The following is a 57671-nucleotide window of genomic DNA, read 5'->3' as shown; positions in this document are numbered from 1 at the left end:
TCCACGATGCGGTGATGCACATGATCCTGCCCGCCATCGTGCTCGGCACCATTCCGCTGGCGGTAATTGTACGTATGACGCGTTCGGCAATGCTCGAAGTACTGGGTGAAGATTATATCCGTACGGCGCGCGCCAAAGGCCTGACGCGAATGCGCGTGATCGTCGTGCATGCGCTGCGCAACGCCATGCTGCCGGTGGTCACGGTCATCGGCCTGCAGGTCGGCACGTTGCTGGCCGGGGCGATTCTGACCGAAACCATCTTCTCGTGGCCGGGTCTGGGTCGCTGGCTGATTGAAGCATTGCAACGCCGTGACTATCCGGTGGTGCAGGGCGGTGTGCTGCTGACTGCAGTACTGATTATTGTGGTCAACCTGCTGGTTGATCTGCTGTATGGCGTGGTTAACCCGCGCATACGTCACAAGAAATAAGGGGGCATCATGTCTGTTGTTGATCCCGGCAGCGTTACCGTTGCACCCAAGCCGATGACCCCGTTTCAGGAATTCTGGCATTACTTTAAACGTAATAAAGGCGCCGTCGTGGGCCTGGTCTACATCATCATTGTATTGCTGTGCGCCATTTTTGCCGATGTGCTGGCTCCGCATGCGCCTGCTGAGCAGTTCCGCGATGCGCTGCTGCATCCGCCGGTCTGGCAGGAAGGCGGAAACTGGAGCTACATTCTGGGCACCGACGATGTTGGCCGCGATGTGCTGTCGCGTCTGATGTACGGTGCGCGTTTGTCGCTGCTGGTCGGCTGTCTGGTGGTGGTACTGTCGCTGATTTTCGGCGTGATCTTCGGCCTGCTGGCCGGTTATCTCGGCGGCGTGGTCGATGCCATCATCATGCGCGTGGTCGATATCATGCTGGCGCTGCCAAGCCTGCTGCTGGCGCTGGTGCTGGTCGCCATCTTCGGTCCCTCAATCGTTAACGCCTCTATCGCGCTGACCTTTGTGGCACTGCCGCACTATATCCGTCTGACACGCGCCGCGGTGCTGGTGGAAGTGAACCGTGACTATGTGACCGCCTCCGGCGTGGCCGGTGCCGGTATGCTGCGCCAGATGTTTGTGAATATTCTGCCTAACTGCCTTGCACCACTGATCGTGCAGGCGTCATTAGGTTTCTCCAACGCCATTCTCGATATGGCGGCGTTGGGCTTTCTCGGTATGGGTGCGCAACCGCCAACGCCGGAGTGGGGCACCATGCTCTCCGACGTTCTGCAGTATGCGCAAAGTGCCTGGTGGGTCGTGACTTTCCCTGGATTGGTCATTCTGCTTACCGTGCTGGCATTTAACCTGATGGGCGACGGTTTGCGTGACGCCCTCGACCCGAAACTCAAGCAGTAAAGAGGCACCGAGATGGCGTTATTGAATGTAGACAAACTATCGGTGCATTTTGGCGACGATAAAGCACCGTTCCGTGCGGTTGACCGCATCAGTTATCAGGTAGAGCAGGGCCAGGTCGTCGGTATCGTGGGCGAGTCCGGCTCCGGTAAATCGGTAAGTTCACTGGCGATCATGGGACTGATCGACTTCCCTGGCAATGTGATGGCGGAGAAGCTGGAGTTCAACCAGCGCGATCTGAAACGCATCTCCGAACGCGAGCGCCGCCAGCTGGTAGGCGCAGAAGTGGCGATGATTTTTCAGGACCCGATGACCAGCCTGAATCCCTGTTACACCGTGGGCTTCCAGATTATGGAAGCGATCAAGGTGCATCAGGGCGGCAATAAACGCACCCGACGTCAGCGGGCAATCGACCTGCTGAATCAGGTTGGTATTCCCGATCCGGCGTCACGGCTTGATGTCTATCCGCACCAGCTATCGGGCGGCATGAGCCAGCGTGTGATGATTGCCATGGCAATCGCCTGCCGGCCTAAGCTGCTGATCGCCGATGAGCCGACGACGGCGCTCGACGTGACCATTCAGGCGCAGATCATTGAACTGCTGCTGGATCTGCAGCGGCAGGAGAACATGGCGCTGATCCTGATTACGCACGATCTGGCGTTAGTGGCAGAAGCGGCGCACCACATTATCGTGATGTATGCCGGACAGGTAGTGGAGAGCGGGAAAGCGACCGATATCTTCAAAGCGCCGCGCCATCCTTACACCCAGGCGTTGTTACGCGCGCTGCCGGAGTTTGCGGCTGATAAAGCCCGCCTGGCGTCACTGCCTGGTGTGGTGCCGGGCAAGTATGATCGCCCGGCTGGCTGTCTGCTTAACCCACGCTGCCCTTATGCGACTGACCTTTGTCGCCAGGAAGAACCGGAACTGCGCACCATTCCAGGACGTCAGTCCAAGTGTCACTATCCGCTGGATGATGCCGGGAGACCCACTTATGAATCATGAAACCACGAAAGATCAGTTCCTGCTGCAGGCGATTGACCTGAAAAAACACTACCCGGTGAAGAAGGGGCTGTTTGGTCAGGAGCGTCTGGTCAAAGCGCTGGATGGCGTCTCTTTTAATCTGGAGCGCGGCAAAACGCTGGCGGTCGTCGGCGAGTCAGGCTGTGGTAAATCCACGCTGGGCCGGTTGCTGACCATGATTGAAACCCCGACCGAAGGCCAGCTTTACTGGCACGGCCAGGATCTGCTGAAGCACGATCCCCAGGCGCAGAAGCTGCGTCGTCAGAAAATTCAGATCGTATTCCAGAACCCGTATGGCTCACTCAATCCGCGTAAAAAAGTAAGCCAGATTCTGGAAGAGCCACTGGCCATCAATACCCAGCTGACCAAAGCGGAACGCCGCGAGAAGACGCTGGAGATGATGGCGAAAGTGGGCCTGAAAACCGAGCATTACGATCGCTACCCTCACATGTTCTCAGGCGGTCAGCGTCAGCGTATCGCCATCGCGCGTGGGCTGATGCTCGATCCGGACGTGCTGATTGCCGATGAGCCGGTTTCGGCGCTCGACGTTTCCGTGCGTGCTCAGGTGCTGAACCTGATGATGGATCTGCAGCAGGATATGGGGCTCTCCTACGTCTTTATCTCGCACGATTTGTCGGTGGTGGAGCATATTGCCGATGAGGTGATGGTGATGTATCTCGGCCGTTGCGTTGAGAAGGGCAGTAAAGAGGCAATTTTTGCTAACCCGCGCCATCCTTATACCCAGGCTTTGCTGTCAGCGACGCCGCGTCTGAATCCGGACGACCGTCGTGAGCGTATTAAGCTGACCGGCGAGCTGCCCAGCCCGCTTAATCCGCCGCCAGGCTGTGCTTTCAATGCGCGCTGCCACCGACGTTTTGGCACCTGCGTGCAGTTACAGCCGAAGCTGAAAAACTACGGTGGTCAGGAGATTGCGTGCTTCGCGGTCGATCAGGATGAGAACCAGCCGGTGGGTGTGGCAGAAAAGGTCAGTTGAGGATTGGCGGCTCAGGCCGTTGATTCGGTGATAGTTCAGAGAGCATAAGCCCTTCGGAAAGACGCAAAAACGCCATCCGTGGCCCGCGTTGCTGTGCTCCAGGCGTATGCTCCCTTCTCATGAAGAGGGTTAGCCGTCAGTGCTTCTGATTGAGGAGTATATTACTCCCTGCGTCCTCGCCTCTCTTTTCAGCCAAAGGCGCCTTTCTGGCGCTTTTTTTTATCTCAATTCCGCTGTAAACCGCACCGCTGGCGGACCAGCCATCACGTTTCGGTTATTTCCCGTCTTTTTCCGTTATCAGATTTAACCTGTTTTTCTGCTGGCGATATTCGCAGCGAAAAAGGTAAACATTCTCAATCCCTTGTGACAGCGATCAGGTTTTTTTTGCGCCTGCGGCAGCCCGATTGCGGCTTAACATTGCGCTTATCGTGACCCGCCTGGTTGTGCCAGTGGTTGTCAGAGCGGCTAAGTCTTAAAAATTATTAAAACATCTCAGACTAATTTAACTTAAACATCACTTATTAATCATAGGGGATAATCATCTTATATTGGCTTTATTCCACCGGAAGTGAATCTTTATGATTAAACTGTTTTATTGAATCTGCTTTATTTGTAATCAGGTTTTTCTGACTGACATTAAAGGGATGTGTTATATTCCAGGAAAATTCCTCCCCTGTTGCAGGCCACGGCCAATGAAGAATAATTACGATGATTTGCAGCGTTTTAAAGAAAAAACGCAAACGCTCGACATCGACTTTAAAGATATGTCTGGCCAGGCGCAGGAAGCGGCGGAACACAGTAAATGGGCTTTGATTCGCCAGCTGGCGAAAGAGGACCATCAGACCTCATTGGGAGGCGGTCAGCGAATCGACCTGCTGCAGCCTCAGCCGCTGCGCGGGGATGAATTCACCGCGCCACCGCCAGAGGCACCGGCAAGGCCTGCCACACTCAGTGCGCAACCGACGACATCAGCCCGCAGCTCAATTCTCGATAGTCTGTCAGGCAGCAGCCTGCCCGCAGCTCGCACGGCTGAACGTGACCCTTCATCACTGTTTCCGCCACCGCCGCCGCCGCAAAAACAGGTTGCGGCTGAGCCTGTTACTGCATCACATGATGAGCCCGTCCGGTCCGCCATTGTGGCGGATCTAAAGCCCGCTATCACGCCTGCTACATCCCATTCTGAACCGGAACGATTTAGTGCCTTGTTCCGCTCGCGTGACAGCGAACCGTCGAATCTGCCGAAAGAAACCTTACTCAAGCCGTTACTGGAGAAGATTGCGCTATGCCGTTAGTTTGTGTGTGCTCGCCGAAGGGAGGCGTGGGGAAAACCACGCTGGCGGCGAATCTGGCCTGGAGTCTGGCGCGTTCCGGTAGCAAAGTTCTGGCCATTGATTTTGATGTGCAGAATGCACTGCGTCTTCACTTTGGCGTGCCACTGCATGATGGCCGCGGATTTGTGGCGCGCTCAGAAGAGCAGGCGGACTGGAGCCAGTCGATCCTCACCACTGGCGGCAATATCTTTGTCCTGCCTTATGGCGATGTCACCGAGCCACAGCGCGAACGGTTCGAAGAAAACCTGATGAAAGATCCCCACTTTATTCAGCGTGGTCTGGATACGGTACTTAATTATCCCGGACTGGTCATTGTCGCTGATTTTCCGCCTGGTCCGGGCCCGGCGCTTAAAGCAATGACGGCGCTGGCCGATATGCATTTAGTGGCGATGTTAGCGGATACCGCCTCTGTGTCGTTATTACCGCAGATTGAAGAGAACCGGATGACCGGGAAACCGCTCAATAATAAGCAGGGACACTATTTTATCCTGAACCAGTGCGATAACCGCCGGAATATTAATCGCGATGTCACTGCATTTATGCAGCAGCGTCTGGGCGATAATTTACTGGGCGTGGTTCACCGTGATGAAAGTGTGGGTGAAGCCAATGCTTCCCAGCAGTCCGTATATGATTTCAGTCCTGCCTCAGCAGCGGCATTTGATATTGAACTGATCGCCAAACGGGTCAGCAGCATTCTGAATATCACCGTGGGAAATGGCGAAGTTCAGGCTTCCATCCGCACAAATCATTTTTAGTCGGCTACTGCAGGCGACTGACGTACACAGCTCTTCTCAGGGTGAATCATGAGTAAAATCGGGTTTTACCTGCTGCTGCTGGTGCTTGCACCCGTTGCCGCGGTGATCATCATTACGCCAATGGACAGCCAGAAACAGTATATTTTTGGTCTGATCAGCATCTGTATGATGTTTTTATTGGGTTTCAACAAGAGCCGCAAAGTAACCGTGGTGATGGTGATTCTCTCTGCCCTGATGTCCAGCCGTTATATCTGGTGGCGTACTACTGAGACGCTGCACTTTAATTCCGAAGTCGAGGCGATATTAGGGATTGGCTTATATCTGGCGGAGCTTTACGTCTGGCTGATTTTAATTCTCGGCTTCCTGCAAACCACCTGGCCATTAAAGCGCACCATTGAACCGTTGCCGGACGATACCCGTCTGTGGCCGACGGTCGATATTTATGTGCCGTCTTACAATGAAAGCCTGGATGTGGTGCGTGATACCGTGCTGGCGGCGCAGTGTATCGACTACCCGCGTGACAAACTCAAAATCTATCTGCTGGATGATGGCAAACGCAGCGAATTTGCCCGCTTTGCGGCGGATGTCGGGGTCGGGTATATCACCCGCGACGACAACAAACATGCCAAAGCCGGTAACCTCAACCATGCGATGAAAATCACCAAAGGTGAGCTGATTTGCATCTTCGACTGCGACCACGTGGCGACCCGCACCTTCCTGCAGGCGACGGTGGGGCCGTTTCTGAAAGATCCGAAGCTGGCACTGTTGCAGACGCCGCACTACTTCTATTCGCCCGATCCTTTTGAGCGTAACCTGCGCGCTGCGCGCAGCATTCCCAACGAAGGCGCGCTGTTTTATGGCCCGGTGCAGCAGGGTAACGATAACTGGAACGCCACCTTCTTCTGCGGCTCCTGTGCGGTAATCCGTCGTTCGGCGCTGGAAGAGATTGGCGGCTTTGCCGTTGAAACTGTCACTGAAGATGCACACACCGCTCTGAAAATGCAGCGCCTGGGCTGGGGCTCAGCCTTCCTGTCGATCCCGCTGGCGGCCGGTCTGGCAACCGAACGTCTGGGTCTGCACATCATCCAGCGAACCCGCTGGGCGCGCGGCATGACGCAGATTTTCCGCGTTGATAATCCACTGTTTGGTCGTGGCCTGAAGTGGCAGCAGCGCCTTTGCTACCTCAATGCCATGCTGCACTTCCAGTTTGGTCTGCCACGCGTCGCCTTCCTGACCGCGCCGCTAGCTTACCTGCTGTTTAACCTGAATATCATTCACTCGTCGGCGTCGCTGATTTTTGCCTATGTGCTGCCGCACCTGGTGATGTCGCTTTACGTTAACTCGCGCATGAATGGCCGCTTCCGTTACACGTTCTGGGGTGAAATTTATGAGACGGTGATGTGCTTCCATCTGGTGATCCCGACCATCCTGACGCTGCTGTCGCCGAAACATGGCAAGTTTAACGTGACTGATAAAGGCGGCGTGCTGGATCAGGGCTTCTTCGATTTCCACATCGTGCGTCCGCACGTCATTGTGGCGCTGCTGCTGGGCATCGGGATTGTCGCGGGCGTGGTACGCGCGGTGATGCATGACTATTTTGGCGTCGACCCTTACGTTATTGCGCTTAACGTCGGCTGGGCGATTTTCAGCCTGATCATTCTGATGGCGGCGATTGCCGTAGCGCGCGAAACCAAACAGGTGCGTAAAACCATCCGCGTTGACGTACAAATCCCGGCGATTATTCACTACGCCAGCGGCATTTCATCACGCACCCTGACCAGCAACCTGTCGATGGGCGGTGCACAGCTTGATGCGCCGGATGGCCGTCATGAAACGGATGAAATTGAAGAGATTGATCTGTTGCTGAAATCCGGCGCGATCACCATCCCGGTGAGTAAGATTTCCGGCGATGACGAGAGCATTCGCCTGCGCTTTGAAGCGATGCCGCTGGCGCGCCGTCGCGAACTGGTGCGTGTGGTGCTGGCGCGTGCGGATGCCTGGATCCAGCCGGAATATAAGCAGGACAACCCGCTGATTTCGCTGGGCACCATTATCCGCACCGTATTTGAGCTGTTCTGGCTGACCTGGAAAGGTCGCCACGATAAACGTAAAAAAGTCGACCCGGTTGTCGCGGCGGCGAAAGAGGATGGCGCGGCATGAAGATCCTGACGCACACGCTGCTGGCCAGTTCACTGACCGCCGCATTATGGCTGACGCCCGCTGGCGCGGAAACGCCGACAGCGATTGATAACAGCCGTGCCGCGCCGGTAAACAGTGCGGCACCGATGCCACCCGATGCTGCTGCAATCACCCAGCCAGCGGGTGCCGCCGTCAGTGCGCCGGTAAACAGCGCGGCTCCGGCATCGTATGAGGCTACTGCAACCACACAGTCAGCCGAGGCCACTGTCAGTGCGCCAGCGGAAAACCAGGCGCCGGCCAGCGGTGCGGCTCCGGCGACGCCACCTGCAACGCCTGTTAATAATGCTGCCACACCGGATGCCGGTTCAGCGCAGGTGACGACCCCGGTGAGTGTTAGCGGGTCAGCAACGCCGTCAGTGCCCTCCGCGGCCACGGCGACGCAGTCCGAAGAATCTGTACCAGCCTCTGCGCCACAGAGTGCAGTACCGGATGCCACGCCGTCGTCAACCAACTCGTCTTACGCACCCGCGAGTGAGGCAACATCAGCGCCTCAGGCGCCAGCGAATGGCGAGGCTTCTTCCGTCGCGCCGGCCACAGCGGCGGTGACGGGCAGCGGAGCGGTAACTCAGGACAGCAGTGCGCTCTCCGCGGTGCCACTGCCACAGGGGCTGAGCAGTGCCGATCCCGCGCTGGAAGCGGCTGCCAGTGCGCTGCCCTACGCGCCAGGCCAGACGACTGCGCCGGTTGCAGAACCGCAGATGCCGATCACGGCGGCTATCAACCAGCCGATCAGCAGTGTCATCTCCGTAGCCCAGATGGGCCAGTCACGCGGCATTACGCTGACCGGCGGTCAGTTGCAGTCGGGCATCACCTTTACCCTGCCTGGCGATGAAGTGATGACCAATGCGCGGCTCAATCTGACGCTGCGCGTCTCAGCCGCGCTGGCAGCACGCAATACCTCGCTGCAGCTGATGCTGAATGGTCAGCCGCTCGGCACGCTGCCGCTGGGTGCCACGGACAGCGACGTCAGTGATTATGAGCTGGATATTCCGGCGGCGATGGTGGTGTCGAACAACAACCTCAGTTTTAAAATCAACGATGCGGACAAGCTGCTGTGTGAGAAAGAGAGCGCGCAGCAATATCAGGTCACCATTCTGCCGAATACCGCACTGCACCTTGAAGGGCAGAAGCTCAATATCGGCACCCGCCTGCGCAATTTCCCGCGTCCGTTCCTGGATCCGCAGCGCATGACGGCGTCCACCATCACGATGGGCTTTGCCAGTAACGTCTCACCTGATGCGGTCAGCGCGGCGGCACTGGTCGCTTCCTGGCTCGGCATTCAGAGTGATTATCGCGGCATCCGGTTCCCGGTGGTGCGCGGCGAACTGCCGGAAAACAACGGCATCCTGTTTGGTCATCCTGGCGATCAAATCGGCACCCTGACGTTCCCGGCCAGTCATGTCCCGATGCTGCAGGTGGTGGATAACCCCAGTAATCCGGTTTACAAATTGCTGCTGGTCAGTGGTAACAATGACGATCAGCTGCGTCAGGCGGCGAACCGTCTGACGACGCAGCCATTCACCACCGATGAGAGCCAGCTGCAGGTTCCTGTACAGACCATTGGCAACCGCAAACCTTACGATGCGCCACGCTGGATTAACACTGACCGCCCGGTCCGCCTGAGCGAACTGCTGCGTAAAGATCAGAGCCTGACCAGCAGCGGCATCTGGCATGATGCGCTGCGGGTTAACTTCCGCGCCGCGCCTGATCTGTTCCTGTGGGATGGCGACACGGTGCCGGTCAATCTGCACTATCGCTTCCCCTCCGAAAGCTGGATTGATGAGGACAACTCGTTCCTTAACGTCATGCTCAACGGCACTTTCCTGCGCAACCTGACGGTCAACAAGGTCGGTCTGCTGGAGAACGCCTGGCATCGTTTAGGCGGTGATGCGCGTCAGGAGCAGTATCAGCTGAATCTTGAACCTTATCTGATCTATGGCGATAACCAGCTGGCGCTCTACTTCAATATCAAACCGCGCGCCGATGCACCCTGCGGCGTGCTCCTGAATAACAATATCAAGAGCCGGATTGAAGAAGACTCGTGGATCGATCTGAGCCATACCCGCCACTTCAGCATGTTGCCAAACCTCTCTTACTTTATCGGTGCCTCGTTCCCGTTCTCGCGGCTGGCTGACTTTGGTCAGACCACGCTGCTGCTGCCGGAAACGCCCAGCAATGCCGAGCTGTCGACGCTACTGGATCTGGCGGCGCGGGCCGGAACCGCGACTGGCGTGGCGCTGACGCAGAATCAGGTGCTGTTTGGTCTGCCCACTGGCGGCACCCATCTGGCGCGCATCCAGCAGAGCGATCTGCTGGCAGTCAGCACCACCGGCAACAGCGCCTTCAATCAGGCGATGCTGGCGGCGTCACCTTATGATGCCACCAGCAGCACCTTTGGTGTGAAAGAGCCTGACACGCTGGAAAAATTACGCGGCTGGCTGACCGGCGACTGGAGTCGTCAGCAGCTGGATGCGGATCGTTACTTCTCCTCCAACGAAGCATGGCGGGGCTTTCTCAGCTACCGGTCGCCGTGGAATCGCGATCGGCTGGTGGTAATGACGGTGGCAACCAGCGACGATCAACTGTTGCGACTGCACAACGATCTAAGTTCGGCGCAGATTAACGCCGCAGTGCGGGGCGACACCGCGATTATCACTGATGAAAACGGCATTCGTAGTTTCCGCGTCGGTGCACAGTTCCCCAGCGGCGAAATGCCCTGGTACAAGATGGTGGTGTGGTATGCCAACCAGCACTCGGTGCTGCTGGCAGTGGCGGCGATGCTGCTCTCTGCGCTGGTGGGTAGTGCAGCCTGGGTGATGCTGAAGCGTCATGCCTGGCGGCGTCTGAACCCAAAGCAGAGCCATGATTCCGGCAGGAAGTAAGGACAATAATAATGAAAAAAAATCTGTTAAGTGCCGGTATCCGCCATGTGTTGATGCTGGGCAGCGCGCTGGCCCTGTCACCGCCGCTGCTGGCGGCGGAAAGCGGCAATCCTGCGTTGCAGGCCCTGTTCGATCAGGCCTCCTACTGGCATCAGAAAGCGCATGACGACCTGGCGAAAGCCTCGCTGCAAAAGGTGCTGATGGTCGAACCCGGCAATACCCAGGCGCTTTATCTGCTGGCCCTCTATTCACAGCAGGGCGGCGACACGGCTGCCGCTGCGCAGTATCGCGCCCATCTCAGCCAGGTCTCCCCCAGCGATCCGCACCTGAGCGAGCTGGATAATGCGCGCCAGATGCAGACCATTCCACAGGCGCAGCTTTCGCTGGCGCGTCAGCAGGCGCGCAGCGGCAACATTCCGGCGGCGTTACAGACCTGGCGCAATACCTTCAGCGGTAATGAGCCGCCACCGAGCGTTGCGGCAGAATATTATCTTACGATGGCGGGTGACCGTACGCTGCTGCCGCAGGCGGTTGAGGCGCTGCGGCAGTTTGCATCGCAGCATCCGCAGGACACCGGCGCACGGCTGGCGCTGGGTAAGGCGCTGACCTGGCAGGAACCAACCCGTCGCGAAGGCATTGAGGTGCTGAGTTCGCTGGCGAGTGGTAATCAGGATGCCGATCGTTCACTGCGCCAGGCGCTGCTGTGGCTCGGTCCGCAGCCGTCAGACGCGGCACTCTATCAGACCTGGCAGCAGCGTCATCCGCAGGACTCTGCCGTCATCGACTACTACCGTAAAAATGTCGGTGGCGCAGAAAAAGGAGCCGGATTCAGCGCGCTGAACAGCGGAGACGTCGGCGGAGCGCAGTCCAGCTTTGAAAAAGTGCTGGGAGCCAATCCCCAGGATGCCGATGCGTTAGCGGGCATGGGCTATGTGGCCCAGCGAGCCGGACGTTATCAGGAAGCGGCTGATTATCTGCAGCGCTCTGCTCAGCAGGGCGGCGATCAGGGTTCCTCGCGTCAGCAGCAGGCCGACGATGCCCGCTTTTATGCGCAGCTGGCCAGCGCGCAGCAGGCGCTGAAAAACGGCGACAGCGCGCAGGCGCTGACCTTAAGCGAACCGCTGGTCCAGGCTGACGGTGAAAAAGGGCTGGCCGCCAGGCTGTTCCGCGCCGACGTGCTGCGCCGCACCAGTCAGCCTGAGCAGGCGGAGCAGATCTATCGCACCATTCTGCAAAGTGATGCGGATAACCGCAGCGCCAAAGAAGGGCTGTTCTACGTTTTGCGTCAGCAGAATCGCAGTGCCGAAGCCAGCACGCTGCTGGGGGCACTGCCGGACAGCGTTCGTCAGAGCGTCACACCTCGCGCCAATGAAGCCGATGCGCTGCGTCAGCAGGCCAGGCGTCAGCTGGCGGCCAGTAACAACGCCGCTGCCATCGCGACGCTGCAGCAGGGCATTCAGCGCTATCCTTCTGATGGCTGGCTGCGGCTCGATTTAGCCCGGCTCTATCGTCAGCAGGGCGATACGCTGCTGGCGGCCAATGTGATGCAGCCGGTGATGCGCAACGGGGCCAGCACCAGTGAGCTGTATGCCGGTGCACTTAACGCCAGCGAAAGCGGTGGCTGGCAGCAGGCCAGCGCGTTGCTGGCGCGCATTCCCGCGAACGCACAGACGGCGGCGATGCGTGAGCTGGCGCAGCGGGTGAATTTCAATCTGCAGATGAGCACTGCCGATCAGTACCTGGCGCAGGGCGCGACGGCCGCCGCCGCCAATACTCTGAGAGCGCTCACGGTCACGCCGCCCGCTAATCCGGTGGATGCCGGAAATCTGGCGCAGAAACTGGCTCAGGCGGGCGATCTCACCAGCGCGGTGTCGGTGGTGCGGACGAACCTGCAGCGTGGCGTGCAGGGCAATGCGGGCGATTATGCCGCGCAGATGGCGGTGCTGAATCAGGCGGGCCTCGGCAGTGAAGCGCAGCGCTTCCTTAGCAACCCGGAGCTGCAGGCGCGCAGTACCCCGACGCAGCTCGCCGGTATCCGCAACGGTTATCTGATTAACGAAGTGGATCGCCTGCGGCAGCAGCGGCAGTACGCGGTGGCCTATGACAAGCTGATTGGCGCGCTGCAGCAGGATCCGCAGAACCGCGATCTGATGTTCGCGATGGCCCGTCTCTATCAGGACGGCAAGATGAACCGGGATGCGGGCGTTGTCTATGACTACCTGATGACCCAGGATACGCCGACCCAGGATGCGCGTGTCGGGGCTATCAACATTGCGCTGGCGCAGAACAATGTGCCGCGTGCTAACGAGCTGAGCCGCGGCCTTAACACCACCATGCAGACGCCGGATCGTCTGCTGTTGCTGGCACGTGTCGCCGAAGCCAATGGCAACCTTTCGCAGGCGATGGTGTATCTGCGTTCCGCGCGCGGGCAGCTGACTGGCCTGCAGGGCGCGCAACCTGACAGCGTGCCGGCCGTGGGCGGTCTGGCGCTGGCGGTTAATCCGTTTATCAACCGTACCACTTCGCCAGTGGGACGCTCACCGTCCAGCTACGGCACCGTGCTACCGTGGCAGGCGGCACCCGCGGCGGCTACTGCGGGCGTGTCAACGCAGGATGAACTGGCAGCGGGCAGTAAAACCGTTTCTCAGCAGTCACAAACTCTGCATGACGTCGACACCATGATGGATTCGCTGCAGGAGAAAACTGGCACCTGGAGTCAGGGCATGGTACAGGTGCGCGGGCGCGACGGCGAGTCGGGCCTGAGCAAACTGACGGAAGCCAAAGCGCCGCTGACCTTCTCCACCGTGCCGTTTGAAACAGCGCGCCTCGACTTTACCGCTACGCCGGTTTCACTCACGGCGGGCAGTGGCGCCGCCGATGCCTGGCGTCGTTTCGGCACCAATGCGCTGAGCCAGGGTCGCGTTGTGGCCGCAGGCGGCGCGACGGTGAATGACCTGCCCAACGCGACCACCGATTCGCAGACCGCTTCTGGCGTAGAGCTGAATCTGGCGCTGAAGGGCGACAGCTACAAAGTGGATATCGGCAGTACGCCGCTGGGCCAGGATCTCAGTACGCTGGTCGGGGGTGTGCAGTGGTCACCGAAGCTCACCGACTTCCTGACGCTGATCCTGACCGGTGAGCGTCGCGCGATTACCGACAGTCTGCTCTCTTATGTCGGCGCAGAAGATAAAACCAGCGGCAAACGCTGGGGACGCGTCACGAAGAACGGCGCGAACGCCCTGTTAAGCTACGATAATGGCGATGCGGGCTTCTACGCTGGCGGCGGCGCTTACAGCTATCTTGGTGAAAATGTCGCCAGCAACAACAATCTGCAGGCGACTGCCGGAGCATATGTTCGTCCGTTCCACAGTGACGACCGCGAGCTGAAAGTGGGCATGAGTCTGGCGTGGATGGACTTCTCAAAAAACCTCAGCTACTTCAGCTATGGGCAGGGCGGCTACTTCAGCCCGCAGAACTACGCATCGGTCTCGTTCCCGATAGAGTTCACCCGTAAATTTGACGATTTAAACGTCAATATCGGCGGTGCCGCCGGTTATCAGAATTACAGTCAGGATAAGAGCGCGTACTTCCCGGCGGATGCCAGCCTGCAGTCAGAGCTGGAATCTCTTGCTGCCAGCGGCAGCGTGAAAGACGCGTACTACTCTGGCGGCAGTAAAAACGGCATCGGCTATAACCTGCACGCTGGGGCGGACTACAAACTCAATAAAGATGTGACGATTGGCGGCCAGCTGGGTTATGACACGTTTGGTGACTACAACGAAAGCAGCGCCCGGCTCTATGTCCGTTACCTGTTCGGAGAGAAGTAATGAGTGAGCATTCGGGGGTATCACATCCTTATCAGCCGGGCTGGTTTGACCTGGTCAGCGTGCTGATTGACGGGATGATCGCCAACGCCGGTCAGCAGGAAGCTGAAGCCTTTCTCTACAGGATGGGTGAATCGCTGGCGACCCGCTATCCTTTGCCAGCGTCGCGCACCGTGCAGGATCTGGAGCGCGAGGCCAACCTGCAACTGGCGCGGTTTAACTGGGGCTTTGTGCAGCTTCAGCCGGAAGAGAAGGCGCTGATGATTGCGTATCACGCCTTGCCGGCAGGCGACAATCGCCATTCTCCGGCTGACTGGCAGGCGGCGTTTGGTGCGGTCATCGCCGGGCTTTTTTCAGGCTGGTTGCAGGGCCAGGGCGGCAGCAGAATGGTGCCGGTGACGCTTGAACTCAACGATGGCAGCACGCTGCACTATCGATATCAATAGGATCAGAAATGAAACGTAAGCCATTCTGGATGGGCTGGATCTGCTCTGTTTTACTGCTGGCCTGCAGCGCGCAGGCCAATGCCAGCGGCTGGGATACCTTTAAAAGTCGTTTTCTGACTGCCGAAGGACGGATCACGGATACCGCCAATAACAATGTCAGTCACACCGAAGGTCAGGGGTATGGCATGATGCTGGCGGTGGCCAACAACGATCGCGCCACCTTCGATCGGCTGTGGCAGTGGACACGCACTCAGCTGCGTAATCCGCAGACCGATCTCTTCTACTGGCGCTATGTGCCGGGCAGTGACAACCCGGTTGCCGACAAAAATAACGCCTCGGATGGCGATGTGCTGCTGGCATGGGCGCTACAGCGCGCCGCACAGAAATGGCAGGTGGAGAGCTATCAGCAGGAGTCTGACCGCATTCAGCGCGCGATCATCAAGCTGGATGTCACGAGCTTCGGCGGCCATACCGTCCTGCTGCCGGGCGCTCAGGGCTTCAATAAAACCAGCTATGTGGTGCTTAACCCTTCCTATTTCCTGTTTCAGGCGTGGCGTGAGTTTGGCGAGCGCAGTCATCTGCAGGTCTGGGATAAGCTGATTAACGATGGCTTTAATCTGCTGGGTAAGCTGAGCTTTGGTAAAACCGGCCTGCCACTGGACTGGGTCGCGCTGAATGCGGATGGGTCGGTTGCGCCGGCTGTCGGCTATTCAAACCGCTTCAGCTACGACGCGATTCGCGTGCCGCTGAACATCTGGTGGTACGATCCGCATAGTCTGGCGCTGGTGCCGTTTCAGCGCGTCTGGCAGGGTTACAGCCGCATGCTGACCCCCGCCTGGTTTGATGTGCTGGCGAATGCACCAGCCCCTTACCACCTTGAGGGCGGTCTGCTGGCGGTACGTGACCTGACGCTGAATGAGACCGGCTATCTGAGCGATTCACTGGCTGCCGATCAGAACTACTTCTCTGCCAGCCTGCAACTGCTGACCTGGCAGGCATTTCAGGAGAAGCGCTGATCAATCCCAGAACGACGGCGCTGGCCGCCGTTCTGGGGCTGATAACCCGGTGTGTCAGGCGCTGAGCTGCGCCTGACACACACTTCTGCTATCCAACGGTAATGCGTCACTGCGGATAGGGCACCCAGTCGCCGCCGTTGAGCCTGATCCAGGGCTTGCCCTGATACATCATCACCACCGCACCGTCGTTTTCCGACACCACCGGCGTCTGCGGCAGCTTGTCGGTCAATACCGACATATTCACATTCGGCGCATTAAATACCTGTCCATCCACCACCCGCGACACAATTTCTGAAATCGCCAGCAGGCTGGTTGGCGCATCAATATTGAGAGGCTGTCCCTGATGCGGGGCCTTCATGCCGACAAACTTGATCCCCACCGGCACATGCGTAATGGCAGGGCTGGGAATATCCCGCAGGCCTGACATCTGCATCTTATCGCCCTCAAGTGCAGCGCCATGCTCCGGCACCACCAGCACCATCACCCGGCGGCCCGACTTCTCCAGCTGGGTGAGGAAGGCGTCGATTTGATCAAACAGCAACTGAGCGCGCGGCTTCCACGGGGCAGTCTGGGTGCTGCCCAGTTCACGGGTGCCGTCGTGCAGCGGGATCAGGTTGTAGAAGGTGGCGCTGCGTGCATCGCTGCTCTTGCTGCGATCGTCGAGCCAGCGCCCCATCAGCTGGGCATCGTTAAGCACCGGCGAGCCGTCGAATGAGGTCAGCTCCGGGGCAATGCCCGCCTGCGACATCAGCGGTGCCTGAATATCGCCGCCCTCGCGCAGTTCCTTGAGATAGTTACCGAACACGCCGGTGTGATCCATCATCAGCTGCTCTTTAAAGCCCAGCTTCGCCAGATTATCGAACAGATAACAGCGTGAATCGGTGGGTTTGTAGAGTTCGCTGTGCGAAGTCTGACCGCAGCTGGCACGCAGCAGACGAATCCCCGCCGGTCCGCTGTAACTGGTGGCGGAGTTATAGTTGGTCAGCATGATATCGAAATGCTGCCACAGCGGATGATTACGCAGCTGGGAGGCATCCATGTCGGACCAGGCGAGTGAACAGATGTTGATCACCAGGATGTCGAACGGCTGCGAATCGGCCGGCAGGCTGTCAGGGAAATGCGTAACGCGCTTGCGCTCACTCTCATAAAAACGGCTGAGCCAGGCGGTCAGGCTGGCGCTGGTGGGCGCGGCTGACTGATCGAGCCCATCCGGCACAGCCGCCGCCTGGCTGGCAGCAGCCGGTGTCTGATTCAGCACCACCTGCGGAGTCGTCGCGCGGGTCGGCAGCAGCGACATCGCTGGACCCGCAATGGTCAGCACGTTGAGCCAGATCAGCATCAGTGAAACCAGCACGGTGATGCGAACCCACTGCGAAATAAACAGATAGAGCACCAGCAGGACAAACAGGGCACCCACCATTTGCCAGTTGATAAAACGGTCAGCCAGATCGAGCAGGTAAGCACCCGAGAAGCCCGCCAGCTGATCGCCCTGGCTGAGAATGCTGCTGAGTCCCGGCAGCCAGGTATCATGCCAGAACAGCGCGAAGCCAACAGGGATCGAGACCCAGTGGCGCAGGCGATGCAGGCGTACCGACGGCAGCGGGAAGAGCAGCCAGGCGAGAAACACCAGATTGCTCAAAGCATGAAAGTTGAGGTAGCCGTACCACAGCAGGGCAAATTTGACTAAATAGTAGAAGTTCCAGCCGCCCAGTCCGCGCCAGCAGGACCACAAACGGGAAGAGTGGGCCGCAGCGGGTTGATCATTTTTCATTAATTTTTGCATCCGTTTTTGGAGATTGACGCTGCCAGTGACCTTCAGACTTCAGCGCGCGAGCAGGCAACAGCCGATTCAGCAGGCCGTTCCAGCGACGCGGCAGCCACTGATGCCAGACCGGCTTTAAAATCAGCAAAATAACAACGACCAGCAGCGCAATCTGTACCCAATCCATCAGGTTCATCGGGATTCATTCTCCGGCAGTAAAGTGATGGGCAGGGGAGCTGAGCGTTCCTGTGCTTCATACCGGCGCTCAACGGTGGCACGTGTTGTCTCTGATACCGGCGTCAGATCCTGAATCGCCATAGGTGTCAGTTTCTTAATATTGCTGACTTCCGCAAGAATCTGATTATCCTCGAACCAGACCATTCGGTTTGCAAACAGCTCGTCGTGAGGCAGTGAAAATATATATTTCAATGCTTTATCAAGATCGTTATAGCGGCAGGAGGAGAGAAACAGAATGACGCGATCTTCCAGTACCGTGACCAGGTCGCCAAAGCGACGCGGCTTACAAAGTGTCAGGATCTGCTGCGGTTTAAGCTGTGGCACTGGTCGCAACGCCACCAGCAGGCCCTTATCATTTTCCGGCAGCAAAGTGTTACTGATCAACTGGCTGACTGACTGGCAGAAGGCGTCAAGCCGCAGGTAGCCTTTTTCATGCAGAGGCTGCAACGACGCGGTTAACGCCTCAAGACTGGCGGGAACGCGACGGTTAAACACCTGTCCCTGAACGCCTTCCAGCGTGGTCAGAAACCGCGACATTGGCGCATTGGTCGGCACAATAACGTTTACACCGCAGGCCAGCAGCAGACGCTCGTCGCTGTAACGCAGGCTGGCACCCATCTCGCGCACCACAATTTTCAGGCCGTTGCCACGTCCGCGTCGCAGGCTGTGTACAAACTTTGCCAGTTCGTTGATAAGATCGCTTCGGGTCAGGCTGAAAATAACCGTTGCGGCATTGGCCTGTTGAGCCCGTAACCAGACCTGCTCATTATCATCGAAGAGTTGCCACTGGCGTGAAAGGGGCGGTGCGCCCTCAAGCACGATTTTGTCCGCAAGATAATGCTGCTCGTCATTAAGGCTCAGCGGTTCCTGGTTTTCATTTAACGTAAAGAAACGATCTTCTTCACAGCCCAGACGTATTGCACGATCGGCCAGCAGGCGTTCTGCGGCATACCACCAGTTAATTCGATACTGCCAGCTATCATGCTGGAAGCCTAAATGCGCCACGCCATCCAGCTGACGAAAATAACGCTGAAGATTATTACTCAGGTTTATTATGGTGGAGCCGGAAGTCACGATTAACAGTGTGAGTTTTCTTTTATGCAGCGTGTGGCGCATACCCTTTATCCACTGCGTTAGTTCGGCGTCATCGAGCTTATCCCATTGCGCTGCGCTGCTGTTAAATATCACCAGGCCGTTTTTACTGCCGAGCGTGCGCAGAAAATCACTTTCCAGCTGCAACAGACTCCGTTTGCTTTTGGGAAGTGAAAACAGCGGGATACGGTCAGGACCGCCGACCGGGTCGGGCGTTAGTAAATCACGCGGCGGCTGATCAGCGCTGATCAGCGTGACGGCCTGCTGATGTGAAATCACCTGTCGAATAAAAGTGCGGGCGTCATCCTGCCGTGCACAAGTGACCCAATAGCAGCCAGGGGTTTGCAATGACGTTAATTCAGGCTGAACATGCAACAGCCCTAGCGAAAAAGAATTTTTCATATTGAATTCGTTATTTTTCCAGTCCAGGCTAGCTTATTATAGACAGGCCTGGATGTAACCTGAGAAATTTGAACATTGTTAATGACAGGCTGGCTCACAATGTTCTGCAAATGCCGCGTTTCAGGAAATTTTTTTCAACGCCCTTTTTTACGCGCAGGCGATCATTCTGAGTCTGACATTGTTTTATTTTTGGCGAAAAGTAATGAAAAACCAAAATCTTTATACCCCTGTCGCCACTGCTGGCGATCGTCAGGATGATATTAGCGCTTTGCGTGATGCCTTTTCTTTGCACTCTTTTTGCTATGTCGACATTGCACGTGAAGAGCGCCTGAAAGAGATCGTGTCGCGCTGGCCGCTGTTAGCGGAAACGCTCCCCAGCCAGCCTGAGCAATCTGACTGATGCCGCTCATAGCGCTTCAGGGCGTGCGGGGCGGCGTTGGCACAACCTCTCTTTGTGCCGGACTCGGCTGGGCGCTCGCGACCCTCGGCGAGCGGGTCTTACTGATCGACGGCTCGCCGGTCAGTCAGCTCGGCGTGCATTTTAATCTGCCCGCTCAGCAGGAGAGTGGCTGGATGCAGGCGCTGTGCGATGACGAGGAGTGGCAGCATGCCGCGCTTCACTATCCCAATGGACCTGATTTGCTTCCACATGGTGTGCTTTCTCATCAGCATGCGTTGACTATTGCCCACCAGAATGAAGCGGTGGCCGCGCCGCTGCTCCAGGCATTGCCGGACCTGCAGGCGCGCTATCAGTGGATTATTTTCGATCTGCCCGCCGATCCCCTGCCGTGGCACGAAACGCTCTATCCGGCACTGGACGGTATACTGTGCGTCACTCAGCCAGATGCGAATTGTCATTTACGTCTGAGCCAGCGCCATTTTCCGGCGCGTACCCGCTTTATAATCAATCAGTTCAATGCCAACAGCCGTCTGCAGCAGGACCTCCATCAGCTCTGGATGGCTTCGCTGACAGAGCTGATACCGCTGCTGATCCACCGCGATGAGGCGCTGGCTGAAGCGCTGATGATGAAGCAGCCGGTTGGTGAATATCGGCCACATGCGTTAGTCAGCGAAGAGATCATCACGCTGGCAAACTGGCTGCTGCTCAATCTGAATGGGGTGAAGTCGTGAACCCGTTGCGCTGGCTGTTGACTGCTCCCGCGTGGCAATCGCTGCACAGCGGCTATACCACCGCGCGAGGTCATGGCGCATCCCGCTTCGCCAGTGCACTCCAACTGTTCTGGTCTGTTCTGGGGCTGATGCTGCTCCGTTTCGAAAGCCCGGCCTGGCAACGTGTTATTCAACAGCGCCGTCGCCTTTATCCGCACATTTCTCCGGAGCGTCCGCGTCCGCTGGATATTTTGCGTTATCTGATTCAGACACTGTGGCTGATTGTGATCCGGCTACCGGGTGCAGGCGGGCGCAACGGCGTTAATCGCCTGAGCGTGCTGACTGGCTGGCGACACCACGGTTATCGCTGGCTGGATAATCTTATCGCCCGCTCGCAAACCCACAGCATTGACAAGCGTCTCGAACAGCGGCTGAAGCGCCTTTCACCGCTGATGCGACGCAGCCTTTTCGGCGTCGTTGCCCTCTTTGCCTCACTGCTGGCACTGCTCTGTATCAGCCAGCCCTTTGGTCTGATGACCCAGTTTATTTTTGTCGTACTGCTCTGGGGGCTGGCGATGCTGGTACGGCGCATACCGGGGCGTTTCCCCACGATGATGCTCATCGTGCTGTCGCTGACCGTGTCGTGCCGATACCTCTGGTGGCGCTATACCTCGACGCTGAACTGGGACGATCCGCTGAGCCTGATCTTTGGTCTGCTGCTGATTGCAGCAGAGACCTACGCCTGGGTGGTGCTGGTACTGGGCTATTTCCAGACGCTCTGGCCGCTTAACCGCCAGCCGGTTTCTATGCCGGCGGACCGTTCGCAGTGGCCATCGGTGGACCTGCTGGTGCCGACCTATAACGAACCGCTCAGCGTTGTCAGACCGACGCTCTATGCTGCGCTGGGCATCGACTGGCCGAAAGACCGTCTGACTATCTATCTGCTCGACGACGGCAACCGACCGGAATTTCGCGACTTTGCTGCCAGCGTGGGCATCAACTATGTCGTGCGTCCCTCTAACGAACATGCCAAGGCGGGCAACATCAACCACGCGCTGAAAAAGTACTGCCGCAGCGACTTCGTCTCGATCTTTGACTGCGACCATGTGCCGACACGCTCATTTTTACAGATGGCCATGGGCTGGTTTATCAAGGATCCCCGGCTGGCGATGCTGCAGACGCCGCATCACTTCTTTTCACCCGATCCGTTTGAGCGAAATCTCGGGCGGTTTCGCCGTACGCCGAATGAGGGGTCGCTGTTTTACGGGCTGGTGCAGGACGGTAATGATACCTGGGACGCCACCTTCTTCTGCGGTTCCTGCGCCATTCTGCGTCGCACCGCGCTGGAAGAGATTGGCGGTATTGCCGTAGAAACCGTCACTGAAGATGCCCATACCTCGCTGCGTCTGCACCGGCGTGGCTACACCTCGGCCTACATCCGCATTCCTCAGGCGGCCGGACTGGCAACCGAAAGCCTGTCAGCGCATATCGGGCAGCGTATCCGCTGGGCACGCGGCATGGTGCAGATCTTCCGCCTGGACAACCCGCTGTTTGGTAAAGGGCTGAAGTGGGTGCAGCGGCTCTGTTATGCCAACGCCATGCTGCACTTCCTGTCCGGCATTCCAAGGCTGGTCTTCCTGCTGGCGCCGCTGGCCTTTTTGCTCTGCCATGCCTACATCATCTACGCGCCTGCGCTGGCAATCGCTATTTATGTCTTACCTCACATGCTGCATACCAGCCTCACCAACTCGCGTATCCAGGGGCGCTGGCGTCACTCTTTCTGGAGCGAAGTCTACGAGACGGTGCTGGCCTGGTATATCGCCCGTCCTACCACCGTAGCGCTGTTCAATCCCCACAAAGGCAAGTTTAACGTTACCGCCAAAGGTGGACTGGTCGAGGAGCAGCATCTGGACTGGGTGATCACCAAGCCCTATATGCTGCTGGTGCTGCTCAATCTGGCGGGTGTGCTGATGGCGTTCTGGCGCATACAGCATGGCCCGGCAAACGAGATACTGACGGTATGCGTGAGCCTGATTTGGGTGATCTACAACATGATTATTCTCGGTGGCGCGGTGGCGGTGTCGGTTGAAGCACGACAGATCCGCGAGGCGCATCGGGTAGAGATTGCCATGCCCGCAGCCATCGCACGTGAAGATGGTCATATGCTGCCCTGTACGCTGCGAGACTACTCTGACGGCGGTGTGGGGCTGGAGATGCGCGAACCGGATGCGCTGCGGGAGAATGAAAAAGTCTGGCTGCTGCTGCGTCGTGGACAGCAGGAGTTCAGCTTTCCGTGCCAGGTTCAGCGTGTCTTTGGCCGTCGGGCGGGTGTCCGTCTGCATCAGCTGACTACCCAGCAACAGATTGATTTTATCCAGTGCACCTTCGCCCGTGCCGATACCTGGGCACTGTGGCAGGACGGTTTTCCGGAGGATAAGCCAGTGCAGAGTCTGGCCGACATCATGATCCTCGGCTTTAAAGGTTATCTGCGCCTGGCGGAATATGGTCCGCCGCAGTTACGTCGGTTGTTTAACCTGCTTACCGCTGGGGTAAGCTGGCTGGCTTCGCTGTTGCCGCAAGGCATCGGACGCGTGCCCGCTTCAAAAAATCTGCATTGAGTTGATGATATGACGACAACAGGAATAAACAGGTGGGTCGCTGCACTGCTGCTGGGCTCGGCAACGCTGAGCTGCGCCGTGGCGCAGGAGAGTACGCCGGTCATGGTTACCGGAGAAACGGCGGTGCAATCGTTGCCGCAGCAGCCTGCCGCGCCGCTGCGTAGCAGTCAGCTGAGTTTTCTTAAGCTGGCGCCGCCGCCGGGCAGCATGACGCTGAGCGGAACGCGCCCCAGCGGGCAGATCGAGTTCGGGGTGCGCAGTGATGAGGTGGTGACACGTGCGCTGCTTAATCTCAGCTACCGGCCGTCGCCTGCGCTGCTGCCCACGCTTTCGCAGCTGAAAGTCTATCTCAATGATGAGCTGGTAAGCCTGATTACCCTGACGCCTGAAGATATTGGCAAACAGAATCAGATGCAGCTGGCGATCGATCCCCGTTTTATCACCGACTTTAACCGCGTGCGCTTTGAGCTGGTCGGTCACTACGCCAACATCTGTGAAAATCCGGCTAACAGCACCATCTGGCTCGATATCGGCAAAGAGAGCGGTCTGGATCTGACGCTACAAAAGCTGCCGCTGAAAAATGACCTGTCTCATTTCCCGGAGCCCTTTCTTGATACGCGCGACACGCGACCGCTGACCCTGCCGATGGTGTTTGCTGCCCGGCCAGATGTTAACCAGCAGCGCGCCGCCGCGATCCTGGCCTCCTGGTTCGGCAGCAAAGCCGCCTGGCGCGGACAGCATTTTCCAGTGCTCTACAATCAGCTGCCGCAACAGCAGCATGCGGTGGTGTTTGCCACCAACAATGCACGCCCGGATTTCCTGAAAAATTTGCCGCCGGTGATGAAGCCGACCGTGGCGATGGTAAGCCAGCCTGACAGTCCCTATGAAAAAATGCTGCTAATCCTGGGACGCAACGACGACGATCTGCTGACGGCGGTGCAGGGGATTGCGCAGGGTGAGCTGCTGTTACGCGGCGACAGCGCGACTGTCGACCGTGTCACACTGCTGGCACCGCGTCAGCCCTATGATGCGCCAAACTGGGTGCGGACCGATCGCCGCACCACTTTTGCAGAGCTGACGCAGTATGAAAACCAGTTACAGTCCGACGGTCTGCAGCCCAACCCGATCAGCCTGACGCTGAACCTGCCGCCTGATCTCTTCCTGGTACGGGCGCGCGGAATTGATATGGATCTGATCTATCGCTACACCTCGCCTGTTCACCCGGATGGTTCACGGCTGGCCGTTAACCTGAATAATCAGTTTATTCAGGACTACCCGCTGGTGCCGAAAAACACCGCCGGGCAGCAACTGCTGCATATTCCGCTGATTCAGGGAATGATGGACAAGAATCATGAGCTACTGATCCCGGCGCTGCGGCTGGGCGTGGTAAACCAGCTGCGCTTTGATTTTGACTATGCCAATACCTTTATGGGTGGCACCGCCGACGGGCGTTGTGAAACCGTGACGCCGGTAGGACACCATGTCGTGGTGGACGACAGTTCCAGCATCGACTTCTCTGGCTATCGCCACTACATCGAAATGCCCTCATTGCAGAGCTGGGCGAACGCTGGCTTCCCGTTCAGTCGCTACGCTGATCTGGCCCAGACGCTGGTGCTGGTCCAGCCTAATCCCGATGCACAGCAGGTCAGTACGCTGTTGAATGCGCTGGGCAATATGGGCGCGCAGACCGGCTATCCGGCGCTGCGCGTGCAGCTTACCGATGACTGGAGTACGGCGAAAAAGCAGGATGCGGATCTACTGATGATCGGCGACATCCCCAAAGATCTTCAGGATGACCGTCGGATCACGGCGCTGGTCGATGCCACCGCCAGCTGGCTGAAAACCCCGGTGCGCAAGGTTTCTCAGCCTGTTCAGCCGCTGAGCGAGGCTGAAAGAGCAGTGGAAAGCACCACGGCCATTGGTTCACGCGGCCCGCTGGCGACTGTGATCGGTTTCCAGTCGCCGTTTTACGATCAGCGCAGTGTCGTCGCGCTGCTTGCCGATGGCAGTCCGCGCAGCTGGCAGCTGCTTGATGAGGCGCTGGCTGACAGCGGCAAACGCCAGGCAATCTCAGGCTCCACGGCGATTATCCGTGAGTCGGGTGTCAACAGCCTGCGCGTCGGAGAGACTTACTTTGTCGGCCATCTGCCGTGGTGGGAGCGTCTCTGGTCGCTGCTCTCTTCACATCCTTTCTGGCTGGCACTCTGTGCGCTCTTTGTGGTGGTGCTGTTCGCGCTGATGACATGGCGTCTGATGCGAATTATTACCCGTCGTCGTTTACTGGATGAAGATGAATAACGCTCAGTTATTGCGGACAGGCATGCTGCTTGGCGCGCTGAGTGCGCTGCCGGGCATGGCCGCCGCTGACGAATCGGAAGTCTCGCCGGTCGACTGGCTGCTGACCCAGGTCCGTACCGGCGAGTCGACCAACAAATACGAGCTGGTACAGCAATCGCTCTATCGGCTGGAGAAAATCGATCCCGATAATCCCCAGGTGCTGGCGGCACGTCTGCGGCTGGCACTGCACCAGGGTGATATCGCCAGCGCGCAGTTGTTGCTGGATCAACTGAAAAAGGTTGCACCTGATTCGGCAGAGACGCGCGAATCAGCTATCGGCCTGGCGCTGACCTCATCCGATGGACGGCAGCAACTGCAGCAGGCGCGACTGCTTGCCACCTCGGGGCGACTGACCGAGGCGAAAAGCGCTTATGACGCGCTGTTTAACGGCGTCTTCCCCGATCCCAATACCGCCCTGGAGTACTGGCGGCTGCTGGCGCGCCTTCCCGGCCAGGAGGATGTGGCTTATCAGCAGCTTCAGGCACTGGAACAGCGTTATCCGGGCAATATCGGGGTTGAGCTACAAATTGCACGCATGGCGTTTAATCAGCAGCAGCCAGAAAAGGCGATAGCGCAGTTGAAAAAGCTGGCAAACAGCAACGGCGGGCGTGCCGCTGCCGCCGACCTCTGGCTGCAGCAGATCTCCAGTCAGCCGATCAGCGACAGCAGCGTGGCGCAGCTTAAAGCCTATCTGGCCGTTTTTACTGAGGGCGATGCACACCAGCAGGGCGCAGAGGCGCTCGCGAAGCAGCAGACGACGCTGGCCGATCCCGCTTATCGTGAACGGATGCGGGCGCTGGCGCTGGTCGACGCAGGCGATGTGAATAACGCGATGACGACCCTTAACCGGGCGCTAAAAGCAAATCCCGATGATGCTGAATTAATGGGCGCGATGGGACAAACTCAGGCCCGCGCCGGCCATCGTGATACCGCCATTCTCTGGCTGGAACGTGCGATTAAAGCGGGTCAGCAGAGCACGCTGATCGGCAAATGGCAGTCACTGTTGCAGAGCAATCGCTACTGGCTGGCGATTGAGCAGGGCGATAAAGCGCTGGCACAGCACGATATTGATGCTGCCGAAAAGCACTATCGCGCGGCGCAAGCGTATGACAGCAGCGATAGCTATGCCCTGATTGGCCTGGGCGATGTGGCGATGGCCCGCAAAGAGACGGCGGCGGCTGAACAGTTCTGGCAGCGCGCGCGACGGCTGGATGGCACTAATATCACCGCAATGCGTCGGCTGGCGGGGCTGTATCAGACGGTGTCGCCCGCCCGCGAGATGGAATTCATCAATACCTTACCCGCTGCACAGCAGCGCGCACTGGCCGACACGATCCGGACGCTGCGCAGCGACAGCCTGCGCGCGGAGGCGGATGCCCTGGCGCAGCAGGCGCGCTGGTCGCAGGCCGCAGAAAAATATCGCCAGGCGCGCGAGCTGGCCCCGGATGACGTCTGGCTCAGTTACCGGCTGGCGGGCGCACTGCGTAACAGCGGAGCCGGACAGCAGGCGGATGCGGTGATGCGCGCACTGCCGCCGCAGCATCCCCGGGATGCCACCGCGCTTTATGCGACCGCACTTTGGTTCTCAGGCAACGATAACAACAGCGAGGCGATGGCCACGCTGCATCGGCTGCCCGACGCGCAGTGGAGCAGCGATATGCGCGAGCTGGCTGACCGCCTGAAGCAGGATCAGATTTTTGCTCAGGCTGAGGCGCTGCGCGCCGCCGGGCAGGAGCAGGCAGCGGTGACGCTGCTTGAGCAGCAGCCGGTTTCCAGCCGGCGCAACCTGATGCTGGCCGACTGGGCGCTGGAACGCGGTGAAGCGCAGCAGGCGCTGGCGGATTATCAGCAGGTGCTGTCGCGCCAGCCGGATAACGGCGATGCGGCGCTGGGACGGATCGAAGCGCTGGTTGCCCTGCAGCGCAACAGCGAAGCCCGCCAGGCGCTTGAGCAACAGTCGCCGGTGCAGGCCAGTGTCAATGCGGATCGCCGTATTGCGCTGGCGTGGCAGGCGGTGGGTGAAACTACGCGGGCTGCCGCGCAGTTTGCCGATCTGAAACAGCGTGCCGCCGTGCTGCCGCCTTCGCAGGACAAGGCGCTGGTGTTTCGTGATGCGGCACGGCTGGAGGGCGCACAGCAGCAGCCTGAACAGGCGCTGGCAGACTATCGTCAGGCGATGACGGCCAGCGGTATCGATAGCAGTGGCAATATCAGCCGCGCAACCCGCAACGATCCTCAGGATGACTGGCTGAAGCGCAGCCTGCGCAGCGACACGGCCGATCTTTACCGTCAGCAGCAGACCACGCTGACGGTGCAGCAGGACTATTCACGCAACAGCGGCACCGGCGGCATCTCTGATTTTACGGCGCACACCACCATGCTGCAGGCGGAACATCCGTTTGCCGATGGCCGGGGCTTTTTCCGTCTTGATCGGGTGGATGTTTCCGCAGGCACCTTTACCACCCAAAACGGCAGCATCGACGCCCTGTTTGGCAGCTGCGATGATGCGAATTCCGGCGGCTGCAGTCGTCAGACCCGCCAGCGCGATGAGGGTACGGCGCTGGCCGCTGGCTGGCGTAACGCGACCTGGTCGGCTGACCTCGGTACTACGCCGCTGGGTTTTGAAGTCACTAACTGGACCGGCGGGCTGAGCTGGAAAACCGATGTGAAACAGCTCGGCGTCACACTCACTGCCTCACGCAGGCCGATAGCCAGTTCGCTGCTCTCCTATGCCGGGACGCGCGATCCTGCAGCCAACGGGGGCAAAAGCTGGGGCGGCGTGGTGGCCACGGGCGGCAGCATCGGGCTGAGTTACGATCAGGGCGGGGCGCATGGCGTCTGGGGCGACATCAGTGCGCATCAGATCACCGGTAAGAATGTTGCCGATAATAGCCGCGAGCGCCTGATGGGCGGCTATTACTACAAGCTCATCAACAGCGACAACCGCCGTGCGACCGTCGGGCTGAACAGCATGCTCTGGCACTATCAGAAAGATCTCAGCGATTACACCTTCGGCCAGGGCGGTTACTACAGTCCGCAGCAGTATCTCTCTTTTTCCGTGCCGGTGACCTGGCGACAGCGGACAGAGAACTGGTCGTTTGATCTGGGCGGCTCCGTCTCCTGGTCACATTCAAAAACCCGTGCGCAGCAGCGCTATCCGGTTAATCCGGGCTATACCCTTGCCAGTAATCCGTCTTCTGCCAGCAGTTCCGGCGGCGGGACGGGCTATACGCTGCAGGCAGTGATTGAGCGACGGCTAACGTCGGGCTGGTTTATTGGTGCGGGTGTCGATATTCAGCAGGCGAAGGATTACACCCCGAGTCATGGTCTGCTCTATGTGCGCTATGCTGCTGGCGGCTGGGAAGGCGATCTTGATATGCCGCCACAGCCGCTCATCCCTTACGCAGATTTTAAATAACACGGAACGGGAAAAAGCAGGACTTTTCAGACGGTAAAAAAGTTAGTTTATGAGATATACTGGCGGGCATTGTCCTGTCTGCTATCTGGGCTTTTTTCATCGTCGGGAGAGAATTTTTTTGCGCGTAAGCCGGTCACTTACGATAAAGCAGATGGCGACAGTTTCGCTGGTTGCGGTTATCACCATCAGTATCTTTATCGTCATCCAACTGTTTCATTTTGTGCAGCAGCGCAGGATTGACTACGCCCAGCAGATGGAGAATATCGCACACACCGTCCGCCAGCCGCTGTCGGAAGCGGTGCTGCGTGCCGATATCTCTCAGGCCGAACGCATTCTTCATTCACTGAAGCCCGCCGGTATTTTATCGCGCGCCGATGTAGTGCTGCCTAATGCGTTCCAGGCCCTGCACGCCGACTTTGAGACGGAAAAACCGGTGCCGCTTCTGGTGGCCCGCCTGTTTGAGCTGCCGGTGCAGATTACCCTGCCGCTCTATTCGGTGGAAAATACCGGGATGCCGAAGCCGCTGGCCTATCTGGTGTTGCAGGCTAACTCGACGCGCGTCTACCAGTTTATCCTCAGCACACTCTCGACCATGATCATCACCTATCTGCTGCTGGCGCTGATCCTCTCCGTGGCGATTAGCTGGTGCATCAATCGGCTGGTGGTGCATCCGCTGCGCAATCTTTCACGGGAGCTGCAGGAGCTGCCACCGCAGTCGATTCTGACGCATAAACTGACCCTGCCGCAGAGCCACCGCGATGACGAAATCGGCATGCTGATCCGCAGCTACAACCGCAATCAGCAGGTGCTGGAGTCGATTCATGACGAGATGAGTCGGCTGACCACCCATTTTGCCGTCACCGATCTGCCTAACCGTACGCTGTTTCTGGCGCTGGTCGAGCAGTTCATGTGCAACCCTGAACGGCCACTGGGTCTGATGGTGATCCGCATTGAAACGCTGCAGGAAGCTCACGGCATACTGAGCGATGAGCAGCGCGATACGCTGATGCTGACGCTGGTGGAGAAGATCCGGCATACGCTGGATGACCATACCCTGCTGGCACAGACCGGTGTCAGCGACTTCGTGCTGTTAATGAAGCGCGCCAGTAATCCGTTCCGTGCGCTGCGCCTGGCGCGTAACCTGATGATTCGCCTGAATCAGCCGGTCAACCTGCATCAACTGCAGCTGCGTCCTAACGTCAGTATCGGTCTGGCGCTGCGTGACGATCGGCCGCTAAGCGCTAACGAGCTGCTTGACCGCGCGACCTCGGCGATGATGTCGGCCCGTCATCAGGGTAAAAATCAGATCCTGTTCTTTGACGCTGCCCTGACCGAGCGCGCGCAGAAACGCCTGACGCAGGAGCATGACATTCTGCAGGGGCTGCACGATGAGCAGTTCGCCCTCTACCTGCAACCTCAGGTGGATATGCGCACCGGCACGTTAACCGGCGCAGAAGCGCTGCTGCGTATGCGCCAGCCAGATGGCAGTTACGGTCTGACCGAAGAGTTTATTGCCAGTGCCGAAGAGATTGGCGTGATTAGCGCGATAGGCCGCTGGGTGTTTGAAGAGGCGTGCCGCATTCTGGCTGGCTGGCAGCGACAGGGCATTATGCTGCCGCTGAGTGTGAATATTTCCGCGGTGCAACTGCGGGATACCGGTGTAGTTTCTCATCTGCAATCCCTGCTGGCGCGCCACCGCATTGCACCAGGCACCCTGGTGCTGGAAGTGACAGAGACGGCTCAGCTTGACGATGCGGAACAGGCGATATCGATGCTGCGACTGTTGCAGCAGACCGGCGTGGCGGTGGCGCTGGATGATTTTGGCATGGGCTATTCCAACCTGAACTATCTCCATCAGCTGAAAGCGTTGCCGGTTAACAAACTGAAGATGGATCGCAGCTTTGTGGCGGCACTGCCGCATGACGACACCATGGTCCGCATCGTGGCGGCCATCGCCGAGATTATCCATCTTGAGGTGATTGCCGAAGGCGTGGAAACGGCGGAGCAGCGCGACTGGCTGCTGGCGCGCGGTATCGCTATCGGCCAGGGCTATTTTTATGCGGAAGCGCTGCCGGTGAGCCGATTCAACCAGACATGGATCGAAAACTCCTCACTGCCGCAATAATTGCCTGATTCATTGATTTTGCGAGAATTTTAGTTACAAAACCCCTTGCTGAAGCGTTTCAGTTCAGAATTACGATCCCAGGGTTTCCTGGGCGTTTGTCACCCTGTATTAATCCCGTAAACAGAGTGTTATTTTCGGGTTACTGTCAGGCGCCACCTCTGTTGCCCGCCAGTCACAATAACGAATCCGACAACATCACCTCACGGCGTTAGTGGACACCTGTTTATGAAAACCTCACTTTTTAAAAGCCTTTACTTCCAGGTGCTGATGGCGATTGGCATCGGCGTTTTGTTAGGCCATTTTTACCCGGAGTTAGGGACTCAGATGAAGCCGCTGGGAGATGGCTTTGTTAAATTAATCAAGATGATTATCGCCCCGGTGATTTTCTGTACCGTGGTGACCGGCATCGCTGGCATGGAAAGCATGAAAGCAGTAGGGCGGACCGGCGCAGTAGCCCTGCTCTATTTTGAAATTGTCAGCACCATCGCGCTGATTATCGGCCTGATCGTGGTGAACGTCGTGCAGCCAGGTGCCGGGATGAACGTTGATCCTGCCACGCTGGACGCCAAAGCCGTGGCGATGTACGCCCAGCAGGCAGAACAGCAGGGCATCGTTTCCTTCCTGCTGGATATTATTCCTAACAGCGTGATTGGCGCCTTTGCCAGCGGCAACATTCTGCAGGTATTGCTGTTCGCCATTCTGTTTGGTTTTGCCCTGCATCGCCTGGGTAACACCGGCACGCTGATTTTCAACGTGATTGAAAATTTCTCAAAAGTCATTTTCGGCATTATTAACATGATCATGCGTCTGGCACCGATAGGGGCATTTGGCGCAATGGCGTTTACTATCGGTAAGTATGGTGTGGGATCACTGGTGCAGCTCGGCCAGCTGATTATCTGCTTCTACATCACCTGCGTTCTGTTTGTGGTGATTGTGCTGGGGCTGATTGCGCGTCTGTTTGCCGGATTCAGCATCTTTAAGTTCATTGCCTATATCAAAGAAGAGCTGCTGATTGTGCTGGGAACCTCCTCTTCCGAGTCTGCGCTGCCGCGTATGCTGGATAAGATGGAGAAACTGGGCTGTAAGAAATCAGTGGTCGGGTTAGTGATCCCCACCGGTTACTCTTTTAACCTCGACGGCACGTCGATTTACCTGACCATGGCGGCGGTGTTTATCGCTCAGGCGACCAATGCGCACATGGATATCTTCCATCAGATTACGCTGCTGGTGGTACTGCTGCTCTCCTCGAAAGGCGCAGCGGGGGTAACCGGAAGCGGATTTATCGTACTGGCGGCGACGCTCTCTGCGGTAGGACATCTGCCGGTGGCGGGTCTGGCACTGATACTCGGTATTGACCGCTTTATGTCCGAAGCACGTGCGCTGACCAACCTGATCGGTAACGGTGTGGCGACCGTGGTAGTCGCGAAATGGGTCGATCAGCTGGATCATAAACAGCTGACCGACACGCTGGCAGGCCGTAATAAGGAGAATAAAGCGTCTGAATCTTCAATTTAATCATTGAATTTCACTTAAATCCCCACAAATGCCCGCTGTCGCTTGCCCTGACAGCGGGCATTTGCATAATGAACCCCACTTGTTTTTTTTGACGTTTTTCACTTCGTTGCGCGACATCCTGAGCTTCCTGTGGTCAAACACTCTGTTGTTGGATAACAGCGCGATTCGGCGCCAGCCGATTCGTTAATAACAGCGGCAATATGCGCCAGTGATAACGATATTTGAATTATTTGAGTAGGGGTTCACATGCAGGGCACCAGAATTCGGCTTTTGGTTGGTGGATTAGTGCTGGCAGGCAGTTTTGGTCTCCAGGCAGAAACGCTGCAACCGGATCCGGCCTGGCAGGAAGGCAAGCTGGATAATGGATTTAACTGGCAGTTACTGGCCACACCGCAGCGCCCCAGTGACCGCATTGAACTGCGGCTGGTCGTGAACACCGGTTCGCTGGTGGAAAGTGCGCAACAGACCGGCTTCAGCCATCTGTTATCGCGTCTGGCGATGGTGCATAACACGGCGCTTGATACGCAGCAGCAGCGCGCGCTATGGCAGCAGGCGATGGATCCTCAGCATCCGCTACCGCCCGTCATCGCCTCCTATGATTCCACCCAATATAATCTGAGTCTGCCGAATAACCGTCCCGAGCTGCTGAAAGAAGCGCTGAACTGGCTGGCGGCCACGGCAGGCAATATGGCGATCACTGAAGAGGTGGTTAACACTGCGCTGGCCGCTTCCGATCCGGTGGCGACCTGGCCGAAAGATCCGCAGGATGTCTGGTGGCGCTACCGCCTGAAAGGCTCCGCGCTGCTGGCGCACGATCCCGCTGCACAGCCCCGTGCGCCAGTTGATTTGACCCAGCTCAGTGATTTTTATCATCAGTGGTACACCCCGGACGCGATGACGCTCTACGTGGTAGGTAACGTCGACAGCCGTAACCTCTCTGAACAGATCAACAAAACCTTCTCGGCGTTAGCCGGCAAACGTGAAACCCCTGCGCCACTGCCCACCCTGTCGCCACTGCCACATGAGCCGGTGAATCTGGTCAGCAGCAACATGACCCAGGATCGTCTGTCGCTGGTGTGGGATACGCCGTGGCAACCGATTCGTGACTCTCAGAATCTGCAGCGTTACTGGCAGGGCGATCTGGCCCGTGAAGCGCTGTTCTGGCATGTGCAGCGTGCACTCAGCGACAGCAAGGCGCAGGGCATTCAGGTCGGATTTGATTGCCGTGTGCTTTATCAGCGTGCGCAGTGTTCTATCAACCTGGATGGGCGCAATGAAAATCTCGCGCAGAATATGAATCTGGTGGCGCGTGAGCTGGCAAACGTGCGTGATAAAGGTTTACCGCAGGAGGAGTTTGATGCGCTGATGGCGCAGAAGCTGCTGGAACTGAACAAGCTGTTTACCACTTATGCCCGCACCGACACTGATGTGCTGATGAGTCAGCGCCTGCGATCGCAACAGAACGCTGTGGTCGATATCGCGCCAGAGCAGTATCAGAAGCTGCGTCAGACTTTCCTGGCCGGCCTGACCCGTGAACAGCTAAACCAGGAGCTGCGCCAGCAGCTGACGCAGGAACTGATGATGGTTCTGATTCAGCCGGAAGGCGAAGCAGAAACCAATGTGAAGAGCCTGCAAAACAGCTGGGACAAAGTGATGTCACCGCCAGCGGCACCGGCGACCAGCAATGAAGCCAGTCCGCCGGATAGCAACGTCAAAGACGTTCCCCCCGCCGCGTAACGTCAGGTTTTTGCCCTGAGCCACTCGGTCACTAACATCGGCCAGCTGGCGAGGGGCAAATCTGCCACGCCACGGATACCAAATCCGTGTCCGCCTTTCTGATAGAAATGCACCTCTGCCGGAACCTTATGCTCACGCAGTGCGCCGAAAAACGCCATGCTGTGATTCACGGAGACATCGTCATCGTCAGCGGCGTGGATTAACAGCGTCGGCGGTACCAGCGGATGAACACGGGTTTCCATTGAGTAGGCTTCAATCGTTTTCTGATCGGGCCACGCACCCAGCAGGCGGGTCCTGGCACCTTCGTGGGCGATGCCGTCACGCATGCTGATCAGGGGATAGACCAGTACCATCGCATCCGGACGCGGCGAGAAGTTTTCAGCGCCATCCTGCACCGGATAGAGTTTCTCTGCGAAACGCGTGCCCAGGCTGGCCGCCACGTGGCCACCCGCCGAAAAGCCCATCATCACAATGTATTTACCGTTCAGGCCGCGCTGTGCCCGATCACGCAGGACGCGAACCGCACGCTGTGCATCGGCCAGCGGCGCATCGGGGCCTTCGTGATGCCCGTCGTAGGGCAGGCGATAGGTCATGACCGCCAGGGTGTAGCCCATGGCGGTAAAGAAGGTCGCCAGCGCGCTGCCTTCACGATCGATCATTACACGCTGATAGCCACCGCCCGGTGCGACCAGCAGGGTAATGCCGTTGGATTCGACCGGATGCCAGATCGCCATCTCCGGGCAACGCACGCCGGTAGCGGCGCGATCGTAAGGCTCATACTCTTTTGCCATATCGACAATCTGCGGTTCGGCGCGGGAGTCGCTGGCGCCTGGCGCATCACCGTGTGGCCAGATATTAATAATTTCTGTGTGCATAAATAGATCCTGATGCGGGGAATATTTTAATTGTTTTATTCGCGGCCGGAGAGAACAGCGTCCTGCTGTCTTTTGATTAAAAGATGGTCTTTTTTCAGGCGATCGTCCATCCGAAAAGGGCGAATCTGACCAGATTCGGACTATGCCTGGAGAGAGATATGTTTGCGTAAATTATTAATTTTAATCAATAAATTATAAGAGGGATTAACGAGGATTGCCGCAGGGTGTCTGTTATTAACCACTAATTTTCAGCTTAAGGTAAATGGCTGGCACGGGCCGCTTTGTTAACCGCAATTTACCGGATATCACGCTGTTTGCTGTTAAGACAACATAATGCTTTTAGTGACAGAGTGATCTCCGTCTCAATGCTGAGATTAATGTGCCAGTCTCATTTGGGAATGGTCAGCATCATTTACCACAGGGCAGTTTACTGCTGGTTGATGCGGTTTAACATAACATCATCCGTCTGTTCACAACGATAAGATGCATGCCCTGTTTGATACCGATCTCTCTGCCAGACAAACCTTTGGTCGCCTGTGACCGACAATTTCTCCCTTCAGGCTGGGACTGCTGGTTGCGGTTATTGCCCTGATCGTCAATGCCGCTACAGACCCGTTTATGCTGACGTTACTGAAGACGCAGCTGGACGATGTGGTTGGCAAAAATAACCACGGCATTCTGGCCTGGATGCCGCTGGTAGTTATCGGGCTGATCCCGATCCGCGGTGTCAGCGGCTATATCTCCAGCTACTGCATTTCCTGGGTGTCAGGCAAAGTGGTCATGATCCTGCGTCGTCGGCTGTTCAGTCACATGATGGGCATGCCGGTATCGTTCTTTAATCAGCAATCAACCGGCACGCTGCTCTCCCGTATCAGCTACGACTGCGAACAGGTCGCGTCTTCCTCTTCCGGGTCGCTGGTCACGGTAGTACGTGAAGGGGCCTCGAATCCTTGCCAGTTTGTCATGATGTTCTATTACAGCTGAAAGCTTTCCCTGATCCTGCTGGTGCTGGCTCCCATTGTGTTGCTGGCGATCAGCATCGTCTCCCGGCGCTTCCACGACATCGACAGCGGCGAAATTTTGCCGGATGGGCATGACCTGCGTGATTACACCCTGGCCTCGCTGCGCGAGCAGGTAGCACTGGTTTCTCAGCATGTTTACCTGTTCAACGACACGGTCGCCAACAACATTGACTATGCCCGCACCGATGTCTTCAGCCGCGAGGAAATTGAATAGGCGGCGCAGATGGCTCATGGCAACAGAGACTCAGCCAGACATAATCAACAGCGCAAAAAAATGCGCCTCTGGGCGCATTTTTCGTCATCTATATTCGCAGATCGATCTTTACGACGCTAACTGCTTCAGCATCAATCAGGCATCGCCTCTGCCGGAATAATCGCGCCGCGATGCTGAATCACGGTGCTGGCGGTCAGGTGTCCACGCTGCGCAGCTGACTCTGCAGACGCACCAGTCAGACGGCGCGCCAGATATCCGGCACTGAATGAGTCGCCAGCGGCCGTCGTATCGATCACTCTCTCTTTCGCCAGACGTACCGCAGGCACCGCGATCAGCGGCGCATCGCCGATAGCTACCAGACAGGATTCTGCGCCCCGCTTAATTATGATTTCGCTGGCACCGGCCTGACGGGTACGCGCAATCACGTCATCGAGCGGCTGCTCGCCCCACAGCAGATGTTCATCATCCAGCGTCAGGAAAGCGATATCGGTACCGTTCAGCATGGCGCGATACGCAGCCTGCGCACTGGCGCGATCGGCCCATAAACGCGGGCGGTAATTGTTATCAAAAATTACCCTGCCGCCATTCGCCCGGCAGCGGGCCAGCAACGCCATCAGCTTCTCACGGCTTGCCGGTGGCAGAATCGCCAGACTGATGCCGCTAAGGTAGAGATAATCGTAGTGCGACAGCTGTTCGGCTATCTCTGCGGATTGCGGGCTGTCGAGCCAGTAACGCGCGGCGGCATCGCTGCGCCAGTACCAGAAGGTACGCTCGCCGTCGGCGTCGGTTTCAATCACATACAGGCCCGGCATCTTATTATCGAGGCGCTGAATCAGGTCCGTATTCACCTTCTCCTGCTGCCAGGCGGCGATCATCTGTTCACTGAATGAATCCGTGCCCAGCGCGGTAACATAATCGACCCGTAACTGCTGTTCATCAACCTGGCGGGCAAGATACACCGCCGTGTTAAGGGTATCGCCGCCAAAGCCTCGCTTAATGTTCTCACCCTTTTCGGACAGCTCAATCATGCATTCGCCGATAATGGCGATTTTCTTCTGCGTCATGGTTTCAGACCTGTAGTGAAATATCGTCTTAGTCTCGCGTCTGGTATGGCAGACGTCAATGATTTTAAAACGATGTTTTAATTTAGCTTAAGGTGCTGAAAGGCCCCGATCCGGGCGATAAGAGCGGCTAATTTCGGCCTTTTTTACTGATTATGCTAACGAATCGGCTGGTAAACTCCCCGTTTTGATACGGTCGCCCCATTCATCTCATTATCACAGGCATTTACGATAATCGCTTTAGTCTCCCGTTTTGGGGACGTGTTACCAACCAGGAAAATAGCATGGTGATGGAGAGTATTAGCCAATGGCTGCCGTCTTCAACCGACCTTAATCTCCACGCGGAAACGCCGCTCTTCTGGCAACAATGTCATCGACGCTATCGGTTTCAGCCGATCTATCGGGTAACCGGTCAGTTACTCGCCATTGAACTGCTGACCGCCGTTTATCATCCCATGGCGCCGGAACGGAATCTCTCGCCTGAAGCCTGGTTTGCCGGACTCGACATCGCTCAGCGCCTGAACGTCGTGTATGAACAGCTTGAACTCCTCGCAGAATGGACTGTATTTTTTGAACGCAATGATGTGGTCGCCTCGGTCAACATAGACGGTCCCTCACTGCTCGCCATTCAGCATCGACCTGCTATTCGCCAGCTCATTGCCCGGCTGCCCTGGTTACGCTTTGAACTTACCGAGCATCAGGTGCTGCCGCAGGAGGAGAAAGTAGCGAAAATTCCTGAGCTGGGGGCGCTGTGGCTGGATGATTTCGGTTCGGGTATGGCCAATTTTTCTGCGCTGACCCAACTCAACTATGATTACATCAAGCTTTCGCGCGACCTGTTTGTTTTGCTGGGCACCACCAATGAAGGGCGCAGCCTGTTTTCGATGCTGCTGGCGCTGATCAATCGCTACTGTAACGGCGTCATTGTTGAAGGCGTTGAGACGGAAGCGCAGTGGCAGCAGGTTAAAGCGTCCCCCGCTATCGCGGCCCAGGGCTACTACTTTTCCCGGCCTGTCCCATTTTCTGAACTGAATCATCTCATTATCCAGCTTCCCTGATGCCGTTGCTCGCCGTCTCGACTATCTTTAACGCAGACCGTGAATGTGCAAGGAGAAAGCGTAATGTCGCGTACCGGGAAAATAGTCAGCTGGGTAGCAGGAATTCTGGTGTTATTAATCGTGGTGATTATCGTTGTCATCGCCACCTTTGACTGGAATCGCGTGAAGCCCACCATCAATCAGAAAGTCTCTGCCGAATTAAACCGTCCCTTTGCGATACGGGGAGATTTGGGTATCGACTGGGCAAGAAATCGCGACGAGGCAGGCTGGCGGCGCTGGGTGCCGTGGCCACAGGTGCACGCGGAAGATATTATGCTGGGCAATCCGCCAGACATTCCTGACGTCACCATGGTGCATCTGCAGCGTGTGGATGCCACGCTGTCACCGCTGTCGTTGCTGCATAAAGAACTGTTTATCCCGTGGATTAAGCTGCAGCGGCCTGATGCCCGACTGATCCAGACCGCGGATAAAAAGAACAACTGGACCTTTACCCTGGCCAATAGCGACAAAGACGAGAAGAATGCCGCGCCGTCTGCGTGGTCCTTCCGTCTGGATAATATTCTTTTTGATCAGGGACAAATCCGTTATCGCGATGCCGTTAACCGTGCGGATGTGACGGTACAGGTCAATCCGCTGGGTAAACCAGTACCTTACGCGCAGATTGCCGGCGGCAATGACCAGCAGAAGGGCGCGGGCGATTTTGTCTTTGGCTGGAAAGCCAGCGGCACCTACAACAACGAGACTCTCAGTGGCGACGGCAAAATCGGCGGCATGCTGTCGCTGCGCAGCCAGAACACCCCGTTCCCGATCCAGGCCGATGTGCGTAACGGTTCCACGCGCGTGCAGGTGACGGGCGGGTTGCAGGATCCGATGAACCTCGGCGGGCTTAACGTGCGGCTGCGCTTCGCAGGCGATACGCTGGCGAATCTTTATGGTCTGACCGGTGTCCTGCTGCCTGAAACACCGCCCTATGAAACTGACGGCCATCTGATTGCGAAATTCAATGGCGAAAAAGGTGCAGTCTACCGTTATGAGAAATTCAACGGACACATTGGCGACAGCGATATTCATGGCTCGCTGATTTACACACAGGGCAAACCCCGTCCTGCGCTGACCGGCGAACTGACCTCGGAGCAGCTGCGTATGGCTGATCTGGGGCCGCTGATTGGCGTGGACTCCGGTAAAGGCAGTGAAAAAACCGCGCAGGCCAAAGCTCGTCGCGGTGAGAAATCGAATCAGCCTGCCGACCGCGTGCTGCCACATGATAAATTTGAGACTAAAAACTGGGACGTGATGGATGCCGATGTGAAGTTCAGCGGCAAACGAATCGAACACAGTAATTCCCTGCCGTTAAGCGATCTTTACACCCACTTACAGCTGAAAAGCGGCGATCTGCTGCTGGATCCGCTGCGCTTTGGTGTGGCAGGCGGCAGTCTCAACAGCACCATCCGGCTGGAGGGCGATCGATCGCCGATGCGTGGCCGGGTTGACCTTCATGTCCGTAAGCTGCAGCTGCGTCAGCTCTTCCCGACGGTGGACGCAATGAAGAGCAGCCGTGGTCAGCTCAATGGCGATGCCAGCTTTACCGGTACCGGTAATTCAGTGGCCGATCTGCTGGCGACCAGCAACGGTCAGCTTAAGCTGCTGATGAATGATGGACTGATCAGCCGCAGCCTGATGGAGATTGCCGGACTCAACGTCGGTAATTACGTGGTGGGCAAGCTGTTTGGCGATGACCAGGTGCGTATCAACTGCGCCGCGACCGATCTCAGACTGCAGAATGGTGTGGCGACGCCTAATTTGTTTGTGTTTGATACCGAGAACGCGATTATCAATGTGTCAGGGAATGCGAACTTCGGCAGTGAGCGGCTGGATCTGTCGGTGAATCCGGAGAGCAAGGGCATCCGCATCGTGACGCTGCGCTCGCCGCTCTACGTGCGCGGTACGTTTAAAAATCCGGATGCAGGCGTGAAAGCGGGGCCACTGTTGGCCCGCGGTGCCGCTGCCGTGGTACTGGGTGCGGTCGTTGGTCCGGCAGCCGCGCTGCTGGCCATGATCTCGCCAAGTGATAACGAAGACAACCAGTGCAGCACCGTCCTGCAGCAGATGAAACAGAAGAAGTAACTAGTTGCGGTAGAGCACTTTGATAATGTGATAACCAAAGCCGGTCTTTACCGGCCCGTAAGGCGTCAGCAGCGGGCAGGTAAAGACCGCTTTATCAAAGGCCGGCACCATCTGTCCCTGCCGGAACTCACCCAGATCGCCCCCCTTCCGGCCGGAAGGACAGGTAGAGTGCTTCTTTGCCAGCGCCTGAAAATTGCCGCCTTTCGCTAGTTTCGCCAGAATCTCTTTTGCCAGCGCTTCCTCTTTGACCAGGATGTGTAAAGCCGCCGCGGTTTTCGCCATGTTGCTATCTCGGTTGTGTATAATTGCCGCCCAGTATAAACCCCTTTCTTTTGATTCAATCAGGCGATTTCTTTTATGCGTTTAAACCCCAGCCAACAACGTGCCGTCGAATTTGTTACCGGTCCCTGTCTGGTACTGGCGGGCGCGGGATCGGGTAAAACCCGCGTGATTACTAACAAAATCGCCCATCTGATTCGTGAATGTGGCTATCAGGCGCGCCACATCGCCGCGGTAACGTTTACCAATAAAGCCTCGCGCGAAATGAAAGAGCGTGTGGCGCAGACGCTGGGCCGCAAAGAGGCGCGCGGCCTGCTGATCTCAACTTTCCATACGCTGGGACTGGAGATCATTAAGCGCGAAACGGCGGCGCTGGGCATGAAGTCGAACTTCTCGCTGTTCGACGATCAGGATCAGCTCGCCCTTCTGAAAGAACTGACCAAAGAGTGGCTGGAGGAGGATAAGACGCTGTTGCAGCAGCTTATCTCCACCATTTCTAACTGGAAAAATGATCTGATCGATCCGCAGGGTGCCGCTGCGCAGGCGCGATCGCAGCAGGACAATATCTTTGCTCACTGCTATGCCCTCTACAGTCAGCATCTTAAGGCATGTAATGTGCTCGATTTTGACGACCTGATCCTGCTGCCAACGCTGCTGCTGCAGCGTAATCAGGAAGTACGCGAGCGCTGGCAGCAGCGTATCCGCTATCTGCTGGTGGATGAGTATCAGGACACCAACACCAGTCAGTATGAGCTGGTTAAGCTGCTGGTTGGCGCACGCGCGCGCTTCACGGTAGTCGGCGACGATGACCAGTCGATTTATTCCTGGCGCGGCGCACGGCCGCAGAATCTGGTGCTGCTGAATCAGGATTTCCCGGCGCTGGAGGTGGTGAAGCTGGAGCAGAACTACCGCTCTTCGCAGCGCATCCTGAAGGCGGCCAATATCCTGATTGCCAATAATCCACACGTTTTTGAGAAGCGGCTCTTTTCGGAACTGGGGCAGGGCAGCGAGCTGAAAGTGCTGACCGCCAACAGCGAAGAGCATGAGGCGGAGCGGGTCACCGGTGAACTGATCGCGCATCACTTTATTAACCGCACGCAGTATAAAGATTACGCGATTCTCTATCGCGGCAACCATCAGTCACGGACTTTTGAAAAGTTTCTGATGCAGAACCGTATCCCCTATCGCATTTCTGGCGGCACTTCCTTCTTCTCCCGGCCGGAGATTAAAGATTTGCTCGCCTATCTGCGTGTGCTGACCAATCCTGAGGATGACAGCGCGTTTCTGCGCATCGTTAATACGCCGCGCCGCGAGATTGGCCCGGCCACGCTGCAGAAGCTCGGTGAATGGGCCAACCTGCGCAGCAAGAGTCTGTTTAACGCCAGTTTTGATGTCGGTCTGGGGCAGACGCTGAGCGGCCGTGGTCTGGAGCATCTGCAGCGCTTCACCCACTGGCTGAATGAGATTATCCAGCTGAGCGAACGTGAGCCGGTGAATGCCGTCCGTGATTTGATTCGCGGCATCGACTACGAAAGCTGGCTGTTCGAAACCTCGGGCAGCCCGAAAGCCGCCGAAATGCGGATGAAAAACGTCAACACACTGTTTCAGTGGATGACTGAAATGCTGGAAGGCAGCGATATTGATGAGCCGATGACGCTGGCACAGGTGGTGACGCGCTTTACCCTGCGCGACATGATGGAGCGCGGTGAAAGCGATGAAGAGCTGGATCAGGTGCAATTGATGACGCTGCACGCCTCTAAAGGTCTGGAGTTCCCCTATGTGTTCCTGGTGGGCATGGAGGAGGGGCTGTTGCCGCATCAGAGCAGCATCGATGAGAACAACATCGAAGAGGAGCGTCGTCTGGCTTACGTGGGGATCACGCGGGCGCAGAAAGAACTGACCTTTACCCTCTGTCGCGAACGCCGGCAGTATGGTGAGTTAATCCGGCCTGAACCGAGTCGTTTCCTGCTGGAGTTACCGCAGGACGATCTGCAATGGGAGACCGAGCGCAAAGTGGTCAGTGCGGAAGAGCGGATGAAAACCGGGCAGAGTCGGGTCGCCGGATTGAGAGCGATGCTGGATAAGGCGAAGAAGAGTTAAACCTCGCAGGAGGCGAAAGAAATTCGCCTCACGCGGGTGCCATTACGACAGGGTTAACAACCAGTGGACGTAAGACTGATAGTGGCTTTCCTGCTCCAGCAGTTCGCTGCGCAGCGGATGCGCCTCCAGCCAGCCTGCGGGCAGGGTCAGATGCAGGGCGTCATCGTCTGCCAGTAGCCGCACTGCAGGCAGGGTGTCGTCGCGACGGCGGGTGGAGAAAATAATCGCCAGCCGCAGCAGACGGCACATCCGTTCCGCCAGGCGCGGCGGCAGCGCGTTTTGCTGAGTCAGCAATGCCAGATCGATGCTGCCGCTCTGATTTTGCAGTAAACAGGCCAGCAGCTTCTTCTGCGCCGGTGTGAAGCCAGGCAGATCGAGGTGACGCACCAGATACGCCGCGTGCTGTGGCGCATGACGGAAGTCGACGCTCAGGCCAATTTCGTGGATCGCGCAGGCGCTGAGCAGCAGCTCACGACAGCGCTGATCCAGCTTCCACGGCGTGGAAACCTGACGGAAAAAGCTCTCTGCCAGCTGACGCACGCGGTCTGCCTGTTCGACATCGATGCTGAAACGGCGCTGAACGTTGTGCAGTGTGCGGGTACGGATATCGCGGTCAATCGGCAGATGCAGCATGCCGTAAACCAGTCCTTCCCGCAGTGCACCGCCAGCCAGCGTCATGCTATCGATGCTGAGCGCCTGGAAGATAGCGATCAGGATCGACAGGCCGCTGGGGAACACCAGTGCCCGTTCCAGCGTCAGTCCTTCAATTTCCAGCTCTTCCAGTTTGCCGCACTGAATGGCGCGCTGCTTCAGCTGCTGCAGTTTATTCAGCGTGATGCGCTCATCCATACCCTGCGCCACCATGATCTCCTGCAGCGCCTGAACCGTGCCGGATGCCCCGACACAGGCCTGCCAGCCCTGTGCACGCAGCTGCGCGGCAATCGGCTGGATCATCTCACGGGCCGCCTGCTCAGCCTGGTCGAAGTTCTCTTTTGCCAGATGACGATCGCTGAAGAAGCGCTCCAGCCACGTCACACAACCCATCGACAGGCTGAACAACACTGATGCGTGTGAGCCGTCGCCGGTAGCCAGTTCGGTACTGCCGCCGCCGATATCGACCACTAAGCGCTTGTCGGAACCGCCGGTAGTGTGGGCCACGCCCTGATAAATCAGGCGCGCCTCTTCTTCGCCGCTGATGACGTTGATGGTACAGCCGAGAATCTGCTGGGCGGTGTCGAGGAAGGTCTGCGCATTGGCAGCCAGACGCAGCGTGGCGGTCGCCACCACGCGAATCTGATCGGGGGGAATATCCTGCAGTTGTTCAGAGAAGAGTCTGAGGCATTGCCAGCCACGCGACATCGCGTCGGCTGACAACAGGTTATTTTTATCCAGACCGGCAGCAAGGCGAACCTTGCGCTTAATTTTTGCGACGGTCTGAATACTGCCAGAGACTTCGCGCACCACCAACATATGAAAGCTGTTAGACCCTAAATCGATCGCTGCATAAAGTGACGACGCGCTGAGCATGGTGGCCTAACCTGAACGTTTGCGGTTGTTGTTACGTGGAGCACCGCGACGATTGGCGCTATTCCCTCCGCGACGCTGGCCATTGCCGGTACGGCTGCGTTGCAGACGTTTGGGCGGCGGTAAATCGGTCAATAACGCTTCGCTGCTGTATTTGCTGACCGGAATGCTGTGGCCAATGTATTCTTCAATTGAAGGCAGGTTCAGCGCGTACTCTTCACAGGCCAGGCTGATAGAGTGTCCGCTGGCGCCGGCACGACCGGTACGACCAATACGGTGAACGTAATCTTCACAGTCATCTGGCAGATCGTAGTTAAAGACGTGCGTCACAGCCGGAATGTGCAGACCGCGAGCGGCCACATCGGTGGCGACCAGAATATCCACATCACCTTTAGTGAAATCATCCAGAATGCGCAGGCGCTTTTTCTGAGCCACGTCGCCGGTCAGCAGACCAACACGGTGTCCATCGGCAGCCAGATGGCCCCAGATATCTTCACAGCGGTGTTTGGTGTTGGCGAATACAATGGCGCGGTCGGGCCACTCTTCTTCCAGCAGGGTCTGCAGCAGGCGCATTTTCTCTTCGTTAGACGGATAGAAAAGCTCTTCCTGAATGCGATGGCCGGTCTTTTGTTCCGGTTCCACTTCCACATATTCAGCGCTGTTCATGTGCTCAAACGCCAGTTCACGGACGCGGTAAGAGAGCGTCGCCGAGAACAGCATGCTCAGACGCTGCGTAGCAGGCGGCATGCGACGGAACAGCCAGCGGATATCTTTAATAAAGCCGAGATCGAACATGCGATCGGCTTCGTCCAGTACCATGACCTGAATGGCACCGAGATTGACATGATTCTGCTTCGCGTAATCGATCAGGCGGCCGGTAGTTGCCACCAGAATATCAACGCCCTGTTCCAGCACTTTCAGCTGTTTGTCATAACCGTCTCCGCCATAGGCGAGACCCAGTTTCAGGCCGGTTGAGGCGGTAAGAGGTTCGGCATCCGCATGAATCTGCACAGCAAGTTCACGCGTCGGCGCAAGAATTAAAGCCCGTGGCTGGTTAACCTGACGACCTTCCGCCGCAGGATGAGAGAGAAGATGATGAAACGTTGACGTCAGAAACGCCATCGTTTTGCCGGTACCGGTTTGCGCCTGGCCTGCAACATCACGCCCTGAAAGCGTAAAAGGCAGAGCTAACGCCTGAATCGGCGTGCAGTATTGAAAGCCTTTACTATCAAGGGCTTCCACCACTTTTGGGTGCAGGGCGAAGTCGGAAAACTTCTGTTCAGTTAAGTGTGTTTTGCTCATAGTGTGGTAGAATATCAGCTTACTATCGCTTTACGAAAGCGTATCCGATGAAATAAAGTCAACCAACATTGGTATATATTACGCCAATTCGCCAGGCATAATCTTTGGAGTAAAACATGAGCAGCGATAAAATCGTTCATCTGACTGATGACAGTTTCGACACCGACGTGCTGAAAGCCGACGGCGTTACACTGGTAGATTTCTGGGCTGAATGGTGTGGTCCTTGCAAAATGATCGCGCCCATCCTTGATGAAGTTGCAGAAGAGTATGATGGCAAGCTGACCATCGCTAAGCTGAATATTGATGATAACCCAGGCACGGCACCGAAATACGGCATTCGTGGTATCCCGACGCTGCTACTGTTTAAAAATGGCGAAGTCGCCGCGACCAAAGTGGGCGCGCTGTCTAAAGGCCAGCTGAAAGAGTTCCTGAACGCCAACCTGGCGTAATTCAGGGCTGAACGTCTGGCAGTGGTGAATTTATCTCCTGCTGCTGGACGTTCGCTTTCGGGCGTGCTAAGTTACCGATACTGCATTACGAACTTACCTTGTAGTTTGCATCTGAAAGTTTTCCCTTGTTGAACCCTGTCGCCCTGTACCTTATAAAGATAGAGCGGTTCAGCAATCTTACGGTTAGCTCCAACTCTGGCATCACATTCGGACATCTGCCTGCATACCGATCGCCATTTCATACGATGATCGTCGGGAAGAGCCGAAAAGAGCCATTAACGGCATGGATTAATTGCCATACCACTCACGACAAACATTCCGAGTATTACCCCGAGTTTAAGAACCCATCACTATGAATCTTACCGAATTAAAGAATACGCCGGTTGCTGAGCTGATTACTCTCGGCGAAAATATGGGGCTGGAAAATCAGGCTCGCATGCGCAAGCAGGACATTATCTTTTCCATCCTGAAGCAGCACGCGAAAAGCGGCGAAGACATCTTTGGTGATGGCGTGCTGGAGATTCTTCAGGATGGATTTGGATTCCTCCGTTCCGGAGACAGCTCCTACCTCGCCGGCCCTGATGATATCTATGTTTCCCCCAGTCAAATCCGCCGCTTTAACCTCCGCACTGGTGACACCATCTCTGGCAAAATCCGTCCACCAAAAGAAGGTGAACGTTATTTTGCACTGCTGAAAGTTAACGAAGTTAACTACGATAAGCCGGAAAACGCGCGTAATAAGATTCTGTTCGAAAACCTCACGCCGCTGCACGCAAATAAGCGTCTGCGTATGGAGCGGGGTAATGGCTCAACGGAAGATTTAACCGCTCGCGTACTCGATCTGGCATCGCCGATTGGTCGTGGTCAGCGTGGTCTGATCGTGGCACCGCCGAAAGCCGGTAAAACCATGCTGCTGCAGAACATCGCGCAGAGTCTGGCGTACAACTACCCGGATTGCGTGCTGATGGTGCTGCTGATTGATGAGCGTCCGGAAGAAGTGACCGAGATGCAGCGTCTGGTGAAAGGTGAAGTTATCGCCTCAACCTTCGATGAACCCGCTTCGCGCCACGTTCAGGTTGCTGAAATGGTAATCGAGAAGGCCAAGCGTCTGGTTGAGCATAAAAAAGATGTCATCATCCTGCTCGACTCCATCACACGTCTGGCGCGTGCCTACAACACCGTGGTTCCTGCTTCAGGTAAAGTCCTGACCGGTGGTGTGGATGCCAACGCCCTGCATCGTCCAAAGCGTTTCTTTGGTGCTGCACGTAACGTGGAAGAGGGAGGAAGCCTGACCATCATCGCGACCGCGCTGGTTGATACCGGTTCGAAGATGGATGAAGTCATTTACGAAGAGTTCAAAGGTACCGGTAACATGGAACTGCATCTCGCCCGTAAAATTGCTGAAAAACGCGTCTTCCCGGCGATTGATTACAACCGTTCTGGTACGCGTAAAGAAGAGCTGCTCACTTCTCAGGAAGAGCTGCAGAAGATGTGGATCCTGCGTAAGATTATTCACCCAATGGGCGAAATCGACGCAATGGAATTCCTCATCAACAAGCTGGCGATGACTAAAACCAATGATGAATTCTTCGATATGATGAAGCGTTCATAATCCGATACTGCCAGGCCGGACCACAGATTCGGCTTTTTTAGTTCAAATGGGCAGAAAATCGACCTTACGCCACGTCTCAGCGTGGCGTTTTTCATTTGTGAGCTATAGGATTGAACACTGGCAGGAGCATTTATAATGACTGTGGTAGTGATGGCGAATTTATGACCGTTCGTCTGTCTCTTTATGCAGAATTCGGAATCCGACGCAGCACCAGGCGCGCTTTTTGGCGTATTGTGGTGCGGGATGTTAGCTGAGAGCGTTTAACGTGAATTTACTCACTATGAGTACTGAGCTTGGTTTAATTTTTCTCTTTTCCCTGGCTTTCCTCTTTTTTGCTCGAAAAGCAGCTAAAAAAATTGGTTTAGTTGATAAGCCTAACTCACGTAAACGTCATCATGGCGCGATTCCGTTGGTGGGCGGCATTTCCGTGTTCGCAGGTATCTGCTTTACGTTTGCCATTACTAACTACTATCTGCCACACGCGCTGCTCTATCTGGGCTGCGCCGGTGTACTGGTGCTGGTTGGCGCACTGGATGACCGATTCGATATCAGCGTTAAAATTCGCGCAGTCGTGCAGGCCATTGTCGCGCTGGTCATGATGTTTGGCGCAAAACTCTATCTGCTCAGCCTGGGCTTTATCGTCGGTCCGTTCGAGCTTATCGTGGGGCCCTTCGGCTATGTGCTGACCCTGTTTGCCGTCTGGGCTGCGATCAACGCCTTCAATATGGTAGACGGGATCGATGGTCTGCTGGGCGGACTCTCCTCGGTCACCTTTGCCGCAATGGGCATCATCCTTTACTTCGACGGCCAGACCAGCCTCGCGATGTGGTGTTTTGCGATGATTGCCGCCACGCTGCCCTATATTCTGCTTAACCTCGGTTTCCTGGGGCGTCGTTTCAAAGTCTTTATGGGCGATGCCGGCAGCACCATGATCGGCTTCACCATTATCTGGATTCTGCTGGAAACGACGCAGGGCCTGAGCCATCCCATTACACCCGTTACCGCACTCTGGCTGATCGCCATTCCGCTGATGGATATGGTGGCGATTATGTATCGTCGCCTGCGCAAAGGCATGAGCCCATTCTCGGCCGATCGTCAGCACATCCACCATCTGATTATGCGTGCCGGTTTTACCTCGCGTCAGGCCTTTGTCCTGATTACCGTTGCGGCGGCCATCCTCGCCGGTATCGGTGTACTGGGTGAATATCTGGCGTTCATCCCGGAGTGGGTGATGCTGCTGCTGTTCCTGGGCGCTTTTATGGTTTATGGCTACTGCCTGAAGCATGCGTGGCGCGTGGCGCGACGCGTCCGGCGTATCAAGCGTCGTCTGAGCCAACATCGCGAAGCAAAAAATAAATGAACCCGATGCTGAAAAAGGATACCTCTGCCATGCCTGCTGACGTTGTGGACAACGAACTGGATATTCGCGGCCTGAGCTGCCGTTTATGGCGTGGTAAACGCTGGATTGTCGGGCTGGCGCTGCTGTTTGCTCTGATCGCCTGGCTGGCAACGCTGCTGCTGAAACAGGTCTGGAGCACCACGGCGATTACCGATCGCCCGACGGTGAATATGCTGGGCTCTTACTATGCACAGCAGCAGTTTCTGACCAATCTGGATGTGCGCAACAATGCCCTGACGCTGGCTGCGCCGTCACCGACGGTGATGGATCAGGTTTATCAGGAGTTCACCATGCAGCTTTCCTCCTGGGATACGCGTCGGGAATTCTGGCAGCAAACGGATTACTACAAGAACCGTAAAACCGGCAATGCGCATAACGATGCCGCGTTGCTCGACGATTTGATCGGCAACATCCTGTTCACGCCTGCTGACGCGGCACATAACCTGCCCGATAACGTCAAACTGAAAGCGGAAACCGCGGGCGATGCCAACAATCTGTTGCGGCAGTATATCGCTTACGCCAGTGAGCGCGCCGCGCGTCATCTTAATGATGAGTTAAAAGGGGCCTGGCGGGCGCGTACCGACCAGTTGCAGGCGCAGGTGAAACGTCAGGAAGATGTAGCTAACGCAGTTTTCCAGCGCCAGCAGCATCGGCTGGAGCAGGCGCTGAAAGTCGCCAGCCAGCAGGGCATCAACGAGAAACAGACGCGCGAAGCGGGTGAGAATCTGGCAGACAGTGACCTGTTCCTGCTGGGCCAGCCCGTTTTACAGGGACAGCTTGATACCCTGCGTGCCACCGGCCCGGGGTTTGATATCAGCTATGATCAGAACAGAGCAATGCTGACCACGCTGCAGACCGGACCAAAACTGAACAGCCAGTTCCAGACCTACCGTTATCTGCGTACGCCGGAAGAGCCGGTATCACGTGACAGTCCGCGACGTCTGTTCATGATGATTATGTGGGGTGCCGTTGGGGCATTAACAGGCGCGGGTGTGGCGCTGGCACGTCGTCCGCGTCTGATGTCAGACGCGCATGATTGAGAGAAACAGTGTGAAAGTTCTGACCGTATTTGGTACTCGTCCGGAAGCGATTAAAATGGCGCCGCTGGTGCAGGCGCTGTCGCAGGATCCCGCTTTTGAATCGCGACTGTGCGTGACCGCACAGCATCGCGAAATGCTCGATCAGGTGCTGCGTCTGTTCAGGCTGGAGCCGGACTACGATCTCAACATTATGCGTCCTGAACAGGGGCTAACCGAGATCACCTGCCGCATTTTAGACGGCATGAAAACCGTTCTGCTGGACTTCAGACCGGATATCGTGCTGGTGCATGGTGATACCACCACGACGCTGGCGGCGAGCCTGGCGGCTTTTTATCAGCAAATTCCGGTGGGGCATGTGGAGGCCGGCCTGCGTACTGGCGATCTCGCTTCGCCGTGGCCGGAAGAGGGCAATCGTAAGCTGACCGGCCATCTCGCCCGCCTGCATTTCACCCCAACCTCGCGCTCGCGACAGAACCTGTTGCAGGAGAATCTGCCCGACTCACGCATTATCGTAACCGGTAATACGGTCATTGATGCGCTGTTGTGGGTTCGCGATCGGGTGCTGGACGACAGTAATCTGAACGCACAGCTGGCGGCGCGCTATCCGTTTCTCGACCCGGATAAGAAACTGGTGCTGGTTACCGGCCACCGGCGTGAGAGCTTTGGCGGCGGTTTTGAACGTATCTGCAGCGCGCTGGCGCAGATTGCCCGCCAGCATCCCGAGGCGCAGATTGTCTATCCGGTGCATCTCAATCCCAATGTCAGCGAGCCGGTTAACCGGATACTCAGCGGCATTGAGAATATCATTCTGATTGAACCGCAGGAGTATCTGCCTTTTGTCTGGCTGATGAACCGCGCCTGGCTGATCCTTACCGATTCCGGCGGCATTCAGGAGGAAGCGCCTTCACTGGGCAAGCCGGTGCTGGTGATGCGCGACACCACCGAGCGTCCTGAAGCCGTCGATGCCGGCACCGTCAGACTGGTGGGAACCGATATCGCCAGAATCGTCGCCAGCGTCAGCGAATTACTGAGTGATGACGATGCCTGGCAGGCGATGAGCCATGCTCATAATCCGTATGGCGATGGCAAAGCCTGTGGTCGAATTTTACAAGCCTTAAAAGATAACCGAGCCGAATTATGAGTTTTGAAACCATTTCCGTGATTGGACTGGGATACATTGGGCTGCCGACGGCAGCCGTTTTTGCCTCAAAGGGAAAAAAAGTGGTGGGCGTGGATATTAACGCGCGCGCTGTAGAAATCATCAATCGTGGCGCGATCCACATTGTGGAACCCGATTTAGATCAGGTGGTGCATGCGGCTGTTACGTGTGGCGATCTGCGCGCCACTACGCAGCCTGAAGCCGCTGATGCTTTTCTGATCGCCGTACCGACGCCATTCAAAGATGATCATCAGCCCGACCTGCGCTTTGTAAAAGCCGCAGCGGAGTCGATCGCGCCGGTTCTGAAAAAGGGCGATCTGGTAATTCTGGAATCGACCTCGCCGGTGGGCAGCACCGAACAGATGGCCGACTGGCTGGCGGCGGCGCGTCCCGATCTGCGTTTTCCGCAGCACGGTGAGACGCCCGATATTTTTGTCGCCTACTGCCCGGAGCGCGTGCTGCCTGGTCAGGTGATGGTTGAGCTGATTAATAACGACCGGGTGATTGGCGGCATGACGCCCGCCTGTTCCGCGCGCGCCAGCGAGCTTTATCGTCTGTTTTTAAAAGGTGAATGCGTTGAAACCAACGCCCGTACCGCCGAGATGTGCAAGCTGACCGAAAACAGCTTCCGTGACGTGAATATCGCCTTTGCCAATGAGCTGTCGCTGATTTGTGCTGATCAGGGAATTAACGTCTGGGAGCTGATTGCGCTGGCGAATCGCCATCCGCGCGTCAGCATTCTGCAGCCGGGTCCGGGCGTCGGGGGGCACTGTATCGCCGTTGATCCCTGGTTTATCGTGGCGCAGAATCCCGAACTAGCCCGCCTGATCCGTACTGCGCGCGAGGTGAATGACGCCAAGCCGCAGTGGGTGCTGGACCAGGTGAAAACCGCGCTGGCGGACTGCCTGACGCAAACCGGCAAACGCGCCAGCGATATCACCATCGCCTGCTTTGGCCTGGCCTTTAAACCGAATATCGACGACCTGCGCGAAAGCCCGGCGGTGGGCGTGGCTCAGAAGATTGCCGAATGGCACAGCGGCAAGACTTGGGTAGTTGAACCGCACATTGAGCAGCTTGCTGCCTCGCTGGCTGACAAAGCTGAGCTGGTCTCCTGCGAGCAGGCGCTGGCCCAGGCCGATATTCTGGTGATGCTGGTCGATCACCGCGCCTTCCGCGCTATTGATGCCGCCGACGTTCAGCAGAACTGGATTGTCGACACCAAAGGTGTGTGGCGATGAAGCGCTTTCTGATCACGGGCGGTGCCGGTTTTATCGGCTCGGCTCTGGTGCGCTTTCTGATTGCAGAAACCGGACATCAGGTCGTGGTGGTCGATAAACTCAGCTATGCCGGAAATCTGACCTCACTCGCCAGCGTGGCCGATTCGCCCCGCTTCTGTTTTGAGCAGGTGGACATTTGTGATCGTGCGGCGCTTGATCAGGTTTTTGCCCGTCATCAGCCAGACTGCGTGATGCATCTTGCGGCTGAAAGCCATGTTGATCGCTCGATTGACGGGCCGGTGGCCTTTATCGAGACTAATATTGTCGGGACCTGGCAGTTGCTTGAAGCCGCGCGTTCTTACTGGCAAAACCTGGATGAAGCGCGCAAGACAGCTTTTCTGTTCCACCATATCTCGACCGATGAAGTGTTTGGTGATCTGCATGACAGCCAGGCTTATTTCACCGAAACCACTCCTTATGCGCCAAGCAGTCCTTACGCCGCCTCTAAGGCCAGCAGCGACCATTTAGTGCGGGCCTGGCTGCGCACTTACGGCCTGCCCACACTGGTCACCAACTGCTCAAACAACTACGGCCCCTGCCATTTCCCGGAGAAGCTGATTCCGCTAACCATCATCAATGCGCTGGCCGGCAAAGCCTTACCGGTTTACGGCAACGGCCAGCAGATTCGTGACTGGCTCTACGTTGAAGATCACGCTCGCGCACTCTATCAGGTGGTCAGTCAGGGCAAGCCAGGCGAAACCTATAATATTGGTGGTCATAATGAGCGCCGCAATATTGAGGTAGTCGAAACCATCTGCAGCCTGCTTGAAGAGCTGGCCGCAGAGCAGAAACCTGCCGGGCTGGCGCATTATCGCGACCTGATTACCTATGTCACTGACCGGCCCGGTCACGATCAGCGCTATGCCATTGATGCCAGTAAAATTGCGCATGAACTTGGCTGGGTACCGCAGGAAACTTTTGAAAGCGGCATGCGTAAAACCGTGGCATGGTATCTGGCTAATCCCGCCTGGTGGCAGGCCATTCTGGATGGTCGCTATCAGGGCGAACGCCTCGGCTTATCGCATTAAATCCGCGTAAGGAGCAGCGATGAAAGGCATCATTTTAGCGGGCGGATCGGGCACGCGGTTACACCCGATAACCCGGGCAGTATCAAAGCAACTTCTGCCGGTTTACGACAAACCGATGATCTACTACCCGCTCTCCGTGCTGATGCTGGCGGGGATTCGAGACATTCTGTTGATCACCACGCCGGAAGATCGGGCGCAGTTTGAACGTTTGCTGGGCGATGGCAGTGAATTTGGCATACGCCTCAGCTATGCGGTGCAGCCCAGTCCTGATGGGCTGGCGCAGGCCTTTATCATTGGCGAATCTTTTATCGGCGAGGACAATTGCTGCCTGGTGCTGGGTGATAACCTCTATTTTGGTCAGGGTTTCAGTCCCAAGCTGCGGAAAGTCGTCGAACAGAATTGTGGCGCAACGGTGTTCGGCTATCAGGTTATGGACCCGGAACGTTTCGGTGTGGTGGAGTTTGACGATAACTTCAAGGCGATCTCAATTGAAGAGAAGCCTCAGCAGCCGAAATCGCGCTGGGCGGTCACCGGACTCTATTTCTATGACAACCAGGTTATCGAATTCGCGAAACAGGTTAAGCCTTCTTCACGGGGCGAGCTGGAAATTACCGCCATTAACCAGATGTATCTGGATCGCGGTGAGCTGACGGTCGAACTGTTGGGACGCGGCTTTGCCTGGCTGGATACCGGCACCCATGACAGCCTGGTGGAAGCCAGCATGTTTGTGCAGACGGTGGAAAAACGGCAGGGCTTTAAAATTGCCTGCCTGGAAGAGATCGCCTGGCGTAACAGCTGGCTCAGTGATGACCAGCTGCGTGCTGCCGGCGAAGCGCTGACAAAAACCGGCTACGGCCAGTACCTGCTGGATTTATTGCATGCCCGTCCACGTCAGTATTAATCCCCTTAGCTGGGAGAGTGCATTCTTCGGTGTTGAGACCGTGCGGCTGGAGCCGGAAGGTGACATTCCGCTGGAGCAGGCACTACGCCATGCCTGTGCGCTGGTGCAGATGAAAGTCGCTGCCAGCGAGACGGCGCTGATTGATACGCTGCAGCAGCATCAGTTCCAGCTGGCAGAAGGCGAGGCGGACCTGTTGCTGGCGGTTAGAGAGACGGAACGGCAGGCGGGGATTCGTATTGCGCGCGAAGCACAGATTCCGCTACTGCGCGGTGCGGCTTCTCAGCTCTTCAGCCAGAGTCGTTTTCGCGCGCCCTGGTATGCACCGGACGCCAGCGGTCGTTTTTATGCGCAGTGGATTGAGAATGCGGTGCGCGGAACGTTTGACGATCAGTGTCTGGTGGCCAGTGATGCTACCGGTCAGCTGCAGGGTTTTGTGTCGCTGCGCGCAGTGGATGGCGATGCCCGCATTGGCCTGCTGGGCGTAATGCCTGACGCGCAGGGTCAGGGGCTGGGTCAGCAACTGCTGCTGGCGGCGGCTGACTGGGCGCGGGTAAGGCAGCTGGCTCAGCTTCGGGTGGCTACCCAGCTCAGTAATCTCACGGCGATGCGCCTCTATTTACGCAGCGGTGCCCGGCTGGACAGCACCGCCTACTGGTTTTACAGGAAAGGTCATGATTCCATTTAATGCGCCCCCGATTGTGGGCACAGAAATCGAGTATATGCAGTCGGCGATGAACAGCGGCAAGCTGTGCGGCGACGGCGGATTTACCCGTCGCTGTCAGCAGTGGATGGAGCAGCGTCTTGGCAGCAAAAAAGTGCTGCTGACCCCCTCCTGTACCGCTTCGCTGGAGATGGCGGCGCTGTTAATCGACCTGCAGCCTGGCGATGAAGTGATCATGCCGAGCTATACCTTTGTCTCAACCGCCAACGCCTTTGTGCTGCGCGGCGCGCGCATCGTGTTTGTCGATGTGCGCCCGGACACCATGAACATCGATGAAATGCTGATCGAAGCGGCCATTACTGAAAAAACCCGCGCCATTGTGCCGGTCCATTACGCCGGTGTGGCCTGTGAAATGGATACTATTATGGCGCTGGCGGCAAAGCATAAGCTGTTTGTGATTGAAGATGCGGCGCAGGGCGTGATGTCACGCTACAAAGGCCGTGCGTTGGGCACCATCGGTCATATTGGTTGCTTCAGTTTCCACGAAACCAAGAACTACACCGCCGGTGGCGAAGGTGGCGCGACGCTGATCAACGACGCCAGCCTGGTCGAGCGCGCCGAGATCGTGCGGGAAAAAGGCACCAACCGCAGCCAGTTCTTCCGGGGTCAGGTCGATAAATATACCTGGCGTGATATGGGGTCGAGCTACCTGATGGCCGATCTGCAGGCAGCCTATCTCTGGGCGCAGCTGGAAGCCGCTGAGCGCATCAACCAGCAGCGGTTACGCATCTGGCAGCGGTATTATGACGCACTCCAGCTGCTGGCGACTCAGGGACGCATCAGCCTGCCGGTGATCCCTGCCAGCTGCGAACACAATGCGCACATGTTCTATATCAAACTGCGCGATCAGGACGATCGCCAGGCGCTGATCAACTGGATGAAAGAAGCCGAGATACTGACGGTGTTTCACTATATTCCGCTGCACAGTTCGCCTGCCGGTGAGCGTTTCTCGCAGTTTGTCGGCGACGACCGCTTTACCACGCTGGAAAGTGAACGTCTGCTGCGCCTGCCGCTGTTTTATAACCTGTCGGATAATAATCAGAGCACGGTTATCAGCTCGCTGCTGAGCTTCTTTTCCTGATGTCATTAGCCAGAGCCTCAGTGTGGACCGCATCGTCCACGCTGGTAAAAATTGTGTCTGGTCTGCTGGTGGTCAAACTGCTGGCGGTCAGCTTCGGCCCCGAAGGTGTCGGTCAGGCAGGTAACTTCCGTCAGTTGATCACCGTGCTGGGCGTGCTGGCGGGCGCGGGCATCTTCAACGGCGTCACCACTTATGTCGCGCAGTATCAGCAGCAGCCCGGACAACTCCGGGCGATGGTGGGCACGGCATCGGCTATGGTGCTGGGCTTTTCCGGCGTGCTGGCGCTGCTGTTTCTGCTGGCGGCAGCACCCATCAGCACCGCGCTGTTTGGTCACGACCGCTATCAGGGCGTCATCCGCGTCGTCGCTTTTCTCCAGCTCGGCATCGCCTGGGCCAACTTTACCCTGGCGCTGCTGAAGGGCTATCGCGACGCGCGTGGTAATGCGCTGGCGCTGATCCTCGGTAGTCTGACTGGCGTGGCGGGCTATCTGCTCTGCTGGTGGCTGGGCGGCTATCAGGGGGCACTGATTGGTCTGGCGCTGGTGCCGGCTTTGCTGTTGCTGCCTGCGCTACTGATGCTGAAACGCCGCGCGCCGCTGCCGCTGAGCTGGCTGCGGCCACAGTGGCATCCTGAGCTGGCGCGTAATCTGGCAAAATATACCCTGATGGCGCTGATCACGGCCGTGACCCTGCCGGTTGCCTGGGTCATGATGCGTAACCTGCTGGCAGAGCAGGAGGGCTGGGCGCAGGTCGGATTGTGGCAGGGTGTCACCAGCATTTCCGATGCCTATCTGCAGTTTATCACCGCAACGTTTAGCGTCTGGCTGCTGCCGACGCTGGCGCGGCTCGACAACAAACGCGACATCGCGCGTGAGATTGGCCGTGCATTGCGCTTTGTTCTGCCCGCCGTGGCGGTTGCCAGCTTTTGCGTCTGGGTGCTGCGCGATTTCGCCATCAGTCTGCTGTTCTCTGAGGCTTTTCGCGGAATGCGCGAGCTCTTTGTCTGGCAGCTGTGCGGCGATGTTTTTAAGGTCGGAGCCTATGTTTTCGGATATCTGGTTATCGCCAAAGCCTCGCTGCGCTTTTATGTTCTGACTGAGATCAGCCAGTTTCTGTTACTGACCCTGTTCTCACGCTGGCTGATCCCGTTAGATGGCGCGACGGGTGCGGCGCAGGCCTATATGTTTACCTATATGGCTTACTTTGCCCTGTGTTGTGGCGCTTTTATTGTTTACTGCCGGAAAAAATGACTTTAATTCACGTTTTGGGATCGGATATTCCCCACCAC

42 protein-coding genes and 1 pseudogene (2 of these 43 cut by a window edge) are annotated in these 57671 nt (G+C 57.1%); 35 read left to right on the top strand and 8 right to left on the bottom strand.

What is annotated here, in order from left to right; genetic code table 11:
- The 11 genes from dppB to QSK07_RS19610 form a co-directional block, all read left to right on the top strand.
- Positions 1–428, top strand: partial view of a dipeptide ABC transporter permease DppB gene (gene dppB, locus QSK07_RS19660; RefSeq protein WP_013359638.1) — the 3' end only. 592 nt of this gene lie to the left of the window's left edge; the window shows 428 of its 1020 coding nt (coding positions 593–1020); the start codon falls outside the window, past its left edge; the stop codon is at positions 426–428.
- A gap of 9 nt (positions 429–437) precedes the next feature.
- Complete coding sequence (dppC, locus tag QSK07_RS19655) at positions 438–1340, top strand: dipeptide ABC transporter permease DppC (RefSeq protein ID WP_013359639.1); 903 nt, start codon at positions 438–440, stop codon at positions 1338–1340.
- 12 nt (positions 1341–1352) lie between these two features.
- Positions 1353–2339 carry a dipeptide ABC transporter ATP-binding protein gene (dppD, locus tag QSK07_RS19650; RefSeq protein WP_098051895.1) on the top strand — a complete coding sequence of 329 codons (987 nt, stop codon included), beginning with the start codon at positions 1353–1355 and terminating at the stop codon, positions 2337–2339.
- The gene (gene dppF, locus QSK07_RS19645; RefSeq protein ID WP_285722483.1) at positions 2329–3351 is read left to right on the top strand and encodes a dipeptide ABC transporter ATP-binding subunit DppF; all 1023 of its coding nucleotides are present in this window, start codon (positions 2329–2331) and stop codon (positions 3349–3351) included. Before dppD ends, dppF begins: the two co-directional genes overlap by 11 nt.
- Before the next feature lie 692 nt (positions 3352–4043).
- The gene (bcsO, locus tag QSK07_RS19640) at positions 4044–4643 is read left to right on the top strand and encodes a cellulose biosynthesis protein BcsO (protein WP_285722481.1); all 600 of its coding nucleotides are present in this window, start codon (positions 4044–4046) and stop codon (positions 4641–4643) included.
- Positions 4634–5437, top strand: a complete 804-nt coding sequence (gene bcsQ / locus QSK07_RS19635) for a cellulose biosynthesis protein BcsQ (RefSeq protein ID WP_285722479.1) — start codon at positions 4634–4636, stop codon at positions 5435–5437. The genes bcsO and bcsQ (QSK07_RS19635) overlap by 10 nt, the downstream gene beginning before the upstream one ends.
- Positions 5438–5485: 48 nt before the next feature.
- A complete protein-coding gene (bcsA, locus tag QSK07_RS19630) occupies positions 5486–7597 on the top strand; it encodes a UDP-forming cellulose synthase catalytic subunit (protein WP_285722477.1) in 2112 nt (703 codons plus the stop codon).
- Positions 7594–10518, top strand: coding sequence for a cellulose biosynthesis cyclic di-GMP-binding regulatory protein BcsB (gene bcsB / locus QSK07_RS19625; protein WP_285722475.1), 2925 nt, complete (start codon positions 7594–7596; stop codon positions 10516–10518). Before bcsA (QSK07_RS19630) ends, bcsB (QSK07_RS19625) begins: the two co-directional genes overlap by 4 nt.
- Positions 10519–10529: 11 nt before the next feature.
- Positions 10530–14345: a cellulose biosynthesis protein BcsC gene (locus QSK07_RS19620; RefSeq protein WP_285722473.1), complete on the top strand. Its 3816-nt coding sequence runs from the start codon at positions 10530–10532 to the stop codon at positions 14343–14345.
- Positions 14345–14788, top strand: coding sequence for a cellulose biosynthesis protein BcsD (gene bcsD / locus QSK07_RS19615; protein WP_275222171.1), 444 nt, complete (start codon positions 14345–14347; stop codon positions 14786–14788). Before QSK07_RS19620 ends, bcsD begins: the two co-directional genes overlap by 1 nt.
- 8 nt (positions 14789–14796) lie before the next feature.
- Entirely contained in the window at positions 14797–15804 is a 1008-nt protein-coding gene (locus QSK07_RS19610; protein ID WP_285722471.1) for a family 8 glycosyl hydrolase, read from the top strand.
- A 106-nt stretch (positions 15805–15910) separates the two neighbouring features.
- Here QSK07_RS19610 and bcsG read toward each other — a convergent pair whose 3' ends face one another.
- From bcsG to bcsE, 3 genes are read right to left on the bottom strand one after another with little or no spacing between them, the layout of a single operon-like run.
- Complete coding sequence (gene bcsG / locus QSK07_RS19605; protein ID WP_285722469.1) at positions 15911–17575, bottom strand: cellulose biosynthesis protein BcsG; 1665 nt, start codon at positions 17573–17575, stop codon at positions 15911–15913.
- Entirely contained in the window at positions 17565–17762 is a 198-nt protein-coding gene (gene bcsF / locus QSK07_RS19600; protein ID WP_098051885.1) for a cellulose biosynthesis protein BcsF, read from the bottom strand. Before bcsF ends, bcsG begins: the two co-directional genes overlap by 11 nt.
- A complete protein-coding gene (gene bcsE, locus QSK07_RS19595; protein WP_285722466.1) occupies positions 17759–19297 on the bottom strand; it encodes a cellulose biosynthesis protein BcsE in 1539 nt (512 codons plus the stop codon). The genes bcsF and bcsE overlap by 4 nt, the downstream gene beginning before the upstream one ends.
- Positions 19298–19499: 202 nt before the next feature.
- On the opposite strand from bcsE, the gene bcsR reads away from it, so the two are divergent.
- The 8 genes from bcsR to QSK07_RS19555 all read left to right on the top strand — a co-directional run bounded on the left by bcsR (position 19500) and on the right by QSK07_RS19555 (position 34157).
- Positions 19500–19697: a cellulose biosynthesis protein BcsR gene (bcsR, locus tag QSK07_RS19590; RefSeq protein ID WP_285722464.1), complete on the top strand. Its 198-nt coding sequence runs from the start codon at positions 19500–19502 to the stop codon at positions 19695–19697.
- Entirely contained in the window at positions 19697–20428 is a 732-nt protein-coding gene (gene bcsQ / locus QSK07_RS19585) for a cellulose biosynthesis protein BcsQ (protein ID WP_098051883.1), read from the top strand. Before bcsR ends, bcsQ (QSK07_RS19585) begins: the two co-directional genes overlap by 1 nt.
- Positions 20425–23025: a UDP-forming cellulose synthase catalytic subunit gene (bcsA, locus tag QSK07_RS19580; RefSeq protein ID WP_285722461.1), complete on the top strand. Its 2601-nt coding sequence runs from the start codon at positions 20425–20427 to the stop codon at positions 23023–23025. The genes bcsQ (QSK07_RS19585) and bcsA (QSK07_RS19580) overlap by 4 nt, the downstream gene beginning before the upstream one ends.
- A gap of 9 nt (positions 23026–23034) precedes the next feature.
- On the top strand, positions 23035–25323 hold the full coding sequence (gene bcsB, locus QSK07_RS19575; protein WP_285722459.1) for a cellulose biosynthesis cyclic di-GMP-binding regulatory protein BcsB: 2289 nt from the start codon (positions 23035–23037) through the stop codon (positions 25321–25323).
- On the top strand, positions 25316–28780 hold the full coding sequence (gene bcsC, locus QSK07_RS19570; RefSeq protein WP_285722457.1) for a cellulose synthase complex outer membrane protein BcsC: 3465 nt from the start codon (positions 25316–25318) through the stop codon (positions 28778–28780). The genes bcsB (QSK07_RS19575) and bcsC overlap by 8 nt, the downstream gene beginning before the upstream one ends.
- A gap of 118 nt (positions 28781–28898) precedes the next feature.
- The gene (hmsP, locus tag QSK07_RS19565) at positions 28899–30905 is read left to right on the top strand and encodes a biofilm formation regulator HmsP (protein WP_275222165.1); all 2007 of its coding nucleotides are present in this window, start codon (positions 28899–28901) and stop codon (positions 30903–30905) included.
- 225 nt (positions 30906–31130) lie between these two features.
- Entirely contained in the window at positions 31131–32420 is a 1290-nt protein-coding gene (locus QSK07_RS19560) for a dicarboxylate/amino acid:cation symporter (protein WP_285722455.1), read from the top strand.
- A 246-nt stretch (positions 32421–32666) separates the two neighbouring features.
- Positions 32667–34157, top strand: a complete 1491-nt coding sequence (locus QSK07_RS19555; RefSeq protein ID WP_098051878.1) for a M16 family metallopeptidase — start codon at positions 32667–32669, stop codon at positions 34155–34157.
- A 2-nt stretch (positions 34158–34159) separates the two neighbouring features.
- Here the strand turns inward: QSK07_RS19555 and QSK07_RS19550 are convergent, their stop codons facing one another.
- The gene (locus tag QSK07_RS19550) at positions 34160–35032 is read right to left on the bottom strand and encodes an alpha/beta hydrolase (RefSeq protein WP_285722453.1); all 873 of its coding nucleotides are present in this window, start codon (positions 35030–35032) and stop codon (positions 34160–34162) included.
- A gap of 546 nt (positions 35033–35578) precedes the next feature.
- On the opposite strand from QSK07_RS19550, the pseudogene QSK07_RS19545 reads away from it, so the two are divergent.
- Positions 35579–36265, top strand: a pseudogene (locus QSK07_RS19545) (ABC transporter transmembrane domain-containing protein); the annotation flags it as partial.
- A gap of 134 nt (positions 36266–36399) precedes the next feature.
- Here the strand turns inward: QSK07_RS19545 and kdgK are convergent.
- Complete coding sequence (kdgK, locus tag QSK07_RS19540; RefSeq protein ID WP_098051877.1) at positions 36400–37332, bottom strand: 2-dehydro-3-deoxygluconokinase; 933 nt, start codon at positions 37330–37332, stop codon at positions 36400–36402.
- A 281-nt stretch (positions 37333–37613) separates the two neighbouring features.
- Between kdgK and pdeH the strand changes: the two genes are divergently transcribed.
- Together pdeH and QSK07_RS19530 are read left to right on the top strand one after the other, a co-directional pair.
- A complete protein-coding gene (gene pdeH, locus QSK07_RS19535; RefSeq protein ID WP_285722451.1) occupies positions 37614–38387 on the top strand; it encodes a cyclic-guanylate-specific phosphodiesterase in 774 nt (257 codons plus the stop codon).
- Positions 38388–38450: 63 nt separating this feature from the next.
- Positions 38451–40511: an AsmA family protein gene (locus tag QSK07_RS19530; RefSeq protein ID WP_098051875.1), complete on the top strand. Its 2061-nt coding sequence runs from the start codon at positions 38451–38453 to the stop codon at positions 40509–40511.
- On the opposite strand, the gene ppiC is transcribed toward QSK07_RS19530, so the two are convergent.
- A complete protein-coding gene (gene ppiC, locus QSK07_RS19525; RefSeq protein WP_098051874.1) occupies positions 40512–40793 on the bottom strand; it encodes a peptidylprolyl isomerase PpiC in 282 nt (93 codons plus the stop codon).
- Positions 40794–40868: 75 nt separating this feature from the next.
- On the opposite strand from ppiC, the gene rep reads away from it, so the two are divergent.
- Entirely contained in the window at positions 40869–42890 is a 2022-nt protein-coding gene (gene rep / locus QSK07_RS19520) for a DNA helicase Rep (RefSeq protein WP_285722447.1), read from the top strand.
- Positions 42891–42932: 42 nt separating this feature from the next.
- Here rep and gppA read toward each other — a convergent pair whose 3' ends face one another.
- Together gppA and rhlB are read right to left on the bottom strand one after the other, a co-directional pair.
- Entirely contained in the window at positions 42933–44417 is a 1485-nt protein-coding gene (gene gppA / locus QSK07_RS19515; RefSeq protein ID WP_098051872.1) for a guanosine-5'-triphosphate,3'-diphosphate diphosphatase, read from the bottom strand.
- 6 nt (positions 44418–44423) lie between these two features.
- Positions 44424–45716, bottom strand: a complete 1293-nt coding sequence (rhlB, locus tag QSK07_RS19510; RefSeq protein ID WP_098051871.1) for an ATP-dependent RNA helicase RhlB — start codon at positions 45714–45716, stop codon at positions 44424–44426.
- A 116-nt stretch (positions 45717–45832) separates the two neighbouring features.
- Between rhlB and trxA the strand changes: the two genes are divergently transcribed.
- From trxA to wecF, 12 genes are all read left to right on the top strand, one after another.
- Entirely contained in the window at positions 45833–46165 is a 333-nt protein-coding gene (gene trxA / locus QSK07_RS19505; RefSeq protein WP_003851963.1) for a thioredoxin TrxA, read from the top strand.
- A gap of 352 nt (positions 46166–46517) precedes the next feature.
- Positions 46518–47777, top strand: a complete 1260-nt coding sequence (rho, locus tag QSK07_RS19500) for a transcription termination factor Rho (protein WP_003851960.1) — start codon at positions 46518–46520, stop codon at positions 47775–47777.
- A gap of 280 nt (positions 47778–48057) precedes the next feature.
- On the top strand, positions 48058–49137 hold the full coding sequence (gene wecA / locus QSK07_RS19495) for a UDP-N-acetylglucosamine--undecaprenyl-phosphate N-acetylglucosaminephosphotransferase (protein ID WP_033734802.1): 1080 nt from the start codon (positions 48058–48060) through the stop codon (positions 49135–49137).
- A gap of 5 nt (positions 49138–49142) precedes the next feature.
- Positions 49143–50216, top strand: a complete 1074-nt coding sequence (wzzE, locus tag QSK07_RS19490) for an ECA polysaccharide chain length modulation protein (protein WP_275222219.1) — start codon at positions 49143–49145, stop codon at positions 50214–50216.
- A 10-nt stretch (positions 50217–50226) separates the two neighbouring features.
- Entirely contained in the window at positions 50227–51357 is a 1131-nt protein-coding gene (gene wecB, locus QSK07_RS19485) for a non-hydrolyzing UDP-N-acetylglucosamine 2-epimerase (RefSeq protein ID WP_098053108.1), read from the top strand.
- Positions 51354–52613, top strand: coding sequence for a UDP-N-acetyl-D-mannosamine dehydrogenase (wecC, locus tag QSK07_RS19480; protein WP_285722438.1), 1260 nt, complete (start codon positions 51354–51356; stop codon positions 52611–52613). Before wecB ends, wecC begins: the two co-directional genes overlap by 4 nt.
- Positions 52610–53680, top strand: a complete 1071-nt coding sequence (gene rffG / locus QSK07_RS19475) for a dTDP-glucose 4,6-dehydratase (RefSeq protein ID WP_275222157.1) — start codon at positions 52610–52612, stop codon at positions 53678–53680. Before wecC ends, rffG begins: the two co-directional genes overlap by 4 nt.
- 19 nt (positions 53681–53699) lie before the next feature.
- Positions 53700–54581, top strand: coding sequence for a glucose-1-phosphate thymidylyltransferase RfbA (gene rfbA, locus QSK07_RS19470; protein WP_275222156.1), 882 nt, complete (start codon positions 53700–53702; stop codon positions 54579–54581).
- Entirely contained in the window at positions 54559–55266 is a 708-nt protein-coding gene (gene rffC / locus QSK07_RS19465; protein WP_285722436.1) for a dTDP-4-amino-4,6-dideoxy-D-galactose acyltransferase, read from the top strand. The genes rfbA and rffC overlap by 23 nt, the downstream gene beginning before the upstream one ends.
- Positions 55253–56383, top strand: a complete 1131-nt coding sequence (gene rffA / locus QSK07_RS19460; protein ID WP_285722434.1) for a dTDP-4-amino-4,6-dideoxygalactose transaminase — start codon at positions 55253–55255, stop codon at positions 56381–56383. Before rffC ends, rffA begins: the two co-directional genes overlap by 14 nt.
- Entirely contained in the window at positions 56383–57633 is a 1251-nt protein-coding gene (gene wzxE / locus QSK07_RS19455) for a lipid III flippase WzxE (protein WP_275222153.1), read from the top strand. Before rffA ends, wzxE begins: the two co-directional genes overlap by 1 nt.
- A protein-coding gene (gene wecF, locus QSK07_RS19450; protein WP_285722432.1) for a TDP-N-acetylfucosamine:lipid II N-acetylfucosaminyltransferase crosses the window boundary here: on the top strand, positions 57630–57671 show its 5' end (the start). The gene runs 1026 nt beyond the window's last position; the window shows 42 of its 1068 coding nt (coding positions 1–42); its start codon is at positions 57630–57632; the stop codon falls past the right edge of the window. The genes wzxE and wecF overlap by 4 nt, the downstream gene beginning before the upstream one ends.

It is taken from the genome of Pantoea sp. QMID4 (assembly GCF_030270445.1).
Classification (GTDB): domain Bacteria; phylum Pseudomonadota; class Gammaproteobacteria; order Enterobacterales; family Enterobacteriaceae; genus Pantoea; species Pantoea vagans.
This window is presented reverse-complemented; position numbering and strand designations above follow the sequence as displayed.

Bases quoted from the DNA above. Each gene is read 5' to 3' on its own strand.
- dppC (WP_013359639.1), top strand. From the start codon at position 438: ATGTCTGTTGTTGATCCCGGCAGCGTTACCGTTGCACCCAAGCCGATG.
- dppD (WP_098051895.1), top strand. From the start codon at position 1,353: ATGGCGTTATTGAATGTAGACAAACTATCGGTGCATTTTGGCGACGAT.
- dppF (WP_285722483.1), top strand. From the start codon at position 2,329: ATGAATCATGAAACCACGAAAGATCAGTTCCTGCTGCAGGCGATTGAC.
- bcsO (WP_285722481.1), top strand. From the start codon at position 4,044: ATGAAGAATAATTACGATGATTTGCAGCGTTTTAAAGAAAAAACGCAA.
- bcsQ (WP_285722479.1), top strand. From the start codon at position 4,634: ATGCCGTTAGTTTGTGTGTGCTCGCCGAAGGGAGGCGTGGGGAAAACC.
- bcsA (WP_285722477.1), top strand. From the start codon at position 5,486: ATGAGTAAAATCGGGTTTTACCTGCTGCTGCTGGTGCTTGCACCCGTT.
- bcsB (WP_285722475.1), top strand. From the start codon at position 7,594: ATGAAGATCCTGACGCACACGCTGCTGGCCAGTTCACTGACCGCCGCA.
- QSK07_RS19620 (WP_285722473.1), top strand. From the start codon at position 10,530: ATGAAAAAAAATCTGTTAAGTGCCGGTATCCGCCATGTGTTGATGCTG.
- bcsD (WP_275222171.1), top strand. From the start codon at position 14,345: ATGAGTGAGCATTCGGGGGTATCACATCCTTATCAGCCGGGCTGGTTT.
- QSK07_RS19610 (WP_285722471.1), top strand. From the start codon at position 14,797: ATGAAACGTAAGCCATTCTGGATGGGCTGGATCTGCTCTGTTTTACTG.
- bcsG (WP_285722469.1), bottom strand. From the start codon at position 17,575: ATGAAAAATGATCAACCCGCTGCGGCCCACTCTTCCCGTTTGTGGTCC.
- bcsF (WP_098051885.1), bottom strand. From the start codon at position 17,762: ATGAACCTGATGGATTGGGTACAGATTGCGCTGCTGGTCGTTGTTATT.
- bcsE (WP_285722466.1), bottom strand. From the start codon at position 19,297: ATGAAAAATTCTTTTTCGCTAGGGCTGTTGCATGTTCAGCCTGAATTA.
- bcsR (WP_285722464.1), top strand. From the start codon at position 19,500: ATGAAAAACCAAAATCTTTATACCCCTGTCGCCACTGCTGGCGATCGT.
- bcsQ (WP_098051883.1), top strand. From the start codon at position 19,697: ATGCCGCTCATAGCGCTTCAGGGCGTGCGGGGCGGCGTTGGCACAACC.
- bcsB (WP_285722459.1), top strand. From the start codon at position 23,035: ATGACGACAACAGGAATAAACAGGTGGGTCGCTGCACTGCTGCTGGGC.
- bcsC (WP_285722457.1), top strand. From the start codon at position 25,316: ATGAATAACGCTCAGTTATTGCGGACAGGCATGCTGCTTGGCGCGCTG.
- QSK07_RS19560 (WP_285722455.1), top strand. From the start codon at position 31,131: ATGAAAACCTCACTTTTTAAAAGCCTTTACTTCCAGGTGCTGATGGCG.
- QSK07_RS19555 (WP_098051878.1), top strand. From the start codon at position 32,667: ATGCAGGGCACCAGAATTCGGCTTTTGGTTGGTGGATTAGTGCTGGCA.
- QSK07_RS19550 (WP_285722453.1), bottom strand. From the start codon at position 35,032: ATGCACACAGAAATTATTAATATCTGGCCACACGGTGATGCGCCAGGC.
- kdgK (WP_098051877.1), bottom strand. From the start codon at position 37,332: ATGACGCAGAAGAAAATCGCCATTATCGGCGAATGCATGATTGAGCTG.
- pdeH (WP_285722451.1), top strand. From the start codon at position 37,614: ATGGTGATGGAGAGTATTAGCCAATGGCTGCCGTCTTCAACCGACCTT.
- QSK07_RS19530 (WP_098051875.1), top strand. From the start codon at position 38,451: ATGTCGCGTACCGGGAAAATAGTCAGCTGGGTAGCAGGAATTCTGGTG.
- ppiC (WP_098051874.1), bottom strand. From the start codon at position 40,793: ATGGCGAAAACCGCGGCGGCTTTACACATCCTGGTCAAAGAGGAAGCG.
- rep (WP_285722447.1), top strand. From the start codon at position 40,869: ATGCGTTTAAACCCCAGCCAACAACGTGCCGTCGAATTTGTTACCGGT.
- gppA (WP_098051872.1), bottom strand. From the start codon at position 44,417: ATGCTCAGCGCGTCGTCACTTTATGCAGCGATCGATTTAGGGTCTAAC.
- rhlB (WP_098051871.1), bottom strand. From the start codon at position 45,716: ATGAGCAAAACACACTTAACTGAACAGAAGTTTTCCGACTTCGCCCTG.
- trxA (WP_003851963.1), top strand. From the start codon at position 45,833: ATGAGCAGCGATAAAATCGTTCATCTGACTGATGACAGTTTCGACACC.
- rho (WP_003851960.1), top strand. From the start codon at position 46,518: ATGAATCTTACCGAATTAAAGAATACGCCGGTTGCTGAGCTGATTACT.
- wecA (WP_033734802.1), top strand. From the start codon at position 48,058: ATGAGTACTGAGCTTGGTTTAATTTTTCTCTTTTCCCTGGCTTTCCTC.
- wzzE (WP_275222219.1), top strand. From the start codon at position 49,143: ATGCTGAAAAAGGATACCTCTGCCATGCCTGCTGACGTTGTGGACAAC.
- wecC (WP_285722438.1), top strand. From the start codon at position 51,354: ATGAGTTTTGAAACCATTTCCGTGATTGGACTGGGATACATTGGGCTG.
- rffG (WP_275222157.1), top strand. From the start codon at position 52,610: ATGAAGCGCTTTCTGATCACGGGCGGTGCCGGTTTTATCGGCTCGGCT.
- rfbA (WP_275222156.1), top strand. From the start codon at position 53,700: ATGAAAGGCATCATTTTAGCGGGCGGATCGGGCACGCGGTTACACCCG.
- rffC (WP_285722436.1), top strand. From the start codon at position 54,559: ATGCCCGTCCACGTCAGTATTAATCCCCTTAGCTGGGAGAGTGCATTC.
- rffA (WP_285722434.1), top strand. From the start codon at position 55,253: ATGATTCCATTTAATGCGCCCCCGATTGTGGGCACAGAAATCGAGTAT.
- wzxE (WP_275222153.1), top strand. From the start codon at position 56,383: ATGTCATTAGCCAGAGCCTCAGTGTGGACCGCATCGTCCACGCTGGTA.